48 protein-coding genes and 2 tRNA genes (1 of these 50 running past the window's edge) are annotated in these 57,671 nt (G+C 41.6%); 19 read left to right on the forward strand and 31 right to left on the reverse strand.

The features are described from left to right. Positions 1-108: 108 nt before the first annotated feature. Complete coding sequence (gene xpt / locus ACZM60_RS01970) at positions 109-678, reverse strand: xanthine phosphoribosyltransferase (protein WP_022232105.1); 570 nt, start codon at positions 676-678, stop codon at positions 109-111. A gap of 110 nt (positions 679-788) precedes the next feature. Beyond that, on the reverse strand, positions 789-1,745 hold the full coding sequence (locus ACZM60_RS01975) for a fimbrillin family protein (RefSeq protein WP_418586825.1): 957 nt from the start codon (positions 1,743-1,745) through the stop codon (positions 789-791). Between the two features lie 267 nt (positions 1,746-2,012). Between ACZM60_RS01975 and ACZM60_RS01980 the strand changes: the two genes are divergently transcribed. Next, on the forward strand, positions 2,013-3,434 hold the full coding sequence (locus ACZM60_RS01980; RefSeq protein WP_340320182.1) for an alkaline phosphatase: 1,422 nt from the start codon (positions 2,013-2,015) through the stop codon (positions 3,432-3,434). Between the two features lie 7 nt (positions 3,435-3,441). Here ACZM60_RS01980 and ACZM60_RS01985 read toward each other — a convergent pair whose 3' ends face one another. Both ACZM60_RS01985 and ACZM60_RS01990 read right to left on the reverse strand, forming a co-directional pair. Beyond that, positions 3,442-4,341, reverse strand: a complete 900-nt coding sequence (locus tag ACZM60_RS01985; RefSeq protein ID WP_489520657.1) for a ComEA family DNA-binding protein — start codon at positions 4,339-4,341, stop codon at positions 3,442-3,444. A gap of 6 nt (positions 4,342-4,347) precedes the next feature. Then, positions 4,348-5,715: a sodium-dependent transporter gene (locus tag ACZM60_RS01990; protein WP_489520658.1), complete on the reverse strand. Its 1,368-nt coding sequence runs from the start codon at positions 5,713-5,715 to the stop codon at positions 4,348-4,350. Between the two features lie 92 nt (positions 5,716-5,807). On the opposite strand from ACZM60_RS01990, the gene ACZM60_RS01995 reads away from it, so the two are divergent. Next, complete coding sequence (locus ACZM60_RS01995) at positions 5,808-6,191, forward strand: VanZ family protein (protein WP_021972108.1); 384 nt, start codon at positions 5,808-5,810, stop codon at positions 6,189-6,191. Between the two features lie 92 nt (positions 6,192-6,283). Here the strand turns inward: ACZM60_RS01995 and ACZM60_RS02000 are convergent, their stop codons facing one another. The 5 genes from ACZM60_RS02000 to ACZM60_RS02020 all read right to left on the reverse strand — a co-directional run bounded on the left by ACZM60_RS02000 (position 6,284) and on the right by ACZM60_RS02020 (position 10,725). Next, positions 6,284-6,787 (reverse strand): RNA polymerase sigma factor, encoded by a 504-nt coding sequence (locus ACZM60_RS02000; RefSeq protein ID WP_489520659.1) that lies wholly within the window; start codon positions 6,785-6,787, stop codon positions 6,284-6,286. 189 nt (positions 6,788-6,976) lie between these two features. Then, positions 6,977-7,450, reverse strand: coding sequence for a CYTH domain-containing protein (locus ACZM60_RS02005; protein WP_489520660.1), 474 nt, complete (start codon positions 7,448-7,450; stop codon positions 6,977-6,979). A gap of 16 nt (positions 7,451-7,466) precedes the next feature. Continuing rightward, positions 7,467-7,604, reverse strand: a complete 138-nt coding sequence (locus tag ACZM60_RS02010) for a hypothetical protein (protein ID WP_021972105.1) — start codon at positions 7,602-7,604, stop codon at positions 7,467-7,469. A gap of 74 nt (positions 7,605-7,678) precedes the next feature. Beyond that, positions 7,679-8,794 (reverse strand): peptide chain release factor 2, encoded by a 1,116-nt coding sequence (gene prfB, locus ACZM60_RS02015; RefSeq protein WP_021972104.1) that lies wholly within the window; start codon positions 8,792-8,794, stop codon positions 7,679-7,681. A 125-nt stretch (positions 8,795-8,919) separates the two neighbouring features. Continuing rightward, positions 8,920-10,725 carry an AMP-dependent synthetase/ligase gene (locus ACZM60_RS02020; RefSeq protein ID WP_489520661.1) on the reverse strand — a complete coding sequence of 602 codons (1,806 nt, stop codon included), beginning with the start codon at positions 10,723-10,725 and terminating at the stop codon, positions 8,920-8,922. 96 nt (positions 10,726-10,821) lie between these two features. On the opposite strand from ACZM60_RS02020, the gene ACZM60_RS02025 reads away from it, so the two are divergent. Genes ACZM60_RS02025 through ACZM60_RS02035 form a run of 3 tightly spaced genes read left to right on the forward strand, consistent with a single transcriptional unit; the run spans position 10,822 to position 13,387 of the window. Beyond that, positions 10,822-11,886 carry a M20 family metallo-hydrolase gene (locus tag ACZM60_RS02025; RefSeq protein ID WP_489520662.1) on the forward strand — a complete coding sequence of 355 codons (1,065 nt, stop codon included), beginning with the start codon at positions 10,822-10,824 and terminating at the stop codon, positions 11,884-11,886. A 25-nt stretch (positions 11,887-11,911) separates the two neighbouring features. After that, entirely contained in the window at positions 11,912-12,916 is a 1,005-nt protein-coding gene (locus ACZM60_RS02030) for a M20 family metallopeptidase (RefSeq protein WP_489520688.1), read from the forward strand. 33 nt (positions 12,917-12,949) lie between these two features. Then, on the forward strand, positions 12,950-13,387 hold the full coding sequence (locus ACZM60_RS02035) for a SufE family protein (protein WP_021972099.1): 438 nt from the start codon (positions 12,950-12,952) through the stop codon (positions 13,385-13,387). A gap of 31 nt (positions 13,388-13,418) precedes the next feature. On the opposite strand, the gene ACZM60_RS02040 is transcribed toward ACZM60_RS02035, so the two are convergent. The 5 genes from ACZM60_RS02040 to ACZM60_RS02060 all read right to left on the reverse strand — a co-directional run bounded on the left by ACZM60_RS02040 (position 13,419) and on the right by ACZM60_RS02060 (position 16,882). Next, positions 13,419-14,633, reverse strand: a complete 1,215-nt coding sequence (locus tag ACZM60_RS02040; protein ID WP_489520663.1) for a THUMP-like domain-containing protein — start codon at positions 14,631-14,633, stop codon at positions 13,419-13,421. 96 nt (positions 14,634-14,729) lie between these two features. Next, a complete protein-coding gene (locus ACZM60_RS02045) occupies positions 14,730-14,951 on the reverse strand; it encodes a DUF2795 domain-containing protein (protein ID WP_489520664.1) in 222 nt (73 codons plus the stop codon). A gap of 64 nt (positions 14,952-15,015) precedes the next feature. Next, a complete protein-coding gene (locus ACZM60_RS02050; RefSeq protein WP_489520665.1) occupies positions 15,016-15,585 on the reverse strand; it encodes a cob(I)yrinic acid a,c-diamide adenosyltransferase in 570 nt (189 codons plus the stop codon). An 18-nt stretch (positions 15,586-15,603) separates the two neighbouring features. Then, the gene (locus tag ACZM60_RS02055; RefSeq protein ID WP_489520666.1) at positions 15,604-16,284 is read right to left on the reverse strand and encodes an O-methyltransferase; all 681 of its coding nucleotides are present in this window, start codon (positions 16,282-16,284) and stop codon (positions 15,604-15,606) included. Positions 16,285-16,396: 112 nt separating this feature from the next. Then, positions 16,397-16,882, reverse strand: coding sequence for a ferritin (locus ACZM60_RS02060; protein WP_021972094.1), 486 nt, complete (start codon positions 16,880-16,882; stop codon positions 16,397-16,399). 473 nt (positions 16,883-17,355) lie between these two features. On the opposite strand from ACZM60_RS02060, the gene ACZM60_RS02065 reads away from it, so the two are divergent. Beyond that, positions 17,356-18,264: a DMT family transporter gene (locus ACZM60_RS02065; RefSeq protein ID WP_489520667.1), complete on the forward strand. Its 909-nt coding sequence runs from the start codon at positions 17,356-17,358 to the stop codon at positions 18,262-18,264. A 60-nt stretch (positions 18,265-18,324) separates the two neighbouring features. Here the strand turns inward: ACZM60_RS02065 and ACZM60_RS02070 are convergent. Both ACZM60_RS02070 and ACZM60_RS02075 read right to left on the reverse strand, forming a co-directional pair. Continuing rightward, positions 18,325-18,411, reverse strand: a tRNA-Leu gene (locus tag ACZM60_RS02070). Positions 18,412-18,549: 138 nt separating this feature from the next. Then, a complete protein-coding gene (locus ACZM60_RS02075) occupies positions 18,550-19,740 on the reverse strand; it encodes a multidrug effflux MFS transporter (RefSeq protein ID WP_489520668.1) in 1,191 nt (396 codons plus the stop codon). Positions 19,741-19,889: 149 nt separating this feature from the next. On the opposite strand from ACZM60_RS02075, the gene ACZM60_RS02080 reads away from it, so the two are divergent. Beyond that, complete coding sequence (locus tag ACZM60_RS02080) at positions 19,890-20,741, forward strand: helix-turn-helix domain-containing protein (RefSeq protein ID WP_489520669.1); 852 nt, start codon at positions 19,890-19,892, stop codon at positions 20,739-20,741. Between the two features lie 4 nt (positions 20,742-20,745). On the opposite strand, the gene ACZM60_RS02085 is transcribed toward ACZM60_RS02080, so the two are convergent. Next, complete coding sequence (locus ACZM60_RS02085) at positions 20,746-21,999, reverse strand: multidrug effflux MFS transporter (RefSeq protein ID WP_340320171.1); 1,254 nt, start codon at positions 21,997-21,999, stop codon at positions 20,746-20,748. Between the two features lie 152 nt (positions 22,000-22,151). Here ACZM60_RS02085 and ACZM60_RS02090 point away from each other — a divergent pair, with 152 nt between their 5' ends. After that, the gene (locus ACZM60_RS02090) at positions 22,152-22,997 is read left to right on the forward strand and encodes a helix-turn-helix domain-containing protein (RefSeq protein WP_021972089.1); all 846 of its coding nucleotides are present in this window, start codon (positions 22,152-22,154) and stop codon (positions 22,995-22,997) included. 76 nt (positions 22,998-23,073) lie between these two features. Here the strand turns inward: ACZM60_RS02090 and ACZM60_RS02095 are convergent, their stop codons facing one another. The 6 genes from ACZM60_RS02095 to ACZM60_RS02120 form a co-directional block, all read right to left on the reverse strand. Beyond that, positions 23,074-25,431, reverse strand: a complete 2,358-nt coding sequence (locus ACZM60_RS02095) for an alpha-amylase family glycosyl hydrolase (RefSeq protein ID WP_489520670.1) — start codon at positions 25,429-25,431, stop codon at positions 23,074-23,076. 70 nt (positions 25,432-25,501) lie between these two features. Further along, the gene (locus tag ACZM60_RS02100) at positions 25,502-26,203 is read right to left on the reverse strand and encodes a cadherin repeat domain-containing protein (RefSeq protein ID WP_021972087.1); all 702 of its coding nucleotides are present in this window, start codon (positions 26,201-26,203) and stop codon (positions 25,502-25,504) included. Positions 26,204-26,227: 24 nt separating this feature from the next. After that, entirely contained in the window at positions 26,228-27,871 is a 1,644-nt protein-coding gene (locus ACZM60_RS02105; RefSeq protein WP_489520671.1) for a RagB/SusD family nutrient uptake outer membrane protein, read from the reverse strand. A 12-nt stretch (positions 27,872-27,883) separates the two neighbouring features. Continuing rightward, positions 27,884-30,859: a SusC/RagA family TonB-linked outer membrane protein gene (locus ACZM60_RS02110; protein ID WP_021972085.1), complete on the reverse strand. Its 2,976-nt coding sequence runs from the start codon at positions 30,857-30,859 to the stop codon at positions 27,884-27,886. 189 nt (positions 30,860-31,048) lie between these two features. Further along, positions 31,049-33,229: a glycoside hydrolase family 97 protein gene (locus ACZM60_RS02115; protein WP_489520672.1), complete on the reverse strand. Its 2,181-nt coding sequence runs from the start codon at positions 33,227-33,229 to the stop codon at positions 31,049-31,051. 166 nt (positions 33,230-33,395) lie between these two features. Then, a complete protein-coding gene (locus ACZM60_RS02120; RefSeq protein WP_489520673.1) occupies positions 33,396-35,255 on the reverse strand; it encodes a glycoside hydrolase family 13 protein in 1,860 nt (619 codons plus the stop codon). 235 nt (positions 35,256-35,490) lie between these two features. On the opposite strand from ACZM60_RS02120, the gene susR reads away from it, so the two are divergent. Continuing rightward, positions 35,491-37,086, forward strand: a complete 1,596-nt coding sequence (gene susR / locus ACZM60_RS02125) for a SusR family glycan utilization regulator (protein ID WP_489520689.1) — start codon at positions 35,491-35,493, stop codon at positions 37,084-37,086. Between the two features lie 112 nt (positions 37,087-37,198). On the opposite strand, the gene ACZM60_RS02130 is transcribed toward susR, so the two are convergent. Together ACZM60_RS02130 and ACZM60_RS02135 are read right to left on the reverse strand one after the other, a co-directional pair. After that, positions 37,199-37,933, reverse strand: coding sequence for a hypothetical protein (locus tag ACZM60_RS02130; RefSeq protein WP_489520690.1), 735 nt, complete (start codon positions 37,931-37,933; stop codon positions 37,199-37,201). Between the two features lie 105 nt (positions 37,934-38,038). Continuing rightward, complete coding sequence (locus ACZM60_RS02135) at positions 38,039-39,346, reverse strand: DUF6198 family protein (RefSeq protein ID WP_489520674.1); 1,308 nt, start codon at positions 39,344-39,346, stop codon at positions 38,039-38,041. Between the two features lie 119 nt (positions 39,347-39,465). Between ACZM60_RS02135 and ACZM60_RS02140 the strand changes: the two genes are divergently transcribed. The 8 genes from ACZM60_RS02140 (at position 39,466) to ACZM60_RS02175 (ending at position 49,945) form a co-directional block, all read left to right on the forward strand. Further along, entirely contained in the window at positions 39,466-40,323 is an 858-nt protein-coding gene (locus tag ACZM60_RS02140) for a helix-turn-helix domain-containing protein (protein WP_489520675.1), read from the forward strand. 289 nt (positions 40,324-40,612) lie between these two features. After that, positions 40,613-41,950 (forward strand): site-specific integrase, encoded by a 1,338-nt coding sequence (locus tag ACZM60_RS02145; protein ID WP_489520676.1) that lies wholly within the window; start codon positions 40,613-40,615, stop codon positions 41,948-41,950. A 6-nt stretch (positions 41,951-41,956) separates the two neighbouring features. Then, a complete protein-coding gene (locus ACZM60_RS02150) occupies positions 41,957-42,907 on the forward strand; it encodes a DUF6043 family protein (RefSeq protein WP_303522260.1) in 951 nt (316 codons plus the stop codon). Between the two features lie 169 nt (positions 42,908-43,076). Further along, positions 43,077-43,391 carry a helix-turn-helix domain-containing protein gene (locus ACZM60_RS02155; protein ID WP_005797547.1) on the forward strand — a complete coding sequence of 105 codons (315 nt, stop codon included), beginning with the start codon at positions 43,077-43,079 and terminating at the stop codon, positions 43,389-43,391. 4 nt (positions 43,392-43,395) lie between these two features. Further along, the gene (locus ACZM60_RS02160) at positions 43,396-44,586 is read left to right on the forward strand and encodes a primase-helicase family protein (protein ID WP_489520677.1); all 1,191 of its coding nucleotides are present in this window, start codon (positions 43,396-43,398) and stop codon (positions 44,584-44,586) included. A 231-nt stretch (positions 44,587-44,817) separates the two neighbouring features. Then, complete coding sequence (locus ACZM60_RS02165) at positions 44,818-45,768, forward strand: DUF8464 domain-containing protein (protein ID WP_303522271.1); 951 nt, start codon at positions 44,818-44,820, stop codon at positions 45,766-45,768. 223 nt (positions 45,769-45,991) lie between these two features. Further along, positions 45,992-47,395, forward strand: coding sequence for a mobilization protein (locus tag ACZM60_RS02170; RefSeq protein WP_489520678.1), 1,404 nt, complete (start codon positions 45,992-45,994; stop codon positions 47,393-47,395). Between the two features lie 309 nt (positions 47,396-47,704). Beyond that, positions 47,705-49,945, forward strand: a complete 2,241-nt coding sequence (locus ACZM60_RS02175) for a RagB/SusD family nutrient uptake outer membrane protein (protein WP_489520679.1) — start codon at positions 47,705-47,707, stop codon at positions 49,943-49,945. Between the two features lie 85 nt (positions 49,946-50,030). On the opposite strand, the gene ACZM60_RS02180 is transcribed toward ACZM60_RS02175, so the two are convergent. Continuing rightward, a complete protein-coding gene (locus ACZM60_RS02180; protein ID WP_204968577.1) occupies positions 50,031-50,840 on the reverse strand; it encodes a Fic family protein in 810 nt (269 codons plus the stop codon). 174 nt (positions 50,841-51,014) lie between these two features. After that, a tRNA-Leu gene (locus tag ACZM60_RS02185) sits at positions 51,015-51,098 on the reverse strand. Between the two features lie 182 nt (positions 51,099-51,280). Here ACZM60_RS02185 and ACZM60_RS02190 point away from each other — a divergent pair. Beyond that, positions 51,281-52,324, forward strand: coding sequence for a mannose-1-phosphate guanylyltransferase (locus tag ACZM60_RS02190; protein WP_340318909.1), 1,044 nt, complete (start codon positions 51,281-51,283; stop codon positions 52,322-52,324). Between the two features lie 221 nt (positions 52,325-52,545). Here the strand turns inward: ACZM60_RS02190 and ACZM60_RS02195 are convergent, their stop codons facing one another. The 4 genes from ACZM60_RS02195 to ACZM60_RS02210 all read right to left on the reverse strand — a co-directional run bounded on the left by ACZM60_RS02195 (position 52,546) and on the right by ACZM60_RS02210 (position 57,263). Further along, entirely contained in the window at positions 52,546-54,891 is a 2,346-nt protein-coding gene (locus ACZM60_RS02195) for a TonB-dependent receptor (RefSeq protein WP_489520691.1), read from the reverse strand. 118 nt (positions 54,892-55,009) lie between these two features. Then, positions 55,010-55,414 (reverse strand): HIT family protein, encoded by a 405-nt coding sequence (locus ACZM60_RS02200; RefSeq protein ID WP_489520680.1) that lies wholly within the window; start codon positions 55,412-55,414, stop codon positions 55,010-55,012. Positions 55,415-55,468: 54 nt separating this feature from the next. After that, positions 55,469-55,933 (reverse strand): transcription elongation factor GreA, encoded by a 465-nt coding sequence (gene greA / locus ACZM60_RS02205; protein ID WP_340318890.1) that lies wholly within the window; start codon positions 55,931-55,933, stop codon positions 55,469-55,471. A 184-nt stretch (positions 55,934-56,117) separates the two neighbouring features. Further along, entirely contained in the window at positions 56,118-57,263 is a 1,146-nt protein-coding gene (locus ACZM60_RS02210) for a thioredoxin-like domain-containing protein (protein WP_489520681.1), read from the reverse strand. 262 nt (positions 57,264-57,525) lie between these two features. Between ACZM60_RS02210 and pnp the strand changes: the two genes are divergently transcribed. Beyond that, a protein-coding gene (pnp, locus tag ACZM60_RS02215) for a polyribonucleotide nucleotidyltransferase (RefSeq protein WP_489520682.1) crosses the window boundary here: on the forward strand, positions 57,526-57,671 show its start. 2,041 nt of this gene lie beyond the right edge of the window; 146 of the gene's 2,187 nt are visible here — the first part of the coding sequence; it begins with the start codon at positions 57,526-57,528; its stop codon lies beyond the right edge, outside the window.

Genomic DNA, 57,671 nt, shown 5'->3' on the forward strand with positions numbered 1-57,671 from the left:
ATCGAGATTATCTTCTGAATATCGCTGCCTGAAAAAGTTAACTACACTCTTATCGTTGATAAAGAAAAGAGGGTGAATCGCGTATTACGACACACCCTCTTCATTCAATTACTCTTTTATTTTGATCTCACAGTGATCAAGGCTTTCGATGATAGCCAACGATTCAACGTGAATACCTTGCGCACGCAAGTAATCACCCCCATGCTGGAATGACTTTTCAATGAGGAATCCCATACCCACCAGTTCGGCTCCGGCTTTCTGCACCAGATCGATAATTCCTTTTGCAGCATTACCGTTAGCCAAGAAATCGTCGATAAATAATACCTTATCTCCCGGACAGAGATAGTCACTGCTGACACATACTTCATACGAACGGTCCTTCGTAAACGAATAGACTGTAGTAGTCAGCATATTTTCCATTGTACTGGGTTTCTTCTTTTTAGCAAAGACAACCGGAAGTTCAAGCAGATATCCTACCATAATGGCCGGAGCAATACCACTTGCTTCAATAGTCATCACTTTATTGATTTTTGTACTGGCGAAACGGCGCACGAACTCCACCGCCATTGATTTCATCAGAATCGGGTCCATCTGATGATTGATAAAGTTATCAACTTTTAATATTCCTCCCTCAAAACATTTACCATCGCGCAAGATACGTTCCTTGAGTGCCTTCATATACCAAAAAGAGCTTTAATTGTTTTATATGTTAAATATTCTGCAAAGTTACACGTTTTTATCTTATTTCCGGCAATGCTTGAGGGAGAGATATTAATCAAAACAGAAAATTATTTTTCTTGAGGTACATCGTTTACTGTAATATCCTCGGTTTCTCCGTCAGTCTGCCAATCGGAAATCTCGCTTCCTTCAATAACCAGACTTTCTTTTTCAATCTTAACCTTGTATTTATAACAATTTCCACCGACCAGATGTCCTTTCATTGCCTCCGTATAAGCCTGATAGGCTATTCCATCACGTTCATAAGTAACCGAGAATTTCAAGGTACCTCCTTCTTCTGTTGGGTTCAGCAATACAGCAATGGAATAACCTTCCTGCGGTATAACAGTCTTTTCAGATGAGCGGTCGACTAAAAGAGTATTTCCTTCTGGCGACTCGACAACGGGTTGCATTTGTTTCTCTGTAAAGTTGTAAGTATGCTTCGACAGAATATCTTTTCCCTCGAAGGTCGCCGTCTTAAGAGTCGTTTCAGCATCTTTTTCATTTTTCACTAATGTAACGAGTATCAAACTATAGACATGTTTAAAAGCCGCGTCATTTGTAAATGAGACTTTACCTGTATTGGTCTGATAATTACACGTTTTTTCAGCTACCAGAAAATCACATTTACCAATGTTGTCCAGTTTCCCGTCTTGAGTACTCAAATCGGGCATCGGGACATTTGTACGCTCGGCATCCTCTGTATATGGATAAAATGCACAAAAATCATAATCATTCTTCTGGTCCGGCCAGAACAAAGAAGCGGACGGCTGCCAAGAACTCTCTCCCAAAGTCCATAAAGCAGGTGTACTCTCTTCTGGCATAAAAAATCCAATCTTATCGCCTTGAGCAAACACTGTATGGCCATCCTGCTGAGTCGTGGTACGAGAAAGTGTTTCTCCTGCAATAGAAGCCTGTATCTCCAATGCAAGATTACCGGTTAAAACTTGTTCTGATAAATCTCTCTGCTGACATGATGCCAGCGCCAAAATGGTCAAATACGACCACTTCATCCAACTTTTCCTCATAATGAAAAACTATTTAGTTAATAAAATCATTAATCATTAACGCAAGCTGCACAAAATTTCTACCGATATATTCATTTTATTTATCCTTCAAACGAAGAAAACGAGAAAAAGACAACTGATATTCTGTCACAGAGATGTAAAAGAATCGTAGTAGAGAGCCATAAAGAAGTAAGCTTTTAACATGTATTTCATACAAATGAGAAAGAATAATTTCCGCTTTACGGAATTATATCGTAAGTTTGCGTCAAACAATAATCAGTTAAAGACATGAAGAAATTTTCACTTTTACTATCTTTTCTTCTCTTCGTTTCGTTAGGCTATGCCCAACAAGCGAAATATGTATTCTATTTCATCGGTGATGGAATGGGAGTAAATCAAGTACAAGGAACCGAATTATACCGAGGTGAACTGGAGGGAAAAATAGGAATCACTCCTATCTGGTTTACTCAGTTTCCTTATGCTACTACAGCAACCACATTCTCAGCTACGAATGGAGTTACTGATTCGGCTGCTGCCGGTACAGCTCTTGCTTCAGGCAATAAAACCAAAAACGGCACAATTGGTATGAAACAGGACCAACAGACGGATGTTAACAGTATCGCTGTATGGGCTAAAGACAAAGGTTGCCGTGTAGGTGTCACTACCAGCGTCAGTGTAGACCACGCAACTCCTGCTGCATTTTATGCACACGATCCCAGTCGTGGAAGCTATTATAAAATAGGAAAAGATTTGTATACTGCCGGATTCGACTTTTATGCTGGTTCCGATTTCCTTGACCCTACTAACAAAGAGGACAAAAGTGGAACATCCGAAAATCTATATAGTCTGGCAGAAAAGAACGGTTATGTAATTGCAAGAGGCTACAAGGATTATCTGAAAAAATGCAAGAAAGCTGATAAGATGATTTTGTTCCAAAGTGAAAAAGCATCGGAAGCAGATCGTACAGCTATTCCATATGCTATAGACCGTACAAAAAATGATCTGACACTTGCCGATATTACCCGCTCTGCTATCAATTTTCTGTCAAAAGATCTGTCGAAAGGATTTTTTCTGATGGTAGAAGGAGGTAAAATTGACTGGGCGTGCCATAGCAATGATGCTGCCACAGTATTCCACGAAGTTGTCGACATGGACGAAGCTGTAAAGGTAGCTTACGAGTTTTATTCTCAGCATCCGGACGAAACACTTATTGTAGTAACAGCCGATCATGAAACAGGTGGATTTGTTTTGGGTACAGGTGCCTATAAACTGAACCTGCAAGTCTTGAAAAACCAGAAAGTAAGTGAAAACGGATTTACTCGTATCCTGAATGAGCTTCGCAAGAAATATGACAACAACGTTTCTTGGGAAAAAGTACAACAGGCACTGAAAGAAAACTTCGGATTCTGGGATAAGGTACAGCTTAGCAAGGCGCAAGAAGAACGCTTACAGGCAAAATACACTGAAACATTCAAAGGACAAGAAACAAAGCTGGAAAAGAGTGAATATGCACAAGATGAACCTCTTGCAGCAGAAGCGAAACGTATTATCGATGAAATAGCTTTGGTTGGCTGGACCAGTGGAGGACACTCTGCCGGATATGTTCCTGTCTTTGCCATCGGAGCTGGAGCAGAACAGTTCCAAGGGCGCATAGACAACACAGAAATACCTGTTAAAATAGCCAAAGCAGCCGGATATACTCAAGAATAATGTATCCTTATTCAAAAGATAAATAAGGAGATAATTTTTTAAGGTCTTTCTCAGAAAACTCTTCAAACATTGAGAGCTGGGAAAGACTTTTTATTTTTCCTCTCTTACGGCGATATTCCAAAATGGCCTTTGCCTTATAGAAATTCATGTAAGGATGTATCTTCAATCTCTCCAACGAAGCACGGTTAACCTGAATCTTCTGCAAGACTCCCGGTACAACTGTAAACCATCTGTTCATACCGGCATCAATATGAGGAATTTCTTGCAATTGGGCAACATCATAGAAGCCTCCTAAACGTTGCCGGTAAGATACAATCATACGTGCCAGCCCACTTCCAATGCCTGGAATACGCTTCAAAACCGAAGTGTCAGCCTTATTCAAATCGACTACAGTTCCTTCCGGATATTTAGGAATATAAGGAACTGTATCTCTGACTTGCCGAAAAGTATCAGACACGATTGTATTAACTTTTGTCGGCTCAGCAATGACAATATAAGGCTTCAAGGCTTGAAACTGTTCTGCCTGTAAACCGTATATCCGTGAAAAAGCCTCGGGTGAACGAAATATACCTCCTTTCTCTCGATACTTTAAAATATTACGGACTATAAAAGCAGGTAATCCCAATTTACTCAATGTAAGCGAATCGGCTGTATTCGGGTCGAAAGGCTGTAATACAATACGGTCTTTTCTTTTCGATGGATATAGCGTATGAGTTTTTTTCTCTTTTTCTTTTAAACCGGCCACAAACGAATTGACTTCCTCACTATCAGAAAGTCCAACGGGAGCTGAAGAAGGATAAAGCCAATGTATACCTGCCCACACAGCAAGCAACAGCAAGGCGATGATCATTAAAAGAAGGATTACCCTGCGCTCCGATTTTGAATAATAAAAGAAATCTTTCCACATTTATACTTAACCTAACAGACCCAGTTCATTCAAGAAGATCAAAGTTATACCAATAGGTGCAATAAACTTCAATATAAACAGATATATCGGATAGTATGGCGCCTTTAATGTCCCGTAATTTGTCACCTCGCCGCGAACTATGCGACGATCGATTACCCAGCCAACAAATATAGCTGCAAACATTCCTCCTAACGGCAACATGATTTTAGCAGTCAGAAAATCCAGTGCATCAAAGAGATTCATTCCAGCAATGGTATAACCGCTCCAGTCGCCTAAAGCCAATGATGAAACAATTCCAATCAACCAACAGCAAACTGTAATGATACATGCCGCTTTCTTACGGGTAAAATGGAACTTCTCGTGCAGAAATGCAGTAGAAACTTCGTGTAAAGATATGGTGGACGTAAGGGCTGCCAACGCCAGTAATATATAAAATAAAATAGAACATATATATGCCAATGCAGGAACCCCACTAAATGCTTGCTGAAATACGTTAGGCAATGTGATAAATATAAGCGAAGGTCCGGCATCTGGTTCTATACCTACCGAAAATGCAGCCGGGAAAATAATAAGTCCTGCAAGTACAGCAACACAAGTATCAATCAGTCCCACACTCATTGCTGTATGCCCCAAGCGCGTTTCTTTCCCAAAATATGAGGCATACGTTGACAAACACCCCATGCCTAAGCTAAGAGAGAAAAAAGCCTGCCCCATTGCACCGAGAAAAACATCTGGAGTAACTTTACTGAAATCCGGAGTCAACAAAAACTCGATACCTTTTTCTGCTCCCGGAAGCATGACAGAACATACTGCAAGAACAACAACCAATAGGAAAAGCAAAGGCATAAGAACTTTAGAAGAACGTTCTATTCCCTTTTGTACACCTTTTACAATCACAAAGTGCGTCAGCAGCATAAAAACAGTCAGCCAGATTAAAGGCCGGAAAGGATTCTGCGAGAACTGCTGAAACATAGTCACAAAATCGGCCGATGACTTACCTACAAACTGCCCCGTTGCAGCCTCAAACACATACTCGAGCGTCCAACCTGCCACAACCGAATAATATCCAAGTATCAAGAAACCAGTCAGAACTCCCAAATAGCCAACCCATTTCCAATAGCCTTTGGGAGCTAACGTCTTAAAAGCTTCTCCCGTACTGGCTTTCGAACGGCGACCTATTGTAAATTCAGCTATCATAATCGGAAGCCCCAGAATAAAAACGCAGCCTAAATAAATCAAGATAAAAACGGCTCCACCGTGATTTCCCGTTTCATACGGGAAACGCCATACATTACCAAGTCCGACAGCTGAACCCGCAGCCGCCAGAATTGCTCCTAATTTACTTCCAAAGCTTACACGATCATTATGATGCATAAAATTCTTTTTTTATTATAGTTTATACATATACAAGGCGCAAAAATACAAAAAATATCGTATTTTCGCACTAAATCTAAAATTTAGTAACAATGCATTACTTAAGGAACTATCCACTTTCACTGATTATAGCTATTATTATCTGCTATTTGTCATTCTTCAGTCCACCCAAGACCGAACTGGATAATGTGCCTTATATCGACAAACTTGTCCATATCTGTATGTATGGCGGACTAACAACTATCATCTGGTTCGAATACCTCAAGCTGCATCATCGCATTACATGGAAAAGACTGATTGCAGGAGGCATTATTTTGCCCATAGCAATGAGTGGATGTATCGAAATCTTACAAGGGACATGTACTGAAAACCGCAGCAGCGACTGGCTCGACTTCATAGCAAACTCTATAGGAGTAGGCTTAGCCTGCCTGTTAGGATATTATGTCATTCGCCCTTTAGTAGACAAATTCCTTTAAGTAAAAAAGAGAAACTCCGGGAACTTCCCAGCCCCCGGAGTCAATGAAAAACGTTATTAATTATTTTTAAAGATAGAGAGTTTTCTTTACAATCAGCGGAAGTCCTTCAGTTCTTCCTGCAGTTTCTGCCGGGTAAAGTAAATACGACTTTTCACAGTTCCCAGCGGAAGTCCCAACTTATCGGCAATTTCGCGATACTTGAATCCCGATACATACATCGAGAATGGTACACGATATTCTTTAGGCAATGCATTTACAATACGGTGCATTTCCTTTAAATCATAAGAACCTTCAGTAGAATCACCTTCGATATCGAAATTCTGATTCAGATAATATTGGTTGTCGGTCTGGTCTACATAAGTTTGATCGCGCAATGCTTTCCGATAGTTATTGATAAATATATTGCGCATGATTGTGTAAATCCATCCCTTAAAGTTCGTTTCGGCTGTATACTTCTCTTCATTATCCAACGCTTTCAGCGAAGTTTCCTGAAGCAAGTCATTTGCTTCTTCGCGATCTGCCGTCAACTTATAAGCAAAATTCAATAGTTCTGTCTGAACACTTAACAGATCCTGAGCAAAATTAGCAGTTCTCATAATTTTATAAATGGTGTTTGAGATTAATATTCTTGTTTTGTTTTGACACTGCAATATTAGCCCAAAAACGAACAGCCAATTTCATAAAATCAGGTATGAAACAGGGGAATATCTATCATATAACAGTTTTTACCCCCTTCTGTGATAGTTTACAGGTGGTTTTTCCACCTGTTTAAGAAAAAAATAGCCCTACTTCCAGGTTGTATAGGGCTCTTTCATCAGAAAAGAATTATAATATTTAACCTGACCTGTCACTTCTTCACCAAGAAAAGCAGGACGCAGGAAAGCTTCTTCCTCGGTAGAGAGTTCTATTTCTGCAACAACCAATCCTTCGTTTTCGCCATAAAACTCATCCACCTCGAAAGTATGCCCACCAAAATTCACCAAATAACGTGTCTTATCAATGAGTCCGGGTTCACAAAGTTTCATCAACTCCTCCGCCTCATCGAGTGGAATTTCCTTCTCCCACTCATAGCGGTTCAATCCAGAATCATTCGAAGGCCCTTTTATAGTAAGAAAACCTTTCTCATCCCGGACACGTACTCTGACAGTTCTCCCGCGGGCACTGCAAATATACCCTTGTTTTATCCGGCTTTTACTTTCAGCCAACTGGCGATAAGAATCATCCTTCACCAAAAACTTGCGTTCTATTTCCTGTGCCATCGCGGTCGTTGTTTTTTTAAGACAATGAATAAAGAGTCATAATCAAGACAGCCAAAATAATCAGGCCGATGCATAAATACTTTATCAAACGATTTGCCTTTTGTTCTTCCTGCTTGCTAAAATCCTGTTTCTTGTTATGTTTCTTAGTTCCCATAGCTATTATATTTAGATTAAACTTTTATTTTAAAGATACATAAATTTCAACAAAAGCTCAAGAAATTTATCGTTTTATGCTTCACTATCCGAAAATTCCATCAGATAAGCCTTGATAAAACCATCTATTTTACCATCCATAACTCCGTTGACATCCGAAGTCTGATAATTGGTACGATGGTCTTTCACACGACGGTCATCGAAAACGTAACTACGGATTTGTGAGCCCCATTCGATTTTTTTCTTTCCAGCCTCTACCTTAGCCTGTTCTTCCATACGATGCTGCAATTCCTTATCGTACAAAATAGAGCGCAACTGACGCATTGCATTTTCCTTATTCTTCGGCTGGTCACGGGTTTCTGTATTTTCAATCAAGATTTCTTCTTCCTCACCGGTATAAGGATCTTTATACTGGTAGCGCAAACGAACTCCCGACTCAACTTTATTTACGTTCTGACCACCGGCACCACCGCTTCGGAAAGTATCCCATGACAAGCGAGCAGGCTCTACAACAACTTCGATAGAATCATCAACCAATGGAGTGACGAATACGGAAGCAAAAGAAGTCATTCGCTTACCTTGCGCATTGTAAGGCGAAACACGAACCAAACGATGCACGCCATTTTCGCCTTTCAGATAACCATAAGCATATGCACCTTCGATATTCATGGTTACAGTCTTGATTCCAGCCTCATCACCTTCCTGCAAGTTTGCAACAGAAAGCTTATAACCGTTGCTTTCAGCCCAACGCATATACATACGCATCAGCATAGAAGCCCAATCCTGACTCTCCGTACCACCTGCCCCTGAATTAATTTTCAGTACACAGTCCATCTGGTCAGCTTCCGAACGAAGCATATTCTTCAACTCAAGTTCCTCCAAAGCATGTAATGCCTTATTATATGCTTCTTCAACTTCAGCCTCGGTCACCAGCTCATCTTTATAAAAGTCGAAAGCCAGTTCCAGTTCATCAGCCAATGTCTTTACATTGTTGTATCCTTCAATCCATCCCTGCAGGCTTTTCACTTTCTTCATCTGAGCTTCTGCTTTCTTCGCATCATCCCAAAATCCCGGAGCCTGCGTACGAAGCTGTTCCTCTTCTACTTGTACCTTCTTATTTTCTATATCCAGATAACGATAAAGAGCTTCAGTACGTGTCTTTACATCTTTTAGCTGTTCAATTGTAATCATATATTGAATATCTTGTCTTTTATTCGGATTGCAAAATTACATATTTCGCCCGTGAAGTAAAAACGAGGAATAAAGATTTTAATCCTTTCTCCAGACAGAATCTTCATTTCACAGGCTGTTTATTTCTACTCCTCGTACATTTTTTCTATTTCGGCAGCATAATTCTTCATCAGCACCGGACGCTTGATCTTCAATGTATTGGTCAACTCACCCTTTTCCATACTGAATGGTTCCGGCAACAAGGTAAAACGTTTCACCTGTTCGTAATGAGCAAACTCCTGCTGCAGCGTATCAATTCTCAACCGGAACAGATCGATGATTTCCTGCTTTCGGAGCAAATCTTTTATATCTGTATATGCAATATGATGCTCTGCCGCATATTTTTTCACCTGCTCATATTCCGGAACAATCAAGGCCGAAACGAATTTCCGCTGGTCGGCTATGATAGATATCTGATCTATATAACGGTCTACGACCAATTTTGTTTCGATAGCCTGCGGGGCAATATACTTTCCGTTCGATGTTTTAAACAAATCTTTGATACGTTCTGTCAGATAAAGGAAACCATCTTTCAAATATCCGGCATCTCCCGTATGAAACCATCCGTCCTCCGTCAAGACCTGACGCGTCATAGCTTCTTTTTTATAATAACCTTTTGTCACCGTTTCACCACGCAACAAAATTTCATTGTTCTCACCTATCTTGATTTCCAGTCCAGGCATCACACGTCCTACCGAACCAATCCGGAAACTGTCGAACCAGCAGCACGATACGGTAGCGGTAGTTTCAGTCAATCCATATCCTGCTATCATATTAATGCCGACCGAATGTACAAATTCTTCCACCGCAAACGGAATAGCAGCTCCGGCCGTAGGAAAGAAATTTCCATTTTCGATACCGATAGTCTTTTTCAACACGTTATAGATTGTCTTCTCATAAAATTTATATTTCATGTGCAACAACGGAGGTGGTGTCTTTCCATTCATCAGATAAGTAATGTTATGCTCACGTCCTACCTTCAAGGCATCCTGCATCAAACTCTTTTTGAAACCGGTTGTTTCATTTATCTTTGCCAGAACTCCAGCATATACTTTTTCCCAAAAACGAGGGACACTGCACATGGCCGTAGGACGAATTTCCTTGATGGTCTTCTGTATATCCTGCGGACGCAAGTTTACACACAATGTACACCCCTTATTTATACAATAATAACTCCATGCACGTTCAAAAATATGCGTAAAGGGAAGAAAGTTCATAATCACGTCCGATTCACTTAAAGTTGTCAGACGTTTATCATGGGCTGCAAACGCTGCTTCGTAACAGGAATGATGAAGCATCACTCCCTTCGATTCACCTGTTGTACCCGAAGTATAAAGGATATTAGCCAAATCGCCGTTACCCGACTCTGCCGTACGTTTATCCACTTCTTCCTGAAACGCTCCATTTCCTCCCAACTTCAGAAAATCAGAAAAATAAATGGAATTTGTATCACCAGCCGAACGCTTTACCTTCGGATCGTATATGATAATTTGCTTCAGCGATTTACATAAGTTCTGTACCCGGTAAGCCACATCATACTGATACTGCTCACCCACAAACAAGAAACGTATCCCCGCATCTTCCAATATATAGTGTACTTGTGCCTCCGAGCTTGTGGCATACAGCGGGATAGTAACCACCCTGCTTCCGAAAGCGCCAAAATCTGTATACAGGCATTCCGGCATATTTTGGGAGAATATACCAATATTCTCCTGGACCCCTGCCCCCAAAGCGATCAAAGAGTTCGAAACACTTTTTACTTTTGCTGCAAACTGATTCCACGAAACGGGAACCCAGCTTTCGGTTTCATAGTTTCGATATTTTAAGGCTACGCGGTCACCATATTTTTTTGCCTGACGGCAAATCAAAGTAGATAAATAAGAATTACTCATTTAAAATTTAGTTATTTTATTATCGCTGAATGCAAAGATAGAGTTTAATTTGGAATAAATAAAGTATCTTTGCCGCACAAAACAGAATCTTTTTTTATGTTAGACATTGGTTATTACACATCCGAAGCACTGACACTGCTTCAGGCATTAATCGGCATCCCCTCCATCAGCAGAGAAGAAGAGGCTGCTGCCGATTTTTTACAAAATTACATCGAGGAAACCGGCATCATGACCGGACGCTCTGGAAATAACATCTGGTGTATCAGCCCGATGTTCGACACCCAACGTCCTACCATATTGCTGAACTCTCACATAGATACAGTAAAACCTGTCAACGGCTGGCGCAAACAACCCTTTACGCCTAAGATGGAAAACGGCAAACTGTATGGACTGGGAAGCAACGATGCCGGTGCCAGTCTGGTATCTCTCTTCCAGACTTACCGCTATCTGTGTGCCACTGAGCAGAGTTATAACTTGATATTCCTGGCTTCTTGCGAAGAAGAAGTTTCCGGCAAGAATGGAATCGAAAGTGTATTGCACCAATTACCCCCCATTACTTTGGGAGTTGTGGGTGAACCTACCGAAATGAATCCTGCCATCGCCGAAAAAGGATTAATGGTACTCGATGTTACGGCGCGAGGCAAGGCGGGCCATGCTGCACGCGAAGAAGGCGACAACGCAATATATAAAGTACTGGACGACATTGAATGGTTCCGGAGCTTCCGCTTCCCGAAAGAATCGTCTTTACTGGGTCCTGTCAAGATGAGCGTAACTCAGATAAATGCGGGTACACAACATAATGTTGTGCCCAACTTGTGTACTTTTGTTGTCGACATCCGCAGCAACGAGTTCTATTCCAACGAAGAACTGTTCAAGGAAATTTCCTCTCACATCAGTTGTGAAGCAAAAGCACGTTCGTTCCGCCTCAACTCTTCACGCATTGATGCCGACCATCCATTTGTAAAACGTGCCATAGAATTGGGCAAAGTACCTTTCGGGTCACCGACACTATCCGACCAGGCACTCATGCCTTTCCCCTCTGTAAAAATCGGTCCGGGTAAGTCTTCACGTTCACATACGGCCGACGAATACATCATGGTAGGAGAAATAGAAGAAGCCATTGGAACCTACATCTCCATACTGGACGGATTGAAACTGTAGTAAATCAACTTAAAAGAAAAAGATGATGAAATTATCCCGAAAGATATTCAGCCTGATAAGCCTGTTGACGGGTATATTACTTATTCCCGCATGCGGCAGCAGCAATAAGAACAGTCAGGAAAACGAAGCAGAGAACCAACCATTGGTAAAGGCTCCCGACTTCAATGCCGACAGTGCTTATTTGTATATCAAAAAGCAAGTCGACTTCGGACCACGTGTCCCGAATACAGACGCACATCGCTCCTGCGGTGATTATCTCGCCAAGCAACTGGAGAACTTTGGAGCAAAGGTCTACAATCAGTATGCCGACCTTATGACATACGACGGCACGATGCTGAAATCGCGTAACATTATCGGAGCCTATAATCCCGACACAAAGAAACGTGTACTGCTGGCCGCCCACTGGGACAGCCGCCCTTATGCTGATGCAGATGAAGAAAAGAATCACCATACTCCTATCGATGGAGCAAACGACGGTGCGAGTGGTGTAGGCGTATTACTGGAAATTGCCAGACATTTGCAACAGAAAGCTCCGGCAATTGGCATTGATATCATATTCTTCGACTCGGAAGACTATGGAATACCCGACTTTTACCAAGGAACTTACAAATCGGATACTTGGTGTCTGGGTTCACAATACTGGGGACGTATTCCGCATATACCAGACTATAAGGCACGATTCGGCATCCTGCTCGACATGGTGGGAGGGAAAAATGCTACCTTCTATTATGAAGGATACTCCAAACGTACAGCCAGCCAGCCGATGCAAAAAATCTGGGATACAGCACATCGTCTGGGATATACCCAATACTTTATCAAGAACGACGGCGGAGAAGTCACCGACGACCATGTGTATGTAAACAACTTCCGCCAGATACCGTGCGTAGACATTATTGATTTCAGTCCAAACAGCCCGAACGGTTTCAACCCGACCTGGCATACCTTGAACGATAACCTGGATAACATCGACAAGGCAACCTTGCAAGCAGTAGGACAAACCGTGATGACTGTTATCTATAACGAAAACTAATTTACAGGAAATAAAGACTAAAAGGAACAAAATATGAAAACGATCAACGAACTCCAAGACGAAGTTATCGAAGAATTCAGTGACTTCGACGACTGGATGGACAAGTACCAGTTGCTTATAGACCTGGGAAACGAACAAGAACCTCTCGACGAAAAATATAAAACAGAACAAAACCTGATAGACGGTTGCCAGAGTCGTGTATGGCTTCAGGCAGATTTGGTAGACGGAAAAGTAATCTTTCAGGCCGAAAGTGATGCCCTGATAGTAAAGGGTATCATCACGTTGCTGATAAAGGTCGTATCGGGACATACACCCGACGAAATCTTGGATTCCGATTTGTACTTTATCGAGAAAATCGGGCTTAAGGAACATTTGTCACCTACCCGCAGCAACGGTCTGCTTGCCATGGTTAAGCAGATGCGCATGTATGCTCTTGCCTTCAAGGCAAAACAAGAAGAAGAAAAACATTAACTGTTTTCCTATAAATGCCATTCCTTTTTGCCTATGAGCAGACAGAATGGCATTTTTCACATTTTATCAAAACCTTCTCACCATCAGCCAGCGTAGTGGCAAACAAATAAATATCCCCACCCTCTTTCAGCTTCAGCTTTTTACGAAGATCGGCCACCGAAGACGGAAAATTACGTACCGTCAGGTTTGCCTTATCCACTCCGGTCAAAAACGATTTCAGTTCCTTTTTGCCAAATCCCGATACAGCTATTACCCGAAAGCAACGTCCGGGAAAATCAATTTCCGTATCAGAAGTATACAGATGACTGTTAGGATGAAGCTTCTTCACACCGTAGCGCTCTGACAAGATACGGTATGCTCCGGCTTTCAGCAAGGCAGCTCCCGGTTCATACAGATAATCTCCTACCCGTTCTGCCATAATACACGAAGCGTTCCGTTCCTGCGAAAGAGTAAACTCCACGTATTGATGAACAAAGTTATTAACAACCTGTTCACAACTTATAACTACCTCTTTATTAGATTGTTCAGAAGAGAAATCACGCTTTTCAAGAATAACTATCAACTCTTTGCACTCGTTATTAACAGCTACAATATGTATTTCACGGACATGCTTCAGATCGTTCAAAGCCGATGCCATATCGAGCATCGGCGAAAGCTTAATCATCACAATGCGTCCCCGCTCAACCAAAAGCGGTTCGAGCGCACACACATTCGGTTCGCAGTCGGCAATAGCCACCGTCTTGCCTCCATGACTGTCGCGACGTGCCGGATCGAGGAACAAACAATCCACCCGATTCATCGTTTTGAGAAACGCTGTACCGTCAGCCTGATGCACGTGGATATGTCCAACTCCCAGCAATGGAAAATTATGTCTTGCCAGTTCACACAATACCTCCTGCCGTTCTACATAATCGGCCTGCCTGAACCGACGGGCTATAAACGAACAATCCACTCCCAGACCTGCCGTCAGATCGGCAAATGTATCACCACTCACCAGCGAAGCCTTATAGCGTGCGGTTATTTCCGACGAACACTGTTCCATCGACAAATGCTGGGGATAACGTATGCCTTCCGTCTGTGCCCACGAAGGGACCTTCTTTTCGGCAATCTGCCATCCGGCTATCTGTACAACAGCCTCAGCCATATCAATATTAGGATATTTCCCCGCCTGCAAGGCAAGCGAACGGACATCATCATGACGATGCTCATCAATAAAGCGAGAAGTTTCGGGAGATATTTCTTTCATTGTACACAGAAAAAAATATCCCGCAGAAATCTCATGATTTTTGCGGGATAGAAATTTTAAGACTTGAGAGGTATTAAAAAAGTAACCTGCTCTTCATTAATATTCTTCTTCATTGAAGAAAAAATCTTCTTTGCTCGGATAGTCCGGCCAGATATCTTCTATGCTTTCGTAGATTTCATCTTCATCTTCCATTTCCTGCAAGTTCTCAATTACTTCTATCGGCGCTCCTGAACGCATAGCATAGTCGATTAACTCGTCTTTTGTTGCGGGCCATGGCGCATCTTCCAGCTTTGAGGCCAATTCCAATGTCCAGTACATAGTATTTAAGTTTTAAAAAGTTTTACATTCCAACTATTGAGCCACAAAAGTATAATAAAATCTTTCATGTGCAACTCTTATCCCAATAAATTTCATCATGCAGTGTTAATTGATTTAACTTTCGGGATAGAATGAACAAATAATCGGACAATCTGTTCACAAATTGCTTTACTTCCACATCAATTTCACAATTTTCATGTTCCTCAAGTGCCAGAATCCTGCGTTCCGCCCGACGGCATACCGTACGGCATACATGACAGAACGAAGCTGCAAGCGCCCCTCCGGGAAGTACGAACGCTTTCAATGGAGGCAACGATGCATCCAGTTCATCGATAGCACGTTCCAGACGCGCCACAGCTTCTGCCGAAATCTGGCTGGCTACGTGCAAGTCGGTAGTCGACTGGTCGGTGGCCAGATAAGCTCCCAGTGAAAAGAGTTTATGCTGGATATAAAGCAGAAATTCGCGTATATTATTATCCTCTACAGATGCGACCAGCACACCCAAGTTGGCATTCAGCTCATCCACCGTGCCATACGCCTCCAGGCGTACATGCGTCTTGGGAACTCGCATACCTCCTACCAGAGAAGTTTTTCCAGCGTCGCCGGTTCGCGTATAAATCATACTTTTTTTCATAGCATACAGTTTATGTTATTAAAGGAAATTCACGATACGATGTTCTTTAATCCGTTTCTTGTCAAAGAAAACCAGTCCGACGTCATACAGGTCGAAAGTCACTCCTGTACGAGGATCATCGACAACCTGCTTCCACCATTTCCGCTTTTCTTTTGTAGCATAAGGAGAGCCGATAAAGAAACACGTACGTGAAGAAACCGCAGGAAGCAATGCCTCGAAAGCTTTCTTATAATAAGGAGTAAAAGCAATATGTACGACATCGGGGCAAGCATGCTCTTCTATATAACGATGCAGCAGGCCAATTTCATCTCCGCAACGATAATCCACCTGTTCACAGTCTGACAGCAAGCGTACAACCTCTTCATGACATTTTCCTTCATCGAGCGTACATAATGCAACGTGTCTGGCTTCGGCCATATATCTTGCCGACAGTCCGCTACCGGTTCCCACTTCGAGCATGGCAGCAGGCTGCAAGTAATTGACCAGACGAAACAGCAGCCGGTCTGTTTTTTCACGATAGTGAGGCAAGTGTGCTACGTCTTTCCTCTTGGCATGCAGCAGACTATAAGCATAAAAAGCCAGCCGCTCGTACACGACAAAAGTTATCAGAAAGAAATCGGATGGCGAATGTACTCCGTATCCACAGCGATGACGGAAACGACGGCACCAGTTCCACCCACGCAAAAACAAGTTCGGCATAAATTCATTTCTTTAGTACAGTGAACAAAGATAGAGAAAAAATATTGCCATCCGAAAAATATCGAATGGCAATACCTTATAGAACTAAAAAAACAATCAAAGTTTTTTTTATTTACTTGCGTGCACCCAGCTTGTCATCCAGATACAAGATACCAGCATGGTCACCGCATTTTTTCAATTTCTCAACAATACCTTGTGCCGTAGCCTCTTCTTCTACCTGTTCGCGGACATATCCCCACAAGAAATCCTGAGAAGCCTTATCCTTTTCTTCCGAAGCTACATTGACCAATTCGTCTATCAGTTCAGAAACATGGCATTCGTGCTCATAGACATGCTCGAATACTTCGAGTACACTGCCCCATCCCTGTGGCACAACGTCTACCTTGTCAACCAACGCAACTCCGCCACGTTTAGCAAGATAGTCGGCAAGATCATAAGCATGCTGCAATTCTTCCTGTGACTGCAACTTCATCCAGTGTGCAAAACCGTCGAAACCTTCTTTCTTCAAGAAGAAAGACATCGAAAGATAAAGATTAGACGACCACAATTCAGCTGTAATCTGATCGTTGATTGCTTTTTGTAATTTTTCTGAAATCATGATACCTAAATTTTAATGAGTAGTAAACTTATACTAAGTGATAAACAAACAGAATGCCAGCAAGCCCCCTAAGCAACCCTATTTTATAGAAAATTAAGTAGTGAAGCCTGTCGTTTACCCGTTTCTGTCAAGATGGCACAGCGGCAACTGCCGGGAAGGTCATAAGGGCTTGACAAAAAGACACGGAGATTCCAACGACATTTTGTACGAGCCTTCCCGACAAGTAGAAAAACCCATCGGCATCCTTCGAAAAAAAACGTGCTGACGTTTTCTGAAAATTTGTACAAACAAAAAAAGTTTTTGTACAAATTTTCGGGAGATTTACACAGGCTTTTTCAAGATGTTACAGCATGGTCCGAAACATCTCCTGAAGACTTGCTCATATTTCGCCCATCAATCATTCCCTTGCAGGCAGCCATAAACAAAAACACTTGCTATCTTTGTAACCGGATAAACAAAAAACAAATACAACAATGAACAAACTTACCGGTCGTTTCTCCAGCGACACACGCAGCAACCCCATGTTTCATGTACTGGCTCTGGTCATTGTCGCAATATGGGGAATCACGTTCATATCGACAAAAATACTTCTGAAATCAGGACTAAGCCCTTCCGATATACTATTCTACCGTTTTATTCTGGCATACATCGGAATATGTCTTTGCTCCCGACCATTCAAACTTTTTGCTTACAGCCTGAAGGATGAATTTCTGTGCTTTTCCATCGGACTGCTGGGAGGGACTCTTTATTTCATTACCGAAAATACGGCCTTAAAATATACATTGGTATCGAATGTCGCCCTGATATGCAGTACAACTCCGCTACTGACCATGCTGATACAGTACCTTCTTATCAAGCAAACATTACCCTCCGGAAAAGTTCTCACAGGTTCCATACTGGCTTTCGCCGGTGTGGGGGCTGTCATATTCAACGGCAAATTCGTACTTAATCTGAATCCGGCAGGAGATCTGCTTTGCCTCGCCTCAGCCTTGTCGTGGACTTTATACACGTTGGTGTCCAAGTATCTGACTGATAAATATCCTGCCATGTTCATCGTGCGTAAAACATTCTTCTACGGTCTGCTTACGCTTATTCCTTTTCTGGCAATACAAGGTTCACTGACTACCTCGCCTCGTATTCTACTACAGCCGGAAGTATGGAGTCAGCTCCTGTTTTTGGGAATTGTGGCTTCATTTCTCTGCTTCATGTTGTGGAATGTCTGTTTGCGAAAATTGAATACGATTGTCTTGTCGAACTACATTTACCTGATTCCAGTCATATCGATATCAGCCTCAAATCTCATCTTGGGTGAAAGTTTGAATGCTGTAATTATAGCGGGCACAATACTGGTTATAGCAGGAATGTACTTTGCCGGAAAATAAAAGAAAGGGGAGTATTAAAAGAAAAAAAGCCAAACAACCAACTGGTTGTTTAGCTTTTCCTGGTACCCAGACCCGGGGTCGAACCGGGATGGATGTTACTCCACTGGTGTTTGAGACCAGCGCGTCTACCGATTCCGCCATCTGGGCAACTTTTTTTCAGGGAAATGTTTCCCCTTAATTGCGGTGCAAAGATATGAACATCTTTCTAATCCTCCAAATATTTCACAGGTTTTTTCTCTTTATCCCCCACAATCTGACAGATTTTACACCGACAGCGCACAGTTATCACGACCGTTGACATGCTGTTTTAAGACTTTTCTGCAAAGCATAGCGCGTACAAACGTACGAACATACAGAACCGACAAGAAATATTATTCCTGTAGAAACCATTATATTACCAATTCCGACCAACGGTGAAACAATTCCTCCAAAAGCAAATCCCAATGCTCCCAATAAAGCTGATGCCGTTCCCGCATTATCGTGTTCGCAGTCCATGGCTAAAGTATTGGAAGCAGTAAAAGTAAGTCCAAGCATCGACAAAAGACCAATCAGCAACAATTCGTATGCCCAGAAACTGCAATCCGAAACTAAAGCTACCAGAAGCAATGCAGAAATCAGGACCATTCCGGAACTGCCATAATACAAGGCTTGCTCCAGTCGGCGGAACCTGATGGCCGAAGCTGCCGATATGACAATAAATATGGCATTTATTCCAAAACATATACTAAACATCAACGGGGAAAATCCATAATGCTGCTGCATAATGAACGGTGCCGAAGAGATATTGGCAAACAGCACGCCTTGTGCAAAACCGAACTGTAATGTATAGCATACATACCTAGGATTACGAAGAACATCGATGAAGCTGCGGAACACATGCTTCCAGCTTTTTTCTTTTCTCGCCTCAACCGGAAGTGATTCTTCAAAATGAATGCTTCCCCAAAGCAATATCAATCCCAGCGCAAAAAGGCACCAGAAAATGCCTGTCCAGCCTACACTTCCTGCAAGGAACCCTCCTCCCATGGGTGCTGCCACAGGAGCTACCCCATTGATGGCACCAATCAATGCCAGCATTTTTGCCAGCTCACGCCCAGCATACTTGTCGGCTGCAACCGAACGTGATATAACAATCCCTCCTGCTCCGGCTATGCCTTGCACCAAACGCCAGCCGACGAACTGCATAATGGTATAAGAATAGATACAACCGATAGTAGCAACAGCAAACAGGGTCATCGATAGAATAAGCGGTAATCTGCGACCATATTTGTCGCTTAACGGCCCGAAAAGCAACTGCCCGACCGCAAGTCCGATCATACTTGCCGTAAGTCCTAACTGAACCATCGAAGATGTAGTATGGAAATATTCTGACATGGCTGGCAAGGTAGGCAAATACATATCCGTAACAAACGGTCCAAACGCCGTAAGCATTCCTAAAAACACAAGTATAAATACCTTCGAATTCTTTTTACCCTTCATCTTATTATCCTTTTTTACCGCTGCAAAATTAAGGAACTTTCCTACAGAGATACCAACGTTTTACGGCACAAAACTTATCATTTCGGGAACAAAATCAAGTTTTTTTCCGATAAATTTCTACATTTGCCTACATAAACAGAATATCAATCATGACACCTCCTTTCTCATCCGACACATCGGTCATGCGATACGAAGAAACCAATCTGGCTTCACTCACGCAATATCCCTTTCGATTTGAATGCGGCATGCAATTACTTTGTATCAGCGGAAATAGTATTATCTCTACCGGAGTAGAACGATATGACTTCTGCGAAACTTCAGAGTTGATTTTTCTGGGAGGAAGTCTGATACAGGTTATCGATCCTTCACCCGATTTTAAAGTAAGAATGTTATTGTTTCCCAAAAACATTTTCTTGAAAGCATCCCTGCCGATTGACACTTCATACTTTAACTATATGAGCGAAGTTCCTTCCTTCAACCATGCAGCGAACGATGCCAGCCGGGAAAGCTGGAAGCGGGTAAACCAATGGATGGACATGGCAGAGCTTCTGTTTACTCATCCAGCCAGATATTTCCGTGAACAACTGGAACAGAATTTTCTGCAAAGCCTGTTTATGTGGATATTCAATACAATTCCACAACAGTATCTTTCCATACATAACAAATATAGCCGGAAACAAACCTTGTATCACCGCTTTATGGTATTATTGCGGGAACACAGTACGCAAGAGCATCAGATAGGTTATTATGCCAACCGGCTCTGCATTACGCCCCGTTACTTAAACGAAGCTGTCATTCGGTACTCTAACGGACGGACTCCTAAGCAACTTATAGATGAACAACTTACAGCCGAGCTGAAAGTGCAGCTAAGCAATCCCAATCTGTCCATAACGGAAATATCTCAACTGTTCAATTTTCAGGAGCCAGCGAACATGTGCCGCTTTTTCAAAAAAAATACGGGAATGTCGCCTAAGGAGTTTCGCAGTCTGAATAAGCTGTAACCCATTATTCACGCTTTCGGTTGATAATGGCGTAAGGCAAATGAATCATGATACTACATATACGATACAGCAAATTCTTCTCACTTACCCGAGCCGACATCGCATATCGTGCACAGAGGTATGCACAAACGGCTCCAACGAGAAATAGCAATCCAGCCGTAAACATCATATCGCCTAAGCCAACCAGCGGAGGAACCAGTCCGCCAAACAGGAAACCGATGGCTCCCAATAAAGCCGAAGCAATGCCGGCATATCGGCGTTCACAATCCATTGCCAGTGCATTCGAAGCCGTATAGCTCATGCCTACCATCGCAAGTAAACAGAAAATCAGTATTTCGTATATCCAAAAATTGCAGTTCAGCGAAAGGCAAACCAGCAGACAAGCAGAAATAACCAACATCCCATTGCTGCCGATATGAAGGGCATGTTCCATTGTGGGGAGCTTAACCGATATGGTAGAAGATATAACCATGGCGATAGCATTGACTCCAAAACACAAACTGAACATCATCGGAGATAATCCATAGTGCTGCTGCATGATAAAAGGAGCCGAAGCTATATTGACAAAAAGTACTCCCATCGTAAATCCATATTGCAAAATATAGAACAAGTACTGCCGGTTACCCAATACAACTCCAAAGTTCCGGCAAATTCCTTTCCAGTTCACTTCCGGACGACGATGCTCGGGTAAAGATTCCTGCATGTGAAAACTCCCGCACAACAATACCACTCCCAGCAAGAACAAGAACCAGAAAATACCATGCCATCCTGTACTTTCGGCCAACAGACCTCCAGCTATCGGAGCTGCTACGGTAGCAATTCCATTAATCGCACCGATTATAGCCAGCATAGTAGCCAGTTCGCGTGCTGAATACTTATCGGTAGCTATCGAACGAGAAAGGACAACTCCACCAGCACCGGCAATTCCCTGTACAAAACGTAATACCACGAACTGCATGATGTTTTGTGAAAAAATACACCCTACAGTAGAAATCAGGAACAGGGATAAAGCAATGATTAACGGACGCTGACGACCGTATTTATCACTCAACGGGCCAAAAATCAATTGTCCAGCAGCCAGTCCTACCATACTTGAGGTAAGTCCTAACTGAACCATGGAAGAAGTTGTATGAAAATAATCGGACATAGCAGGCAATGTAGGCAGATACATATCCATAACAAAAGGACCAAATGCACTCAACATGCCCAAAAACGCCAGTATAAATAGTTTCGAATTTTGCTTCTGTACTGTTATCATCTCTTTTTTACCTTCATTTCTCGGGTGCAAAATTACGCCATTACTACGGAAAGATTTATTTCTTTAAAAGTACAAAACATTTCATTTTAAGAACATCTGTATAATCTATCGGGGAATATCAGTATATTTGCGGTATAAAACAGAATACATTCATGTCATACTCATTACCGTCGGACACACGATCTATTCTATACGAAGAAACAGATTTATCACAGCTCAAACAGAAACCTTGCCATTTTAAGTGCGGCATTTACTTAATATGTACACATGGGCAGGCACTCGTTTCTACAGGCGTACAGCAATATATTTTCGAAGAACAGACTGAATTGATTTTCCTGACAGGCAGTTTGATACAAGTTGTACAGGCATCGTACGACTTCAGAGCGCGTATTCTAATGTTTCCACAGGAAGTTTTCCTGAAAGCAGTACTTCCCATTGACACACCTTATTATAATTATGCACACGAACACCCCTGTTACCATCATACAGAAGATGAGCGAAGTCAGAAAACATGGAAGGAAATCAATTTATGGATGGATATGGCACAAATGCAATTCATGAACAATACTCCTCAATTCCGGCAACAACAGGAATACAACTTCCTGCAAAGTTTGCTGATGTGGCTGTTCAGTACCATTCAGGAAAAACTGGCAGTGAAAAAGCAATACAGCAGGAAACAGATTCTTTACTACCAGTTCCTGCAACTGGTAAGGGAATACAGCACACGAGAACATCAGGTAGCTTTTTATGCCGACAAGCTGTGTATCACATCACGATACCTGAATGAGATTATTGCCTTATATGTCAATGGACGGACTCCCAAGCAATTGATTGACGAACAATTAACAGCTGAAATCAAAGTGTTGCTGGATGATCCACATTTGTCGGTTACCGAAATAGCACAACATTTCAATTTTCCAGACCAGTCGTACCTGAGTCGTTTCTTTAAAAAGAATACAGGCATGTCACCCAAAGAGTTCAGAAGCCAGGAAAGATGACAGCAAACAAAAAAAACAAAAGGGAACACATCATTTTCTAACGAAAAGGATCTGTTCCCAATTTGTTTTTCCTATTCTACTGAATAGAGAAATTTGTATATAAACCAAAGCTATGAGCAGGTACTTCCAGATGAGTAGCTGTAATATTTTCCAGCATTTCTTCATTACAGAAATTATACCATTCTCCCGTTACAGGGAATACATGCTGCATATCAACAGGCTGGTCTGTAAAGTTTCCCACAACAATAAGTTGTTTGCCATCGACAGTTTCCAAACGAATATAGCGTCCGTCGTTCCAGTCATTATCGGAAACCCTCCATTCCTTAAAAGCGTTCTGACTAAAGACCTCCGGATAAGTCTTGCGTAAAGCCAGCAGGCGACTATAAGTTGTATATAACTCATCTCTTTCGGGTATATCCTGATAAGACCATAAAACGGGTTTCGGATCTGTTTTATGGTCTTCGCCAGAAATGACCTCCCCTTGTTGATTGGCATCTCTCGAAACATCATATCCCAGTTCTCCGAACTGCCAGATCATTTTTGGGCCCGATACCGTAAAGAAGAAAGCAGCATTTGCCTCCAATTGTTGCATCCGTACCGCCAAATCGGTTTGCAATAATCCGTTTCCCCATCGAGTCTGCTTATAAGCGCACCGTTCTTCGTCATGACTTTCCATATAGCCTACCCATCCTCCTTCCTTCATCGTAGTATGCAATGTGGTCAATCCCGTAAAACTGCTTCCGTCACTCCACCCCATTGCCGACTGACAATAAGCGTTATTCATGTTACGCCATAGCTTTATACCTATTTGAGAAAGCTCACTTTCCTCTTCGATACCTGCCAGATGTTCACAAATCATAACAGCATTCGGATTTGCTTCTTTGACAGCCTGATAGTAATCTTTTAAAATAGCCACACGACTGCCATCGTAATTTCCTGAAGTATTTTCGTTACTCGTTTTATTTGTAAATCCTTTTGTCAGGTCGAAACGAAATCCGTCTATTTTATATTCATCAAGCAGGAATTTAAGGTTACGCTTTACAAAACGACGTGTCAGTTCGGACTCGTGGTTAAAATCGTAGAAGACACTGAACGGATGAGGAGCTGTTTCGTTAAACCACGGATTGTTTGAAGCAGGACATCCTTTTGCTTCGTTCCAGTATAGCCTTACATTGGGCATATTGCCCGTAGCATGATTATACACGACATCAAACAAAACCGCTATTCCCCTGCTGTGGCACTCATCGATAAAACGTTTATACATATCCTTTGTTCCGTAAGCTTTATCCAACGCAAAGAAGAAGCAAGGATTGTATCCCCAGCTATTATTACCGTCAAACTCTTGTACCGGCATCAGCTCAATGGCATTAATACCCAGAGTCTGCAAGTAATCCAACTTTTGTAAAGCTCCATTCAAATCACCACTTTCCGTAAAATCGCGTAAAAGCATTTCATAAATCATCAGATTATCAACATCTTTTATTTTGAAATTCGTGTTATTCCAGCCATACTCCTGCTGTTGCAATCTAAAAGTGGATACAAGGCCTATACCTTTATCCGGATATTGTCTTTCGTCGACCGGATATGTAGACGCTGCAATATATTTATCATTATCAGGATCTAAAATTTTTTCCGTATAAGGATCTGCCAGACGCATGGCACCATTGGATGAGGTTCCTACATAATACTGAAAACGATATTCCTCAACAGGATCCAACCCCGAAACGGTCATCCACCAGCATCCTGCTGCTTCGTCGCGATACATCTGCGATGATTCATCATTAGCTAATGTCCAGTCATTGAAATCTCCCACGACATACGCATAGTCTTTATGGCTACCATCTGTTGCTTTATCATAAAGTACAAATGTTACCGATTGATTATCAGCATCCAGGTTGATGCCTTCTTGTACTCCGGCCGGCAATGATTTCTCTTTCACTTCGCCGGGAATGAAGCCGTGATATTTCGTATCAGTAACACTTATAAACTGATCTTTGTCAAGACCTTTCTTACTACCATCCGCACTACGTATGATAATGCCCAACTGCTCAACAGGCGTTGTTTCGGAACCGAACCATTCCCGCACAGAGGGAGAAAGCGTTATAGTCCATACATTAGCCTCAGCCTGGCTTTTAGAAAACTTACATTTTTCAATATTTTCATTCCATTCGGCAGGAACGTACATCCACACTCCCTCCCTGACCACTCCGGTATGAAGATATACATCACCCACATATCCGTATAAGTCTGAGGTCGGTGATGCTTTAAATGTAATCGTGAGAGGCTGATCGGCATCGGGAGTTTCTGGCAAAAAAGTAAATCCTTCCTTTAAATCACCTGTCGTTTCACCAGGTAAGACCTCCGATTTAGTGTCACTGCATGAGGTAAGAAAAGTTAATGCCAGCAAGATATAAGTCAGTATACGATTTTTCATAGATAAAAGAAAAAAAAGTGCGCACAATGTGGCATAACCCATCGACGCACTTTTACAATTAATAATATTGTTATTTGGCAATCAATTCATAAGTATAATCGGGAGTTGAAAGATCTACAACAACCTGATAATCTCCAGCAGTTACGCTGATGTTTTCTCCTTTAGGAGCCAGTTTTCCATCGCTATCTCCAAGACCGAAATCTCCATTAGGAACATCCCATTCATCATTTGCACGGAATTTAATTGTACCATCCGTCAATGTCATATCCACTTTCAGCTTCAAGTCGGCCGGATCATAAACCAAATCTGTATCTTCATTCCATCCACCAGGAGTTGCATCTCCGATAACTCCAAAATTTACAAGCTGAACCGCATATGTAAGCTCCTTAATATTGAAAGTAAGATAATAATATCCTTCTTCGGCTGTCAGATTACCAGCATCTTCAATAGTCGACAATGTTCCTTCTGTTGAGCCAGCTCCATAATTAGGACCATCCCAATTTTGCTGTGAGATACATTTATACTCACCATTTAAATAAGCGTATCCGGCATAATTACCTTCTGCATCTACCGGATAAAGTTTCCCTATAACCGCAGCATCCGGCGCCCACCCCTGATGAGCTCCCACAACATATAATTGCTCCGGTCCGTCAATCGGAGCCTCAGGTTCCGGTTCATATGGAATGATTCGCCAGTTCTCGTTATCTTCACAACTTACAAGCCCGAAAGAAAGCAGCAAGGCCAATGCTATATACTTGAAATATGTTTTCATATGTTTCTAAATTATATAAGTTCTTTATTTTGAATATCCCGGATTTTGTGTCAGATTCTGGTTGACAGCAAGAGTATTTGCATGAATCGGGAATACCTGCAAATAAGGTTCTGTTTTAGGACGATCGGTTATGGCATCGTTAAACTTACCAAAACGAATCAAATCCTGACGTCTCCATCCTTCCCATGCCAATTCCAGCATACGTTCTTTTAACAAATTATCCAAAGTCGCATCTGCATGAGGTGCGCCGACACGATTTCTGACTTCATCCAAATCGGCCTGTCCACTCTGCCCGTTACGAACCAAAGCTTCGGCACGCATCAACACTACATCAGCATAACGGAACAACACCCAGTCGTTATGAGGACACTGACCATCTTCGGTTGCAGTCGGATCGTCCGCATACTTATACATACGTGCCCCCGCCATCTTCATACTGGTGTCGCTCTTGTCGAACTGAAGTTTAATTGCCATCGGCAAATATTCCAAAGGCTCTCCTGTTTCACTGTTGATAACTTCCTGTCCGTTTACAACAACTCGTCCTGTATAATAGGTCAGTTCCAAGCGAGGATCAGGATTTGCTGTACCATATCCGAATGTTTTCATAGCCTCAATAGTGGCAGAAGATCCGTTCCAACCTCCATTACCAAAGCCTAATGCCTTTCCTACATCGTAATGACGTGAACGTACCAGATACATATTACGAGATTTATACAATGTAGGATCCATAGGAATAACAAAAATATTTTCTTTAGAACCCTCATTGTTTACAACGAAATTCGCAAGGAAACCATTCGTTCCCTGATTCAGGGCATACCCACATTCCTTGATTTTATCGCAATAGGCAACAGTAGCTTCCCAACAGTTTTTTTCTATTCCATCTACCGTAAACATAATATTCTTGCCATCAGGACGAGATTGATCTGTCCAGTCATTATCGGTATAAACTTCTGCATTCAAGGCCAGCTTAGCCATAAGGAAATAAGCCGCAGCCTTCGTCATACGTCCATAATATTCTCCTTGAGCTGCACTCTTTTCATCTACAAGCAAAGGAATTGATTCTTCCAGTTCCTTCTTTACAAAATTAAATACCTCACTACGTTCAGACTGCTTGACATCTTTCATCTGAGTAAGTGAAGATTCAACAATCGGTACACGTGCAAACATATCCAGCAAATAATAATAATACATGGCACGAATAGCACGTACTTCGGCTTTATAGATATCGAAATACTCATTGTCCGGATCCATTTCCTTCAATTCAGTCAATTTATCAATAGACTGATTACACTGAACTACGACTCCATACAAATAATCCCATGTGGAAATAATAAGACCATTGTTCACACCCCAATTGTGAGTAAACAAATCTCTCCATAGTCCACCATCATCCCAGTCACCACCTCTCGTCGGAAGAATGGCATCATCAGCACTAAATGTATTTAAATCATAAAGTCCTCGGTCAGTTCCAGCTATACCACTGCCTCCCGCATCTGCGCCAATTTTGGTATAAAGATTAGCAACTGTATTCAAATAAATCATTTCCGGATTTTTATATGCTTCATCTTCCGGCATCTGATCAATCGGAGTTTCTTCCAAAAAAGAAGAACATCCACTAAAACTCATTGCTGCTGCAATAAAAAAACTATATAATAATTTTCTTTTCATAGTAATATTCATTTAAAAGTTAAGGCTAAGTCCCAGTGAATAAGTACGTGTAAGCGGATAGAAACGTTTATCATCAACACCTAAATCACTTCCTACTGTAGAACTGTTAATCATCGGTGACAATCCTGAATAGTTAGTAATAGTAGCTAAATTATTTACAGAGAATGTCAATCTTAAAGAATTGATATTCTTCAAGTTCTTTGTATTCAAATTCCAACCTAATGTTACATAATCAATATGTACATAATCTCCTCTTTCCAACCAATAATCGGTTACTGTCTGATCGTGGATATTCTTTTCTGGAGCTCCTTTCATCACATTATAAGTAGGGAACAAACTCATATTCATGTACGACAAAGAAGTTCCATTATAAATCTTATGTCCAAATGCACCGCTGAACTGAGTCTGGATATCAAACTGTTTGTAACGGAAGCTAATATTACCACCTAAATAGAATTTTGGCATAGCTTGTCCGGCAATATAGCGATCTTTTCCATCAGATATATCGACACCTTCCTGACCATCAATATCAAGAATATGATAAGTATATTCTCCATTACCAGTCATATCGATAAGTCCGTCACATTTAGGCAAATAAAATACGCCCAACGGCTGTCCTACCATCTGATAAATAACCTGATTATTTCCTCCGATAAATCCGGCACCATTCATTCCACCTAAGTTCATATATTCCTTAGCACTCAATGACTGTCCCATATATGAGCCACTCAATGACAACAGTTTATTCTTCTGCCAAGAGAAGTTTGCAGAGATAGTCAATTCCATATCTTTGGTTTTTACAGGTACGCCTGTTACTGCTACTTCAATACCGGTATTTTCCATTTCACCCAAATTGGCCAACAAAGTATTGAATGCAAAAGGAGGTACAGGTACAGCATAGTTATACAACAAGTCACTTGTCTTTGAATAATAATAATCTAAAGTACCAGTCAAACGGTTATCAAAGAATCCAGCATCGATACCAACATCAAACATACGTTTTACTTCCCATTTCAAGTCAGGGTTATCATTACGATTGATTCCGTATGTAACAACAGGTTTACCATTTACGGTAGTTACTCCTGTCGGACTCATCAGTTTCAAAGAATTATACGCACTGATTGCATCCTGATTACCAGTAAGACCGTAACCCGTTCTAATCTTCAAATTGGAAACGACATCTACATCCTTCAAGAAACTTTCTTCCTTCAATACCCAAGCCAATGAAGCTGATGGGAAGAATCCCCACTTATTGTTTGCTCCCAGTTTAGAAGAACCATCGGCACGCATATTTATTGTTGCAATGTATTTATCAGCAAAGCTATAATTGAAACGTCCCATGAACGAAGCAATTGAATAGCCATTCGAATATGAACTGACATCTCCATATTTTACTTCACCACCAGCACCTAAATTATTATATTCAAAGAAGTTTGTACCGAACTGTTTTGCTTTTGCGCCAAAACCCGTATATTTATAATCTTGCAATTCGGCCAGACCTAAGATATCAATATAATGCTTTCCAAATGCTTTCTTATAATTTGCCGTAAAGTTACCCAACAACACTCCACTCTTATTATCTGATTTTTCAGCAATACCACTTTGACCTTGTCCTGCCTTAATATTACTCGGAGTATATTTTGAATTCTCTTTCACATTATAAGTATAAGAACCAAAAGCACTTAATTTCAATCCATCTATAACAGTCCATGTAATACGTGCATTAGCATTAATGTAACTATTCGACTCAACATCCTTTATAGTCAAACGTCCCAAAGGATTCTGAGTTTCATTTGCATTCGGATCTTCCGGCCATGAACCATCGGCATTTGCAAAATCGGGGAAAGTCGGATTAAATGCAGCTGCAGAATAGAATGTCTTCTGATAGTCATTCAGATAACGTTTATCAACTTTAGAACCAAACATTCCGAAATCAAGTTTAACCTTGTCATTAAACATAGTTTGCGAAGCATCCAGTTTTGCAGTATAATTACGCATATAATTATCCTTAATGATACCCTTCTGGTCTATAACACCAATAGAAGCACGATAATTAGACGATTCAGTACCTCCCCCAAAAGACAAACGATGATTCTGAGTATAACCTGTCTGCTGCATAGCTTCTATGAAGTTTGTATCATACCCCATATCCAATGCATTAGCATATCCTCTATCAGCTACAACCTGACGATATGCATTGGCATCCAGCATTTCCAAATTCTTATAAACAGTTTCTACACCAAAACTACCATCATAACTTAAAGTCTTAACACCATTTTTACCTTTAATGGTAGTAACAACGATAACACCACTCGCACCTCTGGAACCATACTGTGCTGTTTCTGAAGCATCTTTCAAAACTGTAAAGCTTTCGATATCAGCAGGAGAGATAGCATTCAACATACTCAAATCTCCAAATACACCGTCAATAATAACTAACGGATCATTACCACCCGACAACGAAGTTGTACCACGTACACGAATAGAAGCTGAAGCTGTAGGGTCACCACCCGATTTCTGGATATTTACACCTGCAACTTTACCTTTAATAGCTTGCAAGGGGTTAGTTACAACGCCAGCATTCATATCTTCACGTCCGACACGCTGAATTGCACCTGAAACAGTACGCTGACTACCTGTAGCATAACCGATAACAATAACATCGTCCAGAACTTCCGTATCTTCATGAAGAACGACTTTCATATTGGCTGTTGCCGGAAGTTCCTGATTTTTATAACCAATAAAAGAAACGACCAAAATATCGCCTTTTTTAGCATCCAGAGTAAAATTTCCATCAAAATCGGTAATAGAGCCATTTGTCGTACCTTTTACTAAAATATTAGCTCCAATAATAGCCTCACCATTTTTGTCTACAACACTTCCCTTGACAACCAAGTTCTGCGCTAATACTTGAAGGGAAAAAAACATACCCACTATTGCCAACAGTAGATATTTCCCTGTGTGTTTAATAAATAGATCCTTGTTCATATTATTAAATTTTAAGTTAATAAAATTCCATATAGTTTACACTCCATTATGAATTATACGAATGGAGGCAATGTATTATTGCCTATTGAAAAAAATACTTACTATCTAAAAGAAAAGACAAACTTTGTAATATATCAGAAAAGGAAATGCCTCCTCTTCTGATATATTATTATTAAATTCAATACCTATTTACTTGATTTCTTTGATTGAAATAGCGTAACCGCCTCCAATACCTGCTTTCAGAGTTATTTTACTCTTGTTTGTGACTTTTTTCTTTGTTATGGTATACGCCTGAGGATTTTTATCCCAGCTTGCATCCTTGGCATCAGCATAAATAGTTGCTTCATATTTCTTGTCAGGATCGAGGAAGTCGAATGACAATTTAGAAACGTGACCGTTATAACCTGCCGTACATCCTACATACCAGTCGTTTGTATTCTTTGCGCGACGAGCAATGGTTATGTATTCTCCCGGTTCTGCCTCCAAGTACTTAGACTCATCCCAGTCGACAGCCACATCTTTGATAAACTGGAAAGCATCCATAAAACGTTCATAGTTTTCAGGAACATCAGCAGCCATCTGCAACGGACTATACATGGTTACATACAATGCCAGCTGACGTGCAAGCGTTGTACGAGCATGAGATTTATTATTCGGATTCATCTTACTGCAATCCGGTTCAAAGATACCCGGTGTATAATCCATCGGACCACCGATAAGACGAGTAAACGGCAAAATCGTTGTGTGATTTACATTGTTACCACCGAAAGACTCATATTCAGTTCCACGAGCCGATTCATTGCCAATCAGATTAGGATAAGTACGGCAAAGTCCTGTAGGACGTACTGCTTCGTGAGCATTAACCATAATTTTATAATCAGCAGCTTTCTTTACAGCATACAAATAGTGATCAACCATCCACTGACCGTAGTGATGTTCTCCTCTCGGAATAATGTCACCTACATAACCACTCTTTACAGAATGATAACCATTATCTACCATAAATTGATAAGCTTTATCCATATGGCGTTCATAATTGCGGACAGAAGATGAAGTTTCATGATGCATCATCATTTCAATACCTTTACTTGCCGCATAACGATGAATTTCTTCTACATCAAAATCTGGATAAGGAGTCACGAAATCGAACACATAATCTTTGCTCTTACCAAACCAGTCTTCCCATCCTTGATTCCATCCTTCCACCAGTACAGCATCAAAACCATGTTTAGCAGCAAAATCAATATAACGTTTTACATTTGCCGTATTAGCAGAATGCTTTCCATTTGGCTTAGTCTGTGAGTAATCAGTTTGTCCCAATTTTACACTTGGCAATTCATCTGTATATGCCCATGTACCTTTATTGGTGATCATATCCCACCATACGCCAATATATTTCACAGGATGAATCCAAGAAGTATCTTCTATCTTACATGGTTCATTCAGGTTCAAGGTAATTCGCGAAGCCAGAATGTTACGGGCATCATCGCTTACGATAATCGTACGCCAAGGCGAATTACATGGAGTCTGCATATATCCTTTATCTCCCTTTGCATCAGGAGTCAGCCATGATTCAAAAATCATATTCTTATCATCCAAGTTCAAACTCATACAAGAATAATCTTTCAATGCAGCTTCATGCAAGTTTATATAAAGCCCATCATCAGTCTTCATCATCAATGCTGTTTGAACACCTGTTTGTGAGAACACATACTGTGAAGAATTTTCTGTTACAGCCGAACTCATCTTTCCACGTATTTCAGATAAGCGTGAAGTTGTGTAATCGTATTCTTGTGTATCATAATCTCCCGGAATCCAGAATGCTGTATGATCTCCCGTCATAGCAAACTGAGTATGTTCTTCTTTGATAACAAAATAATTCAGATTTTTTTGCTGAGGGAACTCGTATCGAAAACCTAAACCATCATTGAACAAACGAAAACGGATAATGATATAACGATCATTTTCAGGCTGGTCAAGTGTAACTTCCAGTTCGTTGTAATGATTACGGATTTCACTTTCTTCTCCCCACACCGGACGCCAAACTTCATCGAAAGTAGAAGTACGTGTATCTTTAATCTTAAATCCAGTCATCAGATTCATTTTTTCATCTACGCGTTCCTTATCTTTGCGTTCTGTCCATTCAAATCCGATTCTCTTTTCTGGATCTTCTCTCTTCAGTTCAAGGCCAAGAGTACTAGGCTTTATCACAGCTTTATCTTTAAAGAAAAGCTCATATACAGGAGCCCCGTTACTGTTTAAACTAAAGTTCATTTTTAAATTACCATCTGGTGAAGTCAGATTTTGTGCACTCAATGCAAACGCACAGTAGCACATAGCTACAAAGGCAAAGGTTCTTTTTAGATTCATAGTTTTATAAGGTATTATGATTAATAATTTTTTAGGTCATAAGTAAAATTAAATGCGTTATCAGTTTGTTATTTCTTTCATATGAAAAATACAAACCTACAAAACATTTAATTAATTATATTTCAGATAATTGACTCATAAGACAGGAGCAATAAATATAAATCCATTAGAAACAGAAAATCAAAATTTCACGTTCTTTCAGAGATAATTTATCTGTCAAAGCCACATGCTTCCCACTCAAGAAATCTATGCTTTCCGGCTGTGGCAATATCTCCTGGTAAGGTTTTAAATTCAATTCCTGCGGACTATCCGTACCATTCATTATTACAACAACAGACTTGCCATTATACACTCGTTGATAAACATAGGTACCCTGACTGATAGAATAATGTTTTAATGTACCATGAGAAAGTACTTTATTTCCCTTACGCCAATTCAATAATTTACGAGTAAAATCGAATGCTTCATTCTGCAATGCTGTACGTCCATCTGGTACGAAGCAATTTATTTTATCTTCTTGCCAGCCCCCAGGAAAGTCCTTTCTTAATTCTCCATCTCCATTTCCCTTGTCACCAGTCATCAAAATCTCTGTACCATAATATATCTGCGGTATTCCGCGTGTAGTAAGCAAAAATGTTATGGCCTGTTTATACCGCGTCAAGTTAGCAGCCTTCTCATCAGTTGTAACAAAACGAGAAGTATCATGGTTATCGAAGAACACCAGCAGATTCATCGGATCTGCATATACGATATCCTGTGTCAGATAGTCGTACAATTTATACAGTCCTCCTCCCCATTCTCCAGTTTCTTCATCAAAAGCTTGGTTCATCAAACTTTGTAAAGGGAAATCCATTACTGTCGGTAAATTGGAATTTCGTGGAGCTGCCAGTTTGCTATCTTTCTGCCAATAAGAAACTAAGACATTACTATTTAACCATGTTTCACCTACGATATTAAAATAAGGATATTCTTCAAGTACTTCCTTACACCATTCACTCATAAAATCAAAATCAGCATACGGATGAGTATCCTGACGAATCCCATTAATGCCCGTATACTCAATCCACCAAATACTATTTTGAATAAGATAACGTGCTACATGACGATTACGCTGATTCCAGTCAGGCATAACTGAAGTAAACCATCCATCAGTAGCAATCTTACGTTCATACTCACTGGCATGTACATCCATTACGCTAGCTGTTTTAAATGAAGTCTGCACATATTCCGAGTGAAAATTAAACCATTCTTTAGAGGGTTTATCTTTAAACAGGTAATTTTCACTACCACAATGGTTGAAAATCATGTCCATCACAACCTTCAACCCTTTCTGATGTGCCTTTTCAACCAATGTCTTAAATTCCTCATTACTTCCTAAACGACGATCCAGCTGATAATAATCTGTAATGGCATAACCATGATACGACCCCTCTTTCATGTCGTTCTCCTGAGTTGGATTCAGCCAAATAGCTGCTACCCCCAAATCTGCAATATAATCCAGATGATCAGCAATACCTTGTAAATCACCTCCATGCCGAGCAAAAGAGTCATTACGGTCTACTCTATTTTCGAGCATTCCTTCAACAATATCATTATCTGGATTCCCATTAGCAAAGCGATCAGGCATAATCAAATAAAGGACATCCTCCGAAGTAAATCCCTTTATATCATCTCCCTTACGTATACGCTTTTTTAGCTCATAAGGAATCGTCTGTGTTTTTTTCCCTTCCTTCAACAATATATTAAAGATCTGTGCTTTTGCCTCCGACAAATCCAGATAAAGCAACAAGTAATTCGGATTATCCTGCTTTACCACTTCTTTCAGGATAATTCCTTTTCCAGACAGCGTCACATCACAAGAAGCAATATGATCACCATATAATAAAATCTGTAGTTCAGGATTTTTCATTTCGGCCCACCAATACGCAGGAGCAACCTTATGAATCTTTACAGCCCCATTCGCACGACAAATTCCGAAAAGACTAAAGACAGCCATAAATAAAAGCCATATCTGTATCTGTTTCATGATATTTAAGATTAATATGATTTAAAATGTTTTTCAATGCAAAAGTATACCTCTGTTAATTTTTTTGTTATATTTGGAATTAAAATATAAATGCCTTATCAAAGTAAATTACTGAAAATAAGAATCTTGTTATCAACATAACATACCAATAATATAAACGGATTTAACTTTTGTTCTTGCATTATTACTTGGTAAAAACATACAATAAATAACAATGAAACAAAATATGCTCAGAATCAAATACAGATTTTTCTGGTTGCTGGCTGGAATGATTTTATTCATTTTGCCTGCTAAAGCAGAAGAGTTATCCCACGAAAAGGTATTGGAGCAGCTTGATGAGGTCATCTCGCAGAAAGCACTATATCGTACAGAACGTGAAAGAACTCTCTATCAGCTTAAACAACGCCTTTATTACGCCACAACCGAAAAGGATAAGTACGAGCTTTACAATGAATTATTCGGGCTGTATTTACACTATCAGGCGGATTCCGCCTCTCATTATATAAACAAAAAGGCAGAATACGCTGCACTGCTGAACAAACCGGAATTATACAATGAAATAATTATCAACCGGGCAGAAGTAATGGGAGTTATGGGAATGTATAGTGAAGCATTAACCGAATTACAAAAAATACAACCAGAACAGCTGGGCAAGAAAAATCTGACATATTATTATTTTACTCTGCGCACATATTATGGATGGCTGGCCGATTATACCGTAGACCGTAAAGCTAAACAAAAATACCTGCAACTGACAGATCAATATCGTGATTCGATAATGAACAATATAGATTCCTGCATAGACCGCAACATTGTTCTATCCGAACGATTCATACTCTCTTCGCATCCCGACAAAGCAATTCCTATGTTAAACCAAATGCTTACCACTTCCCTCGACATGAAGCAGAAAGCATATGTAAACTATACGCTGTCACTGGCATACGAAGCAAAGAATGAAATCGATATGCAAATCTATTATCTGGCACAAACTGCCATCATCGATTTAAGTATGCCAGTCAGAGAATATGCTTCGCTGCAAAAACTGGCACGACTCCTTTACCGACATGGAGATTTGAAAAGAGCATACAGCTACCTAAGCTGCTCTATGGAAGATGCAGTGGCTTGCAATGCCCGACTACGTTTTGCGGAAGTTACAGAGTTTTATCCGATTATTGATCATGCATATTCGCAAAAAGAAGCGCAAGAAAAAAGAATGGTTGTCATACTTCTGGTATGTATGGGCGTACTGGCTATCCTACTGATCATACTGGCTTTATACTTATATTACGGATTAAAGAAACTGTCGGTTATGCGAAAGAACCTGTACATATCCAACAAAGAGTTGCAGGCAGCCAATATGAATCTGGCACAGACCGGTAAAATCAAGGAAGTATATATAGCCCGTTACCTGGACCGCTGTGTCAGCTATCTGGACAAACTTGAACAATATCGCCGTTCGCTCGAAAAACTGGCAATGGCTTCACGCATCGACGACCTGTTCAAAGCTATACGCTCCGAACAATTCCTGCGCGACGAGCGGAAAAATTTCTACAATGAATTCGACAAATCGTTTTTAGAGTTGTTCCCCAACTTCATTACCGATTTCAACAATCTGCTGAACGATGAAGGAAAAATATATCCCAAGCCCGGTGAAATACTCAATACGGAACTTCGTATTTTTGCCTTAATACGCCTGGGAGTAACCGACGCCAACCATATCGCTCATTTCCTTGGATACTCACTGGCTACGGTTTATAACTACCGAAGCAAAATACGCAATAAGGCAAAAGGTGACAAAGATAACTTCGAACAAATGGTGATGGGGTTATAACCAACATCAACAAACCGAAATCCAATCATTCAGAACATCCTAAAAAAGAAACTGTTTCTCAAAAATATTCAATTCTTTTGAGAAACAGTTTCCATAATGCTCCGGATAGCTTTTAAAAGCTCAATCCAGCTACAAAGTAAAATCCCTCAGTAGAAGGATTCCATATCGCCTTTGCAAACAAAGGCAACGACCAGTTTTTAGTAATCTTTATTTCCTTGGCAGCTTCGACAGCCACTTCGCATACAGCAAAACCATTTATCATATCCTTTGAATAACTGGAGTTTTCTCCACCCGTATAAAAATCATTTTCCCAAGGAGTTGCTCCAATCTCTACATTCCAGTCCAGACCGCCCAATACAAAAGGAACCGCAACCGAGCAGTAAGAAGCGTAAGCCTTGCTGCCATCTGCCTTATAGCCAATATATCCGGCAAAGTTTGTAAACCAGTTTACGGCAAGAATTCCGAAATCATATCCTACCTGAGCTTCAAAAGTATGGCTGGTATTATGAGCGCCATAGTGAAAATATCCCGGTCCGCCGCTGATCCAATAATCTGTAACCGAAACGCTAAAACCTTTTACTTCATACCCCAACGTCAAGTCAAATTCTTTTGTATCATCTTTGTCGAATCCAACCGTTCCCCATCCCGTCAAGGAAAGTCCTTTATAAGCCAATGATACTTCCGGCTGAACACTTACATTTCCTAAATCCTGACCACGCCAGACATAACCACTCACCAAATCCATACCGACGCCCGCCTCTACCTTGTCTTGCGCCTTTACCTTAACAGGGCATAAGACAAGCATTACGAACACCCATAACATCACCTTTCGGATCACTTTCATCATCATAATTTGCATCTGTCAATAACTATTTAATAAAACGGATGCAAAGTTAGAAAATAAAATCGCCCGAACCGCATCAAATGCCTTATCACTCTTACTTTTATCCCCCTAATTCTGCTTTTCTTCTTTTTCCCTGTTCCGGTAAATACTCTTTATCAAATTACAAGCCATAGGCAAATCAATGCTTCCAGTATTGATCATCAGGTTATAATGATGCGGCTCACCCCATTTTTCTCCTGTATAATATTCATAATGAGCAATACGGTTATGGTTGATCCGCCTGATTTCCGTTTCAGCCTTATCTGCCGCAATGCCATATTCCTGCACGCAACGTGCGCATGCACTCTTCAAATCGGAATAACAGAAAACCTTAATCAGATTTGGATAATTCTTCAAGACAAAATCGGCACACCTGCCCACAATGATACACGATTCCTTTTCAGCCAGTTCTTCGATAATCTTACTTTCTGCAACAAACAATACATCATCCGACGAAAGGCTGCGTTCCAATGCCTGCTCGCTACTTTTACCTAAAATACATTTCAGCCAGAAAGAAGGAATAGACTGCTCGTTTTTCTTGATATATTGTTCGTCTATGCCACTCTTTTGTGCCACCAGATGAATAAACTCCTTATCATACAGCTTAATTCCCAACTCCTTGGACAGCATTTCACCCAGCAAATGTCCTCCACTTCCATACTCCCTTGCAATGGTAATGATAACATGCTGTGCATTCTTCAGAGTAACCGTAACCTTACCAGCCCCTTCATTAATCCATTTATCGAAACAACGGTAGTAAGGACTGATAAAATGTACAATCGGTCCAACCAGCAAAGCTGCGGCTACCGTTCCTTCACGCACCCCATAGATGCCCGACAGGAAACACAATGACAGCACGCATGCGATACAGACCAGCGTAATATCGAAACACAACTTTACGTAGCCAAACTCACCGTGAAAGCGTTTAGATATGACACGGACAAAATACTCCCCAGCCATCATTGCCACATCGGCCTTTACCTCCAGCGTAATTCCCGCCGCCAATACCACACATCCTACAAGCAAGTAAGCAAACTGGCTTATATACGTCACAGGCTCCACCCAATAAAGCATGTTCATACACACATCGATAAACGTACCGAAACACAAAGAAATCGGTATCTGAAGTAAAAACATCCGCAAGTCGTCTTTCAGTTCCCGCCACGTCATAAAAGGAAGTTCGAGAAGTACGAACAAAAGATTCAGGGCAATTGTCCACTGTCCTATGGTAAGTGGAGTAAACATACTCAGCACATAGGTAACGCTCGTAATTGGAGATGTACCCAGCAAAGCCTTCGTTATAAGGGCGATACCCATGGCATTGACAAACAAGGAAACGGCAAACAAACCATACCGTCTATACATGAATTTATTCATAAAGCCTTCTATTGATTGGCGCAAAGTTCATGCTATTTTTTTATTTCCATTCATAAAAGAATAACTGTTGTTGGTTAAAAACGAAACAAATCTTATTTTTGTAAAGAAAAAACCTTTTTATGAAATTATTTGATCCTGACAAAAACGGTTTTCCTGTTTCCGGTGAAGAAAATCCTCCTTATCATGTTGTAAAATGTTCTTTTGAGAAAGAGGAATCTGTCGTTTTGAAAAAAGGATTCTTTATTATTTTAGTTGCAAACGGAACAGCGCTGCTATCGAACAACAACGACAGTCACCTTATTCGGAAAAACGATCTGATCATACTGACTCCAAGTATGACCAACACCCTGCACGAGAAAAGTTCCGATTTTGCCATGACGTGCATTTATATCTATCCTGATTATTTCGATACGCTCTCGGACGGACAGGCAATGTATCATCAACTGGCCAGATTTATCAACAAATACAATATTCCAGCACTTCATCTGGAAACGGACACATTCTGCTATCTGCAACAAACAGCCGAATTGTTCTCGGACAAACTGAAATGCTTCCGGATTTACCAAAACAGCATTACCAGTCATCTGTGCAATTTCTTATTATTGCAAATAGCCGACATTCTTTACCGGAATACCCAAAATGCTTCGGTCTGCATCAAGCGTACGGACGAGATATTCCGTAATTTCAAGAAATTACTCATCAACAATTACAAAAGACACCATGATATTCTGTTTTATGCCAACAAACTGAATATATCGACCACTTACCTTTCTCGTATCGTAAAACGTACAACCGGACGCACGGTACGCTTTCATGTATCGGAACTGCTCTGTGCAGAGGCAAGACGCCTGCTCGAAAGTACGGATATGGGAATAAAGGAGATAGCCGATAACCTCGGCTTTTCCGACCAGTCTGTCTTCGGCAAATTCTTCGTCAAGATGACAGGAGTTTCTCCACTCAAGTACAGGAAAAGATGAAAATCCTGAGAAATATAGAAAAAAAGAAAAGAGCCAAGCATCAGATTACTCATTCTGCTTAGCTCTTTTCCTGGTACCCAGACCCGCATTTGAAATAATTAAAGTAGGGAAAATGTGGGTAAAAAGAAAAACGCAGAAAAATACAGCAATATAACTATATATCAACTATTTACAATCATATTAAATTTTAATCCGAATTAATCCGATTGCAAATTATTTAGCAGATGTGGGGAAAATGTGGGGAAAATATCTATATTTGCATCCAGATAGATATTTAACCTGTAAGCCTATGAAAGTAACTTTCATCATTAAAAAAACGGCCAAACGGTATGATACCGAATCAACCGCAACTATTTATATCCGTCTGAGAAATGGAAGACAGCTTGATTCTGTTGCTCCTACCCAGCTTTCAATCAATCCCAACCTGTGGGATGAAAAAGCAGAGTGTGTAAAAACAAAAGCTGTCTGCAACGAAGATTTAAGGACTGGCATAAATGAAGAGATACGAAAGCTGAAAACCTATGTGGAAAAATCCTTTCATACGGAAAAAGAATCCGTTGATAAAGAATGGCTGAAACTGACCTTAGACAGATATTATCATCCTGAAAAGTATTTCACACCGGAAGAGATTGTCATCAAGTCGACTTTCGGAGAGCTGTTTGACAGCTTTCTGGAAAAGCATCCGTTATCGGAAGTAAGGAAAAAGAATTTCAGGGTGGTAAAAAGAGCCTTATTGCGTTATGAGCTGTATGTACGGGAAACCCAAAGAGGGCAAAAAGGATTTGTTCTTGATGTTGATACCGTCACACCTGAAACGCTGCGGGACATGTGGGACTTCTTCGAGAACGAATACCAATATTATGAATTGTACCCAAGCATTTATGAAACAATCCCGGAAAAGAGAACTCCGCAACCACGTGGAAAAAACACTCTGATAGACTGCTTTTCAAGAATACGCACATTCTTTCTGTGGTGTTTCGACAACAAGCTGACCGCTAACAGACCGTTTGACAAGTTTCCGATAGAGGAATGTAAATACGGAACCCCTGTTTATATCAACCTTGAAGAAAGGGACAGGATCTTCAATGCTGACCTGTCAGCCACTCCACAGCTGGAGATACAGAGGGACATTTTCATTTTCCAGACACTTATAGGATGCAGAGTAAGCGACCTGTACAGAATGACCAAACTGAACGTGGTGAACGAAGCCATTGAATACATACCGAAAAAAACCAAAGAGGGCAATCCTGTAACGGTACGTGTTCCGTTGAACGACAAGGCAAAGAAGATTCTTGAACGGTATAAAGACCATGAGGGAAAACTCCTGCCGTTCATATCCGAACAGAAATACAATGAAGCAATAAAAAAGATATTCAAACTTTCGGGAGTGGACAGGATTGTCACTATATTAGACCCGTTGACACGTGATGAAGTCAAAAAACCGCTTTATGAAGTGGCAAGCAGCCACCTTGCAAGACGCACCTTCATCGGTAATATTTATAAGAAGGTGAAAGACCCTAATCTTGTTTCGGCACTGTCGGGACACAAGGAAGGCAGCAAGGCTTTCAGACGATACAGGGATATTGACGAAGAAATGAAGAAAGACCTCGTTAAACTTTTAGACTAAGCCTATATGGGACAACAGGAATATGACAATTTCAAAAGACTGATAAGGGAGTGGCTTGACAGCCATCCCGATGAATATGCGACTTTCGTGGAAGAAATGAACGACAAGGAGTTCAAGGGATTTGTCAAGGTTTTCAAAGTTGCCACAACCTTGGTACCGAAATACAAGGAAGCCACACGCAGACGGATCGGAGACGACAAAATCTCCGATTTCGAGGAACTGGAGAATGTGCTTCTGGATTCAGACCTTGCCAAAAAGATTGTGAACGAGTTCCACCATTCAAAAAGGCGGAGCATCATACCTGCCATGCTCGCATGGCTGTACTACGGACGGAGTTATGAGTGCATGGTGGAACAGGGAGAGGAACTGGCCAAAAGAAAAGGTATTACAAGACTATACAAATGGCTTGTTTCCTATATGGTCAGGTTCATCATCAAAAAGAGCATCAGCAGCGGCATGAGAACCAAGGAGGACTGGGTGGCTTTCAGAAAGCAGCAGAAAGCCATTGAGGAAAACAACCTCGTGGAATGGTCTATTGAGGATGAAGAAGACATTGAAGAAACCGAAACGGAAGATACGGACAGCCTGCAGCAAGGACAGCCCAAGAGTGCCGGACGAAAAGCCGACACACGCACCCTGCCGGAGCTGCTGATAGAGAACAGGGATGTCATTATGGAAAGAATCGGAACAAGGCTGAAAACGCATACGACCGAAACGGACATCGCACGTCTGTACATCGCACTGGTGGAATACCGCTTCATGCGCCCCTGTCCCATAAAGACTTTCCGGAACGCACTGCAACAGCAATACACAGACCTCAGCATCGTACACGAAAGGGGAATACAGAAAGCGTACAGGAACCTTACCACACCTTTCGGAGGCAGCAAAAAACTGATAAAGGACATCGGGGAAGACCATGTTGCCATAGAGGAATTAAAGGCTTATCTATCCGCTTGAAATTCGTTTAATTCGTTTTTGGATTTTACGAATTTAACGCATTGAAATCCATTGATTTACGATTATTTTTCGTTATATATTTGTGCCACTATCCTAATCGGGGTAGTGGTTTTTCGTTTATAATACTGCCGAAACGGGAAGTCTTACAACCGGCAGTTTCAACAAGCCTATGACAGACCTGATGGCGATTATCCAAAGCGGAAACGGCAACATCAAACTGGAAGTGACAGGCGAAGACCTGCTCATGTTTTCAAACCAGCTGATAAGCCGTGCCAAGCATGAACTCTCCACCGCCATTGCGGAAGCGAGAAAGGAAAAGTACCTCACAAAGGAGGAAGTGAAGAAAATGTGCGACGTGTGTGACACCACCCTTTGGCACTGGGCAAAGAAGAACTATCTGAAACCCGTAAAGGTGGGGAACAAGGTCAGATACCGACAGTCGGACATACAGAAAATCCTGGGTGAACGCAATCCTTCAATCTGAGCCTATGAAAGAGGAAGAATACATGCGTGTGGGAACGACACTGTACAAGGTCGTAAACCAGCCCTGCGCCAGCGGAGGGTATGAGAAAAGACGTGTGATATGGAACAACTGCACACTCAGGCAGGACTACGGGAAGAACTATCTTGCGACCGTCCCGAAGTATGACGGATTCTGTACCGTTCCCGACCATCTGAACTACCGGAAGGAGATTGACGGTTTCCTGAATCTGTACGAACCGATAGAGCATACTCCGCAGATAGGGGATTTCCCGAACATACGTTCTCTGGTGCTTCACATTTTCGGTGAGCAGTACAATCTGGGACTGGACTATCTGCAACTGCTGTTCCTGCAGCCGTTGCAGAAACTTCCCATACTCCTGCTGGTATCGGAAGAGAGGAACACGGGCAAGAGTACGTTCCTTAATTTCCTGAAAGCCGTATTCGGGGATAACGTGACATTCAACACCAACGAGGATTTCCGGAGCCAGTTCAATTCCGACTGGGCCGGAAAGCTGCTCATTGTCGTGGACGAGGTGCTGCTCAACCGCAGGGAGGACAGCGAGCGGTTGAAGAACCTGAGCACCACATTCAATTACAAGGTGGAAGCCAAAGGGAAAGACCGCACGGAAATAGCCTTCTTCGCCAAGTTCGTATTGTGTTCAAACAACGAGTACCTGCCTGTTATCATTGACGCAGGGGAAACACGATACTGGGTAAGGAAGATAAATCCGCTGCAGAACGATGACACGAATTTCCTGCAAAAACTGAAAGAGGAAATCCCTGCCTTCCTGTTCTTCCTGACGCAAAGGAAGCTTTCAACGGAAAAGGAAAGCCGTATGTGGTTCAATCCGAAGCTGACACATACGGCAGCCCTGCAGAAAATCATCCGGAGCAACCGCAACCGTCTGGAGATAGAAATGGCTGAACTGTTCCTTGACATCATGTCAAACATGAATGTGGAAAGCGTATCATTCTGCCTGAACGACCTCATGACACTGCTTATCTATTCGCAGGTAAAGGCAGAGAAATATCAGGTGCGGAAAGTGGTTCAGGAAGTATGGAAGCTGACTTCCGCACCGAACTCGCTTTCCTACACCGCCTATGAGATTGCTCCCCACCGTGACTGCCACTACGAAACGAAAAGGAAGACAGGAAGGTTCTACACGATAACCAAGAAACAGCTGACCGCTATATGATTATTTTGATGAAATGATGAATGCAGTATATAACACATTGTATTACAACATAATACAAGTTCATCATTCATTCATCGGAATATAATGCTGATGAAAAGAGAAATCATCATTTCTTTTTTGACAAGCAGTCTGATGAGAAATTGATGAAGTGTTACCATTCTGTATAACAGCATATTACAGGTAAAGTTCATCAAATCATCGTTTTTTCATTCATCACAAAACCGTACGAAAATGACAACAGAAGAAGCAAAAAAGATAAGAATCGCAGACTATCTGCACAGTCTGGGGTATTCCCCAGTAAAGCAGCAGGGGGTAAACCTCTGGTACAAATCTCCGTTCAGGGAAGAGAACGAGCCATCGTTCAAGGTAAACACAGAGCGTGAACAATGGTTCGATTTCGGTCTGGGAAAGGGCGGCAACATCATCGCACTGGCGGCACATCTTTACGCAACGGAGAGTGTTCCGTATATCCTGAAACGCATAGAGGAACAGACACCGCATGTCCGTCCCGTGTCTTTCTCTTTTCGCAGGCAGTCTGCCACCGAGCCGAGTTTCCAGCAGCTTGACATCGTGCAGCTGTCTTCTCCTGCCCTGCTCTCTTACCTGCAGGAAAGGGGGATAAATACGGCACTGGCGAAAAGAGGATGCCGTGAGGCACACTTCACCAACAACGGCAAACGGTATTTCGCCATTGCCTTTCCGAACATATCGGGTGGATATGAAATCCGCAACCGATATTTCAAGGGCTGCATCGCACCGAAGGAAATATCACATATCAGACAAACGGGAGAGCCGAGAAAAGCATGTTACGTTTTTGAGGGATTCATGGACTACCTGTCCTTTCTGACACTAAGGCTTGAAAGCTGTCCGCAATCCCCCGATTTCGACAGACAGGACTACATGGTTCTGAACTCTGTTGCCAATGTTTCCAAGGCACTCTATCCGCTGGGCAGCTATGAGCGCATCCACTGTTTCTTTGACAATGACCGTGCAGGAATGGAAGCCCTGCAGCAAATCAGAAAGGAGTATGACAATACCAGACATATACGTGACGCTTCACACATATACGGCGGATGCAAGGATTTGAACGAATACCTGCAAAAACAGGCAGCGGCAAAGAAACAGACTCAATCCATCAAAGTGAAGACACCGCCCAATAAACCGGGAGGCTTTCGGTTATAGCCCACTATAACTACACGCTTCGCTTACGTAGTTGTGGGCTCTCCCGAGGGGATTAGGGTTTTACCCTAATAACCCACTCAGGGCGTTTCTCCCCTGAGAACCCGGAGCAAAGAGTGACCCTCTCTTTGCAATCTCCGCTTATGGGTTGCACCCCTAAGAACCCCATGCGTTTGCGGACAGCGGAAAAGCAAGCAATAAAGTACAAATCAAAAAACAAGTATCTATGGCAACAAAATCAAGCATACATATCAAACCCTGCAACATCACATCGAGCGAGGCTCACAACAGAAGGACTGCCGAATACATGCGCAACATCGGAGAGTCCAGAATCTATGTGGTTCCTGAACTCTCCACCGACAACGAACAGTGGATAAATCCCGACTTCGGCAGTCCGGATTTGCGGACGCATTATGACAATATCAGACAGATGGTAAAGGAAAAGACCGGACGTGCCATGCAGGAAAAGGAGCGTGAACGCAAAGGCAAGAACGGTAAAATAGTCAAGATTGCGGGATGCTCCCCCATACGTGAAGGAGTGCTGCTTGTCAGGTCGGACACCACACTGGCAGACGTGCGTAAATTCGGTGAGGAGTGTCAAAGACGCTGGGGAATCACACCGCTGCAAATCTTCCTGCACAAGGATGAAGGGCATTGGCTGAACGGTCAGCCGGAAGCGGAAGACAGGGAAAGCTTCAAAATCGGGGACAGATGGTTCAAGCCGAACTATCATGCCCATATCGTTTTCGACTGGATGAACCACGAAACCGGAAAGAGCCAAAAGCTCAATGACGATGACATGATGCAGATGCAGACCCTCGCATCAGACATCCTGCTGATGGAGCGTGGGCAGTCAAAGGCTGTTACGGGTAAGGAGCATCTGGAACGGAATGATTTTATCATTGAAAAGCAGAAAGCCGAGCTGCAACGCATGGATGCTGCCAAACGGCACAAAGAAGAACAGATAAATCTTGCCGAGCAGGAACTGAAACAGGTAAAATCAGAGATACGTACTGACAAGCTAAAGAAGACAGCCACCACGGCAGCGACAGCCATAACAAGCGGAGTTGCTTCTCTTTTCGGAAGCAGAAAACTGAAAGAACTGGAACATGCCAACGAAAAACTGCAAGACGAGGTCTCAAAACGGAACACCAAAATTGAAAAACTGCAGAGCCAGATACAGCAGATGCAGAAACAGCATGATATGCAAATCCACAATCTCAAGGAAATGCACAGACAGGAACTTGACATGAAGGAAAAGGAGCTGTCACGACTCGCCAGAATCATAGACAAGGCTTTCAGGTGGTTCCCGATGTTCAGGGAAATGCTTCGCATAGAAAAGTTCTGTGCCATGCTGGGGTTCTCTAAAGAAATGACCGAAAGTCTTTTGGTCAAGAAAGAATCCTTAAAATGCAGCGGTAAAATCTATTCCGAGCAGCACAGACGAAACTTTGACGTAAAGGATGATGTTTTTAGGGTGGAGAATGACCCTGACGATGAAAGCAGACTGAGCCTGACAATAAACAGGAAGCCGATTGCCGAGTGGTTCAGGGAACAATGGCACAGGCTTAGATACGGAACAAGAGTACCGCAACAAGAAGAAAAGAAAAGTAGAGGAATTAAGATGTAACTTGATAGTTTGCGACTCTAGATTCCCGATTATCAATTAAATTGTGTATCTTTGCCAATGGTTAGAGGAAACTCTTTCCAAGACATGTTAGAATTAGAAGAAGCGTTATGCTAGTCGTGGTGTCGGAAACCTAGGAAATTTCTTAAGACATACAAACGATGATGGCATAGTGGTTCTCACGCTATAGCGTGGGCTGCTATTGTTATATCTGTTTGTATGGGTTTTCCTAGGACCTCCGACACAGGTGAACGATTTGTGGTTCACGCTTCGTGCGTTAGGAATGACAATTAACCAATAAACATAGTTCATATGAACATTAAGCAATGCATCTATTTATTTGCCGCAATCGCATTTTCACTCTCATCTTGTAGCGATGACAGCGGCATGGGAAATGATTTCGAGCCTAAGACGTATAATGTATTAGGCAAAGTAGAAAAAGGTCCATTTGTCAGCGGTTCTACTATTACCATTCAACCGATGGACGGAAATTTACAAGTACTTGGAAGCTTGTATTCAGCTACCATTCAAGACGATTTAGGCAATTTTTCTTTTGGCTCCAAGTTGTTTGAAGCACCCTATGCGGAATTAACGGCTAATGGTTATTTCTTTAACGAGGTAGAAGGTGAGTTATCATCAGGCACATTAAATCTTCGTGCCTTGGTAGATTTATCTGATGAAACTACAGTAAACGTAAACCTGCTTACACATTTGAAGTATCAAAGAATACAGAAACTCATTGCGGAAGGGGTAAAATTCGGAGAAGCCAATAAGCAAGCACAAAAAGAATTGTTTACCGCTTTCGGACTTCAAAAATATGCAGAAAAAGATGCGTCCACATTTTCCATTGCTGGAGGAACAGATGAGTCTGCTGCTTTGATTGCCATATCTTCTCTGCTACTTGTAGATAGAAGCGAAGCTGCCCTGACAGAATATTTGGCAAAATTATGCAGGGAATTTGGCGAAAATGGAAAGTTTGGAAGCAGCACATTACAACAAATCAGTGAAGACAAAAAGTCATTGAGCAATCAACTTTCTTCTGTAAGAGAAAATATCATAGACCGCTATGACGACCTTGGATTAAAAATTGAAGTAAAAGAATTAGGACACTTCATAGATTGGGATGATGACGGACTTGCAGGAAATGAAACATTGCAAGATGGACAAGAAGTCAAATTGGAGACATCGGAACTTAACGTACCCAATGAAGGAGGAACCTATACAATCAACATATCTTCCCCCATTCCGGTATATCTAACGCCGTTAGTTGATAAAGACGATGACGGACCAATAGACAACATTACAGAAGATAACGTTTTCAATGAAATCTATGAACACATAGAAAATGATGGTATTTCTATAGAAAAAAGCATTAACGAAAACAAGTTGACAATTAAAGTTTCCCGACTAAATTCAAGAGCGGATAAATCGACTTCTGTAACCATATATGATTGTCTTGGCAATGTGGTAGGTGAAGTAAAAGTAATCCAAGAAGGAAATGGAAACACTTCAATACCGAAATTAGGACGGACAGGAGAGCAGGTTGTCGCAGGCTTTGCATTACCCATTGCTCGCGGACTTTCTGATTTTAATCTTATTGAGCAATACTACCACTATAATAAAGAAGCGGATTTGGTAAGTCAATACGTTTACCCCAGTTGTGATAATGTAAAAAACATTTGGAGTAATTTTTATAGTGCCAATAGGATGATTATGCTATTTAAAGAAAAGGAAGCTGAACAGCTCGGTGTTTATCAAGACTATCTTAATGTATTCAGCGCAATGCATTATTACTATATGGCAGTGGCTTGGAAAGACGTTCCTTATATAAATTACGTGCTTGATATAAATAACGCATATAATATCAGCAGAACTCCAATACATGATATTTTCTCGGACTTAAAAGCCAGTTTGGAAAAAGCCATAGATAATCTTGAAGAGAAAAAGAATGAATCGCTTAGTAATGATGCCAATGATTTTTTCTTCTTGTCAAAAGATGTAGCAAGAATATTGCTTGCTAATATTTGTATGTATCAAGGTGAATACAACCAAGCAGAAAAGCTCTTGGGAGAAGTTATCAGCAATGGCTTCTATGAGCTGGATGCTTCCAATTATAACAACAAGGAAACCATTACGAATTTATTTAATAATGGAAGCAGCAAAGAAACCATATTTGCAGCTCATAATGAACCTCAATCACGTGGAAATATTTCGATTGGCACCCCTCCATTAGTTCCCATAATGACTTATACTGATGTAGTTTTGTCTTATGCTGAAAGCCTTTATAAAAATGGTAGGACATTGGAAGCCGAATCACAGTTGCAAAAAGTAATCACAGCTAAACATATTAGCGTAACAGGTGAAAATACTTTGGAGAAGATAAAAGATGCAAGACTACAGTTGATGCTTTATACCAACACAAACTTCGCATTCATGAAAAGAAACAATTTTGCAAAAGAGGTATATGGAATTGAAGAATACAGACTGCTATTACCAATACCGCAACAAGAAATAATTGTTAACCCGTCAATGACACAAAATCCAGGATATTAATAAGAATACGACTTAGACCTAAAAAGTTCCACGATTCGCTATTGAATGGTGGAGCTTTTTATATTAAAAAACAATACGATCACAACTAAAACATAAAACTAAAAATTTTCTTTTGAGAGGTCTTAAATCGTTCAATTTCCAAAGAGAGCGATTTCTTTAATTGAACAGCCATAAAGCCCAAGAAAGGCAGATTTGTTTCTTCTTCCTGTGATTGACGTAAGGCAGAAATATACTCCTCTCTATCTTCCTTGAATATCTTAGTAGGAAAAAGGTTGTAGCAAAACTGAATGTAATTCATCAGCAAGCGGGCAGTCCTTCCGTTACCATCTACCCACGGATGAATGGTCACTAAGTTAAGATGGGCATTGAAACTTAATTCGTATTGTTCCCGAAATGTTCCCACTGTCTTTTGCTTTTCCTGTAATAAGGTGCAAAATTCATCTATTTTGGCAGGGACTTTCTGATAATTCATATAAGAACGTCCACCAATACCAGCCGTCACGCCACACAAGCGAAATTCACCTTTGGAAGAATCAAAAGAGCCTCCCATAACGTTATAAATACTGCCTGTCGTACGCATCAATGTCGAATTCAGCTTTTGCAAAAACGCTGAATTAATTGGCTTCTTACATTTGGCTTCCTCTTTGGCAAACTCATAAGCTTTCTTTAAGTCCTCATTCATCAAATGATATACCAAAGGTTTCCCTTTAGCTGTCAATCCCTCATCGAAAAGCATTTGTGCCTCCACTTCGGTGAGTGTAGAACCCTCAATTGCTGTAGAATGGGTAATAAGAGAATAGAGGTAGTACTTTTCATAGTCCACCGCTTCACTAATACCAAGTTGCTGAAACTTCTGGTATAACTGTTCAATCTCTTGCCAAACACCTTGTTCCATTGACGTTTATTTAATTGGATTTATTTCTTTTCAAAGGTAATGTATTTGTATTGCGTAGCCAAAGAAAATAATGACTTACTACTATATTTTTTCGCCTGTGGGGAAAATGTGGGAAAAATCAGACAAGTAAAAAGGCTAAGTAATTGATAATTCAATACTTAGCCTTTCATTCCGTACCCAGGCCCGGGGTCGAACCGGGATGGATGTTACTCCACTGGTGTTTGAGACCAGCGCGTCTACCGATTCCGCCATCTGGGCAACTTGCTTTGGGAAAATGTTTCCCTCAATTGCGGTGCAAAGGTAGACAAATATTTTTAAATGACAAGCGTTTGAGATAAAAAAGTGAAAATATTTTTCATCTAACACTATTTAGAACTCTTTCCAAGCTATGTTCGAAAAATAAAGGTTATCTTAGCATAAACATTTAAAGCTACGCCAATATCATGAATAACAACTACTACTGTATCATCATGGCCGGAGGAATGGGACGCCGTTTCTGGCCTTACAGTCGCAAAGCATTACCTAAACAGTTTCTCGATTTCTTTGGCACCGGACAGACCTTATTGCAACAAACTTTCGACAGATACAAGAAAATTGTTCCTGCAAGTAATATTTATATTACGACTCATACCGATTATAAACAAATCGTACTCGACTTATTACCTGAAATAACAGAGAGCCAACTGATTATTGAAGAGGAAAGACGCAATACTGCACCTTCCATTGCATATGCATCACACGTTATCCAAAGAATCAATCCCAATGCAACGATTGTAGTTGCCCCCTCGGATCATCTGATTCTGAAGGCGGACGAGTTTAAGGAAGCTATCCTGAAGGGACTGGATTTCGCCTCCGAAAACGACAAGCTTGTTACGCTGGGTATCAAGCCCAACCGACCTGAAACGGGATATGGATATATACAGATTGACGAGGAAAAGAAGGGAGATTTCTATAAGGTTAAAACATTCATTGAAAAGCCGGCACGCGAATTCGCCGAAATATTCGTACAGAGCAATGAGTTCTATTGGAACTCGGGTATCTTTGTATGGCATGTGAATACAATCCTGAAAGCTTTCCACGAAATGATGTCGGAAATCTGCCCGCGTGTGGAATGCGATGTTCCCGACTTTACTTCGTGCCCCAACATATCCATCGATTACAGCATCATGGAAAAGGCAAACAATGTATACGTTCAGCTATGCGATTTCGGATGGGCCGATCTGGGTACATGGGATGCACTTTACGATGCTTCTCCTAAAGATGCCAACCATAATGTTATAATCAACAGCAATACACTGCTGTACAACTGCGAGAACAATATCATCCTGATGCCGGAGGGACAGCTTGCCGTAGTACAGGATCTGGACGGCTATCTGATAGCCTCACGCGATAATGTTCTGCTTATCTGCAAGAAAGACGATCAGGATGCCATCCGAAAGTTTGTGAATGATGTAGAAATGAAGTTCGAAGAAAAATACTCCTGATTTCAATTCCATACATACCTTTCCGTCAACTTTGCGTTTGCGTGTGGTAATGCGAAGAAAGGAAGATAATAAGGGTATAAAAAGTTTTTGTACAAAGATTTTTTGTTTTTGTACAAAAAATAAAAAAACGTCCCGACAAATAAACGAAAACGTGCCCACGTTCCAAACGAAACGTGGGCACGTTTTTTAGCAATTGTCCGCAGGCTTATTTCGGCACAGCATCAATACTCGAAGGTAATGCCGATAGTAGGCAATAATGTTCCGCTTTCCTGCTTGATAGACTTCATGACATAACGCTGTTCGGAAAGGGGTGCCGACGGATTTTCTATCTGTCCTGTACTCATCAGCACATCGGGCTGGCGGAGTTTGCTCGCCGTAATGTTCTGGATGTCGAGGTAAATTCCGAACATACACTTCTTCCAGTAGAACATTTTGTCGACACGGATATCCAACTGACCGAATGCGGGCAGACGCTCCGTGTTGTAACGACTGTAATCGTAATAGGCTTTTCCCTGTACATTCCACGCTTCTACCAGCGACGATTTCTCCACATCGTAGGGTGTATACGGGGAACCTCCTATGCAACTGACTTTCATTCCCACACTCCACTGCTTGGGAAAATTGTAGGTACCGCTCACGTTGAAGATAAAACGGTTGTCCCATGCCGACGGGACATAACCGCCTTCCTCACCGTTGCGGAATTCGCTTTTGAAAAGAGTCAATGACGAAGACAAGTTCAGACGCTGTACCAGCAACCATTTGAACATCAGTTCCACACCATACGAACGGCCCTCGGCTGTGGATACCAGACGTTCGTTACCAATCACGCCGTAGTCATTTCCCTTGCAGGCCAAGGGGATGCCGTCGGTTACCGACAGCGGCATATCGTGATAGAACTTATAAAAACCTTCTGCCGACAGTTCCATGTTTTCATTCGGTTGCCATGTCAGTCCGACACTCTCCTGCGATACAGAGATATAATCCAGGTTACGGTTCAAGTACGTCCCGTCGTTTCCCTTGAATCCCAGTGCCGTATAAGGCGGAAGCTGGTAGTACAAGCCCATGTGTCCGCTCAGGAACAGGTTATCGATCAGGCGGAAAGACACCGACAGACGGGGCGAAAGCTGCCGCCAAAGTTCTTTCATCTTGTCACTGTAATTGTTTCCGTCGGTACGTACGCCGAGCGATGCCGTGAAACGTTCGTCGGGTGCCGTATAGTCCATTGAAGCAAAGAGTCCCCAACGGAATAGATCCAGGGCAGTACGGTAGTCGAATACTTGTGCCTCATCGGTAAAGACTCGCTGATAAGTCGTATTGGAGTATTGTGAATAATTCAGCTCGATGCCGGCATTCAGCTTCCACACGTTCCATGTAGACGTATTTTCCATCCGCAGTTTCGTTTCCTGTTCTACCGAACGCAGGCGGAGAGTCAGGTTGTCTTCCGAGCTTTCGTCGTTGTTAAGATACTTCAGGTTACGGTTGTTCAGATAGCTGTGACTCAAGGTAACCGACTGCACATGTGGTCCGGCATAATGACGATAGACGCCTCCCAGCGTAAAGGTTTCCTGATTGATTTTCGGCAGATACCCTAAAATGTATTCAGCATCCTCACCTTCGATGTCAAAATTCAGTTTCATGCGGTCTATGCCTCCCAATCCGAGCAGGGTAAGTTCATTCTGATCGTTGAAACGGGTTTTCAACTTGAACGAAGCATCCGTATAAGCCGGAAGCAACGGCAATCCCAAAACCTTAAAGAGCATCTGCAAATACGACTGCCGGACAGAAACCAGATAAGAGGTTTTGTCGCCCAGATGTCCGTTGGAAGTAAGTGACACTTCCGAAGCTCCCAGTGTTGCTTTTACGGAATTGTGCTCCATATCGCCGTCGCGTAAGCTGAAATCGAGCACCGAACTCAAGGCATTTCCCCTGTTGGCAGGAAAAGCTCCGCTGTAGAACTTCACATTTCGTATCAGGTCGGCATCAATCAGTCCCACCGGACCTCCCGAAGCTCCTTGCGTACTGAAGTGGTTAATATTCGGAATTTCTACGCCATCCAGGTAAAAACGGTTCTCCGACGGTCCGCCTCCGCGCACAATCAGGTCGTTTCGATAGCCAATCGGCGAAAAGGCGACTCCCGGATAATTCTGCACTACTCGCGAAATATCACGATTTGCCCCGGGAGCTTTCTCTATTTCCTGCAAGCCGATAACCCGAAGACTGACCGGACTTTCGGGTACCCGCTGAAAAGGAGAAGCTGTGATGGTTACTCCCTCCAACTGGGTTCCCTCCTCTTCCATTTCTATCTGAATGTGCGGTGTGCGATGGTTAACACGGTACTCGGATGTAAAAACTGTTTTGTAACCCAGCATGGACGCTTGCAGACGGTAAATACCTGGAGGAACCTGCTCGACTGCAAAATGTCCTTCGGCATCTGTAGACGAACCTATTCCCAGACCTACAACCAGTACATTGACAAACTCCAGCGGCTTTCGGCTTGTCTTGTCTATCACTGTACCTTCTATCCGGTAGGTTTGAGCATGCACCAGCATACAAACAGCCAGCAGCATGAAGAAAGTAACTGTTCTTTTCGCCATAATATCTTCTTTAGGATTATCATAAATCAAAAAAAGCCATCCTGTGAAAAAGGATGGCTTTCATTCTTGTGTATATCTATAGGAGGAGGTATCAAGCTTTGCCTTCCCAGGCTTTATGAATACTTTCGGCAATGGTCTTAAATTCGTCATCGCTCAATTTCAGTTTCGGATTAGAAAAAAGCATATCCGATTCCTTCTGCATAGGAATCAAGTGAATATGAGCATGGGGAACTTCCAGCCCCATAACGGCCTCACCTACTTTCCGACAAGGGAATGCCTTCTGAATAGCCAGTGCCACATGTTTGGCAAATACATGCATAGCAGCCAGTTCTTCATCGCTTAAATCGTAAATATAGTCGACTTCGCGTTTCGGAACTACCAAAGTATGTCCCTTTACCAACGGATTTATATCCAAAAAAGCATAGAACTGTTCGTTCTCTGCTACCTTGTAGCTGGGTATTTCGCCCGCAATGATCTTACTGAATATAGTTGCCATAATCTGTATATATTAAAAAAGGCAAGCCTGCGACAAAGCAGACTCGCCTCATAGTTAAAACGATATTCCTGTTACTTCAAGACTGATTTTACCCTGCGGGATTGTGATTTCGGCAATATCACCAACTTTCTTGCCCAGCAAACCCTGAGCAATCGGAGTATTTACAGAAATCTTTCCTTGCTTCAGATTGGCTTCTGTTTCCGATACGATAGTGTATGCCATCTTCATACCCGTCTTCACATTCTTCAGTTCTACACGGCTAAGAATCTGTACGGTATCAGCCTTCAACTTTGATGTATCGATAATCTTTGCATCGCCGATGGTGGCTTTCAACTGGTTTATTTTCATTTCCAGCATACCCTGAGCTTCCTTTGCAGCATCGTACTCTGCATTTTCCGACAAGTCACCCTTATCACGTGCTTCGGCAATAGCTGCTACAATTTTCGGACGCTCAACTGCCTCCAGTTGTTTTAGTTCTGCTACCAACTTCTGGTAGCCTTCTTCTGACATATAAGCCATAGTTTTTTTCCTCCTTATTATTCGGTTATTAATTAAATTGTTCTTGCTTATAAAACAAAAAAGAATCCCGATACACAAAAGAATGTATCGGAACCCTTCTCTGTTATGACTTTGGCAAAGATACGCCTTTTTACGATACCAGTCAAGTACCGAAGCGTACTATTTTCACATGCTTTTCAACATGTTATAATAATTTCTTAATTGCTTCCTCCAAGTTGGTTTTCTCACCAATTCGCATGCTCAATTCATTATTCCGACTTACAAGAAAGGCTGTAGGCAACTGGGTTACGCCATACAAGTTTACGTAAGTAGAATAAGGTCCCTGCGGATCGCGTACACAAATCCATGGCAGATTGTCGGCTGCGGTTTTCCAGAAATGCTCATCAGTGTCGAGTGAAATCTGATATATTTCCAAGCCTTGTGAAGCATATTTATCATATATTTCACGCAACAGGAGATTACGAGCTCCCGATTCAGCACTGCCATATGCTGTAAAGTCTATCAAAACAACCTTTCCCTTCAAGTCTGTAAGATGGTGTGTCGTACCATTTATATCCTTCAATGGGATATCGATAATGGAAGTTTCCTGTATCTTGTCAGCAGGAATATCCAAAGGCTTTACCTGGGGAGCGCGGGTATTCTTCATACCTTTTATCACCATATTATATAGATTACGCGAACGATCGGCATGCGGATACATGTTGTTCATACTGGTAGCTACCGCTGCAAAGCATTTTACATCCTCTTTATTGTTCAACGGATCGAAAATCATATATCCGTTCAACACCTGAAACAAGGCGAAATATGCATAGGATTTATTAGGACCGACAAAAATATATTTTCGCTTTACATTATCCTTATATGCATTTACCATGTGCGCCAGACTGTCTTGTACAACGCCAACTGGCATTCCTGATTGTGCCAGCTTATTGACGCGCTCTTGTAAATCGGCCTGCAACAGGACCAGTTCCTTGATTTTCTGGTTATTTTCTGAACCTTGTATGTCGTAATCCGTTGCAAAGTTTTTATAATCAGCCTTAACACCGACAGTTTCAGTAGAATCGACCGAGAAGTTTATAACTTTATTCTCGATTCGCAACCGATAGAAATCAGGCGCTTCAGGACGAGCAGCAGAAAAACTAAAAGTTCCATCACTTCCCAATTCTACAGAATCGAGTGCAACAATACCATCCAGGCCGGTCTGTTCCAAGTACAACATTTTATCGGCAGCATCGGTTACCTCTCCCTGCACTTTAAAAGCAGGCTCGTTGTTGCAGGCTGTTACGCCCGCGAACAACAGAGCTGCAGCGATATAAGCATTTCTTTTCATTAGCGATTATTATTCATTTCGGGATGCAAAGATACGGCTTTTTACGAGTTCACAAAGTTTTTATTCAAGTTCTTACAAAATGACATAATTTTTTTAGCCTGCTTTTCTTTGTGATATTACATAATGTAAGGCCAGGACGAAACAAAATAATATAAAAAAGGAGCATACTACGAAACTTTTATCTCATTTTCACCCAATTACTACAATAATATTTGTATCTTTGCGCGAACTTTAAGAAGACTTTTATATTAAAACATTTTTTATGATCAATCCTATTGTTAAGACGATCGAGTTAAGTGATGGAAGAACCATTACACTCGAAACGGGAAAGCTGGCAAAACAGGCAGATGGTGCTGTTATGCTACGCATGGGTAATACCATGTTGCTGGCTACTGTTTGTGCAGCAAA

Source organism: Phocaeicola sp. (genome assembly GCF_057861905.1).

Bases quoted from the DNA above. Each gene is read 5' to 3' on its own strand.
- ACZM60_RS02050 (WP_489520665.1), bottom strand. From the start codon at position 15,585: ATGAAAAAAAGTATGATTTATACGCGAACCGGCGACGCTGGAAAAACT.
- ACZM60_RS02020 (WP_489520661.1), bottom strand. From the start codon at position 10,725: ATGAGTAATTCTTATTTATCTACTTTGATTTGCCGTCAGGCAAAAAAA.
- ACZM60_RS02130 (WP_489520690.1), bottom strand. From the start codon at position 37,933: ATGATGAAAGTGATCCGAAAGGTGATGTTATGGGTGTTCGTAATGCTT.
- ACZM60_RS02085 (WP_340320171.1), bottom strand. From the start codon at position 21,999: ATGATAACAGTACAGAAGCAAAATTCGAAACTATTTATACTGGCGTTT.
- ACZM60_RS02115 (WP_489520672.1), bottom strand. From the start codon at position 33,229: ATGAATCTAAAAAGAACCTTTGCCTTTGTAGCTATGTGCTACTGTGCG.
- ACZM60_RS02140 (WP_489520675.1), top strand. From the start codon at position 39,466: ATGAAATTATTTGATCCTGACAAAAACGGTTTTCCTGTTTCCGGTGAA.
- ACZM60_RS02040 (WP_489520663.1), bottom strand. From the start codon at position 14,633: ATGAAAGAAATATCTCCCGAAACTTCTCGCTTTATTGATGAGCATCGT.
- ACZM60_RS02005 (WP_489520660.1), bottom strand. From the start codon at position 7,450: ATGGCACAGGAAATAGAACGCAAGTTTTTGGTGAAGGATGATTCTTAT.
- ACZM60_RS02030 (WP_489520688.1), top strand. From the start codon at position 11,912: ATGAAATTATCCCGAAAGATATTCAGCCTGATAAGCCTGTTGACGGGT.
- ACZM60_RS02000 (WP_489520659.1), bottom strand. From the start codon at position 6,787: ATGAGAACTGCTAATTTTGCTCAGGATCTGTTAAGTGTTCAGACAGAA.
- ACZM60_RS02135 (WP_489520674.1), bottom strand. From the start codon at position 39,346: ATGAATAAATTCATGTATAGACGGTATGGTTTGTTTGCCGTTTCCTTG.
- ACZM60_RS02195 (WP_489520691.1), bottom strand. From the start codon at position 54,891: ATGCTGCTGGCTGTTTGTATGCTGGTGCATGCTCAAACCTACCGGATA.
- ACZM60_RS02065 (WP_489520667.1), top strand. From the start codon at position 17,356: ATGAACAAACTTACCGGTCGTTTCTCCAGCGACACACGCAGCAACCCC.
- ACZM60_RS02105 (WP_489520671.1), bottom strand. From the start codon at position 27,871: ATGAAAAGAAAATTATTATATAGTTTTTTTATTGCAGCAGCAATGAGT.
- ACZM60_RS01985 (WP_489520657.1), bottom strand. From the start codon at position 4,341: ATGTGGAAAGATTTCTTTTATTATTCAAAATCGGAGCGCAGGGTAATC.
- ACZM60_RS02110 (WP_021972085.1), bottom strand. From the start codon at position 30,859: ATGAACAAGGATCTATTTATTAAACACACAGGGAAATATCTACTGTTG.
- ACZM60_RS02055 (WP_489520666.1), bottom strand. From the start codon at position 16,284: ATGCCGAACTTGTTTTTGCGTGGGTGGAACTGGTGCCGTCGTTTCCGT.
- ACZM60_RS02075 (WP_489520668.1), bottom strand. From the start codon at position 19,740: ATGAAGGGTAAAAAGAATTCGAAGGTATTTATACTTGTGTTTTTAGGA.
- ACZM60_RS01995 (WP_021972108.1), top strand. From the start codon at position 5,808: ATGCATTACTTAAGGAACTATCCACTTTCACTGATTATAGCTATTATT.
- ACZM60_RS01975 (WP_418586825.1), bottom strand. From the start codon at position 1,745: ATGAGGAAAAGTTGGATGAAGTGGTCGTATTTGACCATTTTGGCGCTG.
- ACZM60_RS02155 (WP_005797547.1), top strand. From the start codon at position 43,077: ATGACAGACCTGATGGCGATTATCCAAAGCGGAAACGGCAACATCAAA.
- ACZM60_RS02145 (WP_489520676.1), top strand. From the start codon at position 40,613: ATGAAAGTAACTTTCATCATTAAAAAAACGGCCAAACGGTATGATACC.
- ACZM60_RS02095 (WP_489520670.1), bottom strand. From the start codon at position 25,431: ATGAAAAATCGTATACTGACTTATATCTTGCTGGCATTAACTTTTCTT.
- ACZM60_RS02200 (WP_489520680.1), bottom strand. From the start codon at position 55,414: ATGGCAACTATATTCAGTAAGATCATTGCGGGCGAAATACCCAGCTAC.
- ACZM60_RS02060 (WP_021972094.1), bottom strand. From the start codon at position 16,882: ATGATTTCAGAAAAATTACAAAAAGCAATCAACGATCAGATTACAGCT.
- ACZM60_RS01990 (WP_489520658.1), bottom strand. From the start codon at position 5,715: ATGCATCATAATGATCGTGTAAGCTTTGGAAGTAAATTAGGAGCAATT.
- ACZM60_RS02120 (WP_489520673.1), bottom strand. From the start codon at position 35,255: ATGAAACAGATACAGATATGGCTTTTATTTATGGCTGTCTTTAGTCTT.
- ACZM60_RS02150 (WP_303522260.1), top strand. From the start codon at position 41,957: ATGGGACAACAGGAATATGACAATTTCAAAAGACTGATAAGGGAGTGG.
- ACZM60_RS02045 (WP_489520664.1), bottom strand. From the start codon at position 14,951: ATGTACTGGACATTGGAATTGGCCTCAAAGCTGGAAGATGCGCCATGG.
- ACZM60_RS01980 (WP_340320182.1), top strand. From the start codon at position 2,013: ATGAAGAAATTTTCACTTTTACTATCTTTTCTTCTCTTCGTTTCGTTA.
- ACZM60_RS02010 (WP_021972105.1), bottom strand. From the start codon at position 7,604: ATGGGAACTAAGAAACATAACAAGAAACAGGATTTTAGCAAGCAGGAA.
- ACZM60_RS02080 (WP_489520669.1), top strand. From the start codon at position 19,890: ATGACACCTCCTTTCTCATCCGACACATCGGTCATGCGATACGAAGAA.
- ACZM60_RS02210 (WP_489520681.1), bottom strand. From the start codon at position 57,263: ATGAAAAGAAATGCTTATATCGCTGCAGCTCTGTTGTTCGCGGGCGTA.
- ACZM60_RS02090 (WP_021972089.1), top strand. From the start codon at position 22,152: ATGTCATACTCATTACCGTCGGACACACGATCTATTCTATACGAAGAA.
- prfB (WP_021972104.1), bottom strand. From the start codon at position 8,794: ATGATTACAATTGAACAGCTAAAAGATGTAAAGACACGTACTGAAGCT.
- ACZM60_RS02100 (WP_021972087.1), bottom strand. From the start codon at position 26,203: ATGAAAACATATTTCAAGTATATAGCATTGGCCTTGCTGCTTTCTTTC.
- ACZM60_RS02035 (WP_021972099.1), top strand. From the start codon at position 12,950: ATGAAAACGATCAACGAACTCCAAGACGAAGTTATCGAAGAATTCAGT.
- ACZM60_RS02180 (WP_204968577.1), bottom strand. From the start codon at position 50,840: ATGGAACAAGGTGTTTGGCAAGAGATTGAACAGTTATACCAGAAGTTT.
- ACZM60_RS02175 (WP_489520679.1), top strand. From the start codon at position 47,705: ATGAACATTAAGCAATGCATCTATTTATTTGCCGCAATCGCATTTTCA.
- ACZM60_RS02170 (WP_489520678.1), top strand. From the start codon at position 45,992: ATGGCAACAAAATCAAGCATACATATCAAACCCTGCAACATCACATCG.
- ACZM60_RS02165 (WP_303522271.1), top strand. From the start codon at position 44,818: ATGACAACAGAAGAAGCAAAAAAGATAAGAATCGCAGACTATCTGCAC.
- ACZM60_RS02160 (WP_489520677.1), top strand. From the start codon at position 43,396: ATGAAAGAGGAAGAATACATGCGTGTGGGAACGACACTGTACAAGGTC.
- greA (WP_340318890.1), bottom strand. From the start codon at position 55,933: ATGGCTTATATGTCAGAAGAAGGCTACCAGAAGTTGGTAGCAGAACTA.
- ACZM60_RS02025 (WP_489520662.1), top strand. From the start codon at position 10,822: ATGTTAGACATTGGTTATTACACATCCGAAGCACTGACACTGCTTCAG.
- xpt (WP_022232105.1), bottom strand. From the start codon at position 678: ATGAAGGCACTCAAGGAACGTATCTTGCGCGATGGTAAATGTTTTGAG.